The organism is Rhodoferax antarcticus ANT.BR (assembly GCF_001938565.1).
GTDB lineage: Bacteria > Pseudomonadota > Gammaproteobacteria > Burkholderiales > Burkholderiaceae_C > Rhodoferax > Rhodoferax antarcticus.
Map to the genome: position 1 here is coordinate 114,957 of NZ_MSYM01000001.1, position 55,086 is coordinate 170,042.

Sequence of the window (55,086 nt, forward strand, 5' to 3'; positions counted from 1 at the left end):
GCGCACCAGTTTCACCATGCCCTGACGCAAGGTGAACACGCCCTTGGCAGCACCGCCCTCGGTGAAGATGCTGGCACCGGCGGCGTACTCCAGCTCGTCGATGGGCGCATGAATCAGACCAAAGTCATGCTCATCGAGGTCGGCAAACAGCACCAGTTCACGGATGCCACAGGTCTTGCAATCCGCAGTGCCCCGCCAAGCCGACTCCGTCTTCAATGGGATCATGGTCACCTTTCAAGCCTGCAAAGCGATGCGCGCAACCCGCACGCGTTCGTCCAAATAAGAACCGTAGAAATCCGGAAGGTAGCCTCCCACCAGCCGCTCGGCCACCTCCACGCCATGACGCCCAAAAAACAGAACCGTGGGAGCCACCTTGATGCCCCACTGGCGGCACAGGCTGTCCTGGGTTTGCGGTGGGCCATCAAAACCTCGCACCAGCAGGCGGCTACGCATGTCGACTTGCACCATGGCAATACCCTGCTCCCGCTGCAGTGGCAGCAAATAGTTTTCAGTGGCGATCTTGCAAAACGGACAGCCCCGCAAATTCACCATGACCAGTAAAGGGCAGCCTTTTTTGAGCGCTGCTGCCAACTCATCAGGCAAGGAGGTAGCCACCGTCAACCCCGCGGCACTGGCCACGGTGGCATTGGCGGCACTCATGCTCAACAAGGCGCCTTTTAACCACTGCCGTCTAGAAAACTCGTCCGACATGGCACGCATCACTCGCAACCGCTGCTGCACACTGGCAACGTAACAGGCAGGGAAAACGCTCTGGGCGATGGCTGTATCTGGGTCAAGAATCGTCTCCAAACATTGTGGGGCGCGAGATTTCACGCGCGATGTAATATAAGCGAATTAGAAACAAATTGACTGCTATGGACATTGCTGCGCTGGTAGAAACGTATGGTGAAAAAGTCATTCTGGCCCTGGGTGGCCTGGTCATTGGCGTGCTATTCGGATTTTTCGCCCAGCGCTCCAAGTTTTGTCTGAGAGCCGCCACGCTAGAGTTTTGGCACCGCACCTTTGGCGAAAAAATCGCTGTTTGGCTGCTGGCCTTTTCGGCCGCTGTGGTCGGGGTGCAAGTTCTTATTCTGACAAACCACATGGATATCAGCGCGGCACGGCAGATCTCAGCCACAGGCAGCATGTCTGGCGCATTAATTGGCGGCTTATTTTTCGGGGCTGGCATGATCCTGACGCGGGGCTGCGCCAGCCGCCTGCTCGTTTTGTCTGCCAACGGCAATTTGCGCGCCCTGCTCTCCGGGCTTATTTTTGCGGTTACCGCGCAAGCCGCTTTGGGTGGCGTTTTGTCGCCTTGGCGTGAATCCATCAGCAGCTGGTGGACGGTGGATGGTGGCACCGCTCGCAACCTGCTCGCCCTGACAGGCGTGGGCACCTGGGGTGGCTTGATTTTTGGTTTGATCTGGATGGCCGCGGCGCTTTTCTTTGCGGTTCGCAGCGGCTGGGGCCTTTGGAAGTGGGTCGGTGGTCTGGGCGTCGGCTTGGCGGTTGCTGCTGCATGGGGCTTCAACTATCTGATTGCCAACAATTCATTCCAGGTGGTGCCAGTGCAGGGCCTGACCTTCAGCGGCCCCTCTGCTGAGTGGTTGATGCGCGTGATGTCCACCAATGCCCCGGAGATTGGCTTCAGCTTTGGCATGTTACCGGGCGTGTTCATCGGCTCCTTCATCGGCGCCTGGGTAGGCAAAGACTTCAAGCTGGAGGGTTTTAGCGACGGTTATGGCATGCGCCGCTATATTTTTGGCGCCATCTTCATGGGCTTCGGTTCCATGCTGGCCGGTGGCTGCGCTGTCGGCGCAGGCATTACCGGTGGGGCCATTTTTGCCACCACGGCGTGGATGGCCTTGGTCGGCATGTGGGCCGGTGCGGGCTTGATGGATCGGGTGATTGACAGTCCGAAGTCGATAGCCGCATCTGCAGGGGCGGCCAACGAAGCGCGGATCGCGCCCTGAATCACCCGCAGCGTTTCGCCACGTTTGGCCACGTTTAGACGCAGTTATCCGCGTTTATTGGCCGCTGACATACTCGGCCACAGCGGCCATCTCCAGTGGCGAAAGATTGGCAGCGACTGAATGCATCACCGCGTTGTCATTGGTGCGCTCACGTTTGCCAAAAAGCTTGAGTTGGGCTTGCACATAGCTGGCGTACTGACCTGCCAAGCGCGGTAAGGAAGCCGTTCCCATGCCGTCTTTACCATGACAGGTCGCGCAGGAAGGCAGGCCGCTGAACTTGTTCCCCTTGTAAAAAATATAGCGTCCTACCGCCGCCAGGTCAGGGTCTTTCACGGTTTCCGGCGGGGCAGATTTGGCTGCAAAGTACTTGCCCAGCGCCTCCATCTCTTCAGGGGTCAGGCGGCTGACCATGTCGATCATGGCAGTGTTCTTGCGCTTGCCTGACTTGAAATTCTCAAGCTGTTTGGCAATGTACTCGGCGTGTTGCCCGGCCAGTTTGGGAAACACTTCACTGGCGGATTCGCCCTCTTCACCGTGGCACAAGAAGCAGGAGCCCATGACAATTTTTTTGGCGCGGGCCTGATCAGCTTCAGCCCAACTGTTGCCAGCCACCAATAAAGCCGCTAGCAACCAAGCTACTTTCATCATAGACACCACCGATTCAGCGTAAGGTGTCGGTCCAAATGCCACGCGCCCAAGCCAGCGCCACGCGGCCTTCAAGCTCGTTGGCAGCCTTGGAGACACCGCCTGAACCGGGCACCGCCACCATGGTCTGCTTTTGCGCGTCATAGGCATGGACACTGGCCACATGCGCGGCATCTTCAGTCCCCATGAAGCTGTAGCAGACATTGTTGTAGATCGGGGCCTGGTTGGGTGTCTTACCGGTCAGCAGGGCCACCACCGCAGCGGCGCAGGTTTTGCCATGCTGATTGGCCATGTGACCTGACTTGGGCATGGCTGGCGCGATCTGGATCGCATCCCCGATGATGTGAACATTCTTCGCGACCTTGGATTCAAAAGTCAAGAAATCGACCTCACACCAGCGCTTGTTAGCGGTGGCAAAGCCGCTCTTCACCGCCATCTCACCGGCTCGCATGTTGGGCAAGACGTTGAGCACATTGGCTTTGATGTCGCCATTGAACTCAAATTTCAGCGTGCCGGTGGCAGCATCGACATCCGACAGCACATGCTTGGGCCGGTACTCCACCATGCCCGGGTAACGATCCGCCCACGCCTTTTTGAACAGCCCGGCCTTGGAGGTGACATCGTCATTGGCATCCAGAATAAGAACCTTCGACTTGGGCTTGGCCTGGCTGAAATAACTCGCCACCTGGCAAGCGCGCTCGTAGGGTCCAGGCGGGCAGCGATAAGGCGCCAACGCAATGGCCAGCGCGTAGACACCGCCGTCGGGCATGGCTTCAAGCTGCTTGCGCAAGGCCAAGGTTTGGGCACCCGCTTTCCAGGCATGCAGCACCTGGTCTTTGGCGCCAGCTAAGGCCATGCCAGGCAGGGTTTCCCACATGAAATCAATACCGGGAGACAAAATCAAGCGGTCATAAGGCAACTCACCACCCCCCGCCAACCGCACCAGGCACCTGTCCGGATCAATCGTGGTGACCACATCACGCACCAGCTTGACGCCATGATTCTTAACCAGCGCGTCATAAGACAAGGTGATGTCCGCCATGGTTTTGGTACCGCCCAGCACCAGATTAGAAATCGGGCAGGAGATGAATGAAGCATTGGGCTCCACCAGCGTCACCGAAATACCGTAGTCAGACCACATGCGCACATATTTCGCAGCTGTGGCACCGCCAAAACCACCGCCGACCACCACCACTTTCAAGCCGTTGTCACCCGGCGTGGTGGCACAACCCGACAAAAAGCCAAGCGATCCCAAAGCGCCTGCAGCGCCGATTGAGCCTACAAATTGACGACGTTTCATATTCATCTCCTTGACTTATTTTTTGAGGGCAGAGAAGTAACTCGCCAGTTGCTCGATCTGCGCGTCCGAGTAACCCTTGGAGAGTTGGTGCATCAAGGTAGCCGGCTTGGCGCCGGATTTGAAATCCACCAGCTTTTTGGTCAACTCCTCTTTAGGCACGCCCGCCAGGCTGTCCATGCCCGGCTGTGCAATGCCCAGGCTGCCATGACAGGCTGAACAGGAGGATGCCATGCCACGAACCTGAAGGTCGTCAGCGCTGGCCCAAGTTGATATCAGGGCGAGACACAGGCTCGCAAGCAGTTTGGTCATTTGTTGTTCCCTTTTTTCGTGCGCGATTCAACGGGGGTATCCGGTCGGGCTGCAAGCCCTCGTGGCGCGCCATGGTAGCGCGCGGTGCCCGCCGTGCAGTACCGGGCAAACCCGAACAAACAGGGTAAACCTATCGACTAACCCAGGGTGTGAAGGCCGATGCCGTGCGCCAAAACCCAGTTGGCGCTCGCCTCAAGAAGCTGCTTTGGCGGCAATGTCGTGGCAAACAGCTTCACAAATAGCGACGATGCGTTGGTCAGCAATGCGGTAAAAAATTTGCACCCCTTCGCGCCGTTTGGCCACAAGGCCGGCCTGATACAAGGTGTTCAGGTGCTGCGACATGTTGGGCTGGGTGGTGTGGACGCGCGTCAGGAGGTAACTCACGTTTTTTTCGCCATCACACAGGCAATTGATGATCTTCAGGCGCATAGGCGCTGACATCACCCGAAACAATTCAGCGGCAGATTCAAACGTCTCGTCTGTCTTGATGACAGCCGGTTGACCCTCGGCTGGAAGTGGAATAGCCATGACAATAAACCTTGGTCAAACCTTGTGGGGTTTTGAATGGTTGCGACGCCGCTAACTGGCCATCGCCTTGCACAAGTTTTGGATTGTAGTGGTGTCAACCACGCGACTGACCTATTGCAAGCAGCGCGTCAGGCTTGATAAACCACCCGGCCGCCCACCAGGGTGCAGCGCACGCGCCCAGGTAGCTCGTAGCCCGAAAACGGTGTGTGTTTGCCTTGGCTCACCAGCGTCTCAGCCTGAACGGTCCAAACGGCTTGCGGGTCAAACACGCACAGATCGCCTAAGCCGCCGACCGCCAGATGACCGGTGCGCCCCAGTCGCGTGCCCAGTGCCTTGCCAAGCAATTGCGCCGGGCCGTCAGTGACCACCGACAACGCGCGCTGCAGGGGCACGTCGCTATCCAGATGCCATTTGTAGGCCAGGCTCAGCAACAACTCCAGCCCGGTAGCCCCCGGCTCGCTCTCGGCAAATGGCAGCATCTTGGCATCGTCATCGACTGGCGTGTGGTCTGACACCAGCGCGTCAATCGTGCCGTCAGCCAGCCCGGCGCGCAGGGCGTCGCGGTCACGCTGCTGGCGCAGCGGCGGGTTCAAGCGGGCGCGGCTGTCAAAGTAGCCCATGTCGGTGTCGGTCAGGTGAAGTGAGTTGATGCTGACATCACAGGTCAGCGCCAGCCCCTGCGCCTTGGCCTGGCGCACCAGTTCGACCCCGGCAGCACTGCTGATGCGGCACAGGTGCACACGCGCGCTGGTGGCACGCATCAGCTCGAAAATGGTGTGCATCGCAATGGTTTCGGCCATTACCGGCACACCACTGAGCCCCATGCGGGTCGCCAGCGGACCGCTGGCAGCCACACCCTGGCCCAGAAATGCGTCTTGCGGACGCAGCCAGACGGCATAACCAAAGCTGCTGGCGTACTGAAAAGCCCGCTGCAAAATCTGCGTGTTGGACAGGGCCACCTCGGCCTGGCTGAAGGCCACGCAGCCTGCTTCGGTCAGCTCGACCATCTCGGTCAGGGTGGTGCCTTGCAGGTTACGCGTCAGGGCGCCCAGCGGGTAAACGCGCGCCTGCTGCAGCTTCTCGGCGCGAAAACGCAGCATCTCCACCAAGCCAGACTCATCAAGCACCGGGTCGGTGTCGGGCTGGCAGACCAGGCTGGTGATGCCGCCCGCCACCGCGGCGGACATTTCAGACTCCAGCATGCAAGCGTGTTCGTAGCCCGGCTCACGCAGGCGCACCGCCAAGTCCACCAGGCCGGGCAATACCAGGCAGTCGGTGGCATCAATGGTAAGTTCTGGCTGAAAATCAGACGCTATATTTCCGATAGCTACTACCGCATTACCAGCAAGGGCTACATCGGCTTTTTGATCATAAGCGCTGGCGGGGTCAATGACCCGGCCACCCTGGATCAGCACCGTTTTGGGTGTATTCATAACAGTCTTTTCAATGAATAGGGTTCAGGGCTCGTTGCCCGCGACGATGCTCATCACCGCCATGCGCACCGCAATACCAAAGGTGACCTGCGGCAAGATCACGCTGTGCGCGCCGTCAACCACCGCCGAGTCGATCTCGACCCCGCGGTTGATCGGGCCGGGGTGCATCACGATGGCGTCGGACTTGGCCAGTTGCAGCTTCTCGGGGGTGAGGCCAAAACTCTTGAAAAACTCCTGGCTCGATGGCAGTAAAGCACCGCTCATGCGTTCGTTTTGCAGGCGCAACATGATGATCACGTCGCAGTCCTTGATGCCTTCTTCGAGCGTGTGACAAACCCGTACCCCCATCTGCGCCATGTCGCTGGGCACCAGCGTTTTGGGCCCGACCACCCGCACCTCGGCACAGCCCAGGGTGGTCAGGGCGTGGATGTCGGAGCGTGCCACGCGGGAGTGCAGCACGTCACCCACAATGGCCACGGTCAGGTTGGAGAAGTCTTTTTTATAGTGCCGGATGGTGTACATGTCCAGCAGACCCTGGGTGGGGTGCGCGTGGCGGCCGTCACCGGCGTTAACCACATGCACATGCGGCGCGACATGCTGGGCAATCAAGTACGGCGCGCCCGACTCGCTGTGGCGCACCACAAACAAGTCGGCGGCCATGGCGCTGAGGTTGGCGATGGTGTCGAGCAGCGACTCGCCTTTGGACGCCGAGGACTTGGCAATGTCCAGGTTGATCACGTCAGCGCTCAGGCGTTTGGCGGCAATCTCAAAGGTGGTGCGGGTGCGGGTGGAGTTCTCGAAAAACAGGTTGAAAACACTTTTGCCCCGCAACAGCGGCACCTTTTTGACCTCACGGTCGCCCACCGAGACAAAGTTGGTGGCGGTGTCGAGCACCTGCGTCAGCACACTTTTCGGCAGCCCTTCGGTGGACAGCAGGTGGATCAGCTCACCGTTTTTATTGAGTTGCGGGTTGTTTTTGTAGAGCATGGTTAACGCGCTTTCACATTGAAACTGAATTGGCCGGCCTCATCGCGCGCCAGGCTGAGCGATTGATTCGCGGCCAGATGGATGCGTGCGGCGCAAATGTCAGGGGCAATCGGCAGCTCGCGCCCACCGCGGTCCACCAGCACGGCAAGCCGGATGTAGGCCGGGCGGCCAAAGTCAAACAGTTCGTTGACCACGGCACGGATGGTGCGCCCGGTGAACAACACGTCATCCAGCAGCAAAATCTGCGCGCCGTTCACATCAAACGGAATCTGCGTTTGCGCAGCGGCGGTCATGCCGCGGCTGGCGTAGTCGTCGCGGTGCATGGCCGAGGAGATCACCCCAATCGGCTCGCTCAAAGCCAGATCTTGCTGCAAGCGTTCTGCCAGCCAAACCCCACCCGAAGTGATACCCATCAGGCGCATGCCGGGTTTGAAGAGTCCGCGCACGCTGTCCAACAAGTCGCTGTAGAGGGCTTCGGCATCCAATTCGAGCATGCTCATGGGAGGTTCCTTAAAAATTGTTCCAGGATGATGCAGGCCGCCGCCGCATCGGCATCGCGCGCACCGCCAGACAAGGCTTCGGTGGTGGTGTAACGCTCGTCCACCTCAAACACCGGCAGATTGAAGCGGCCGTGCAATTGCCGCGCAAAACGCCGGGCGCGCACAGTGTTGTCATGCGCTGCACCGTCCGGGTGAAACGGCACACCGACCACCAGCGCGTCGGGCTGCCAGGTTTTAAGCTGGGCGGCGATCTTGATGAAGCGTGCGTCGCCCTCGGCGGCGATGGTGCCTTGCGGCTGGGCGGTGCGCAGCAGACGGTTGCCCACCGCAAAGCCGGTGCGTTTCACGCCAAAGTCCAGCGCAAGAAAAGTCTGCAAATTATGTGCTACAACAAACGTAGCTACTGGCGCTTGATTCATAAGGGCTAGAGCCGTATTTGGCACTTAAACGGTAAGGGGCAGACCTCAGGCATGACCTGCATCGTTGAGCAGCATCCAGGCTTCCAGCCCCAGCAGTTGCAGCGCTTGGTCGTAGCGCTGGTCTACCGGGGTGTCGAAGATCACGCGCACGTCGGCCTCGACGGTGATCCAACTGTTGTCGATCAGCTCAGACTCCAGCTGCCCCTCGCCCCAGGCCGAATAACCCAAAGAAACCATCACTTGGCGCGGGCCGGACCCGGTGGAAATGGCTTCCAGCACATCGCGTGAAGTGGTCATTTCCAGACCACCGGGGATCATCAGTGTGCAGGAGTACACCGGTTCTTCGGGCTTATCGGCGTCTTTGAAGATGGCTTCGTGCAGCACAAAACCGCGCTCGGTTTGCACCGGGCCACCGAAAAACACCGGGGCGTCGCCCAGGTCGGGGCGCAGCAAAGGCAGCTCCAACTTGTCAAACATGCCTTTGAGCGAAATCTCGCAGGGTTTGTTGATCACCAGGCCTAAAGCACCGCGGTGGCTGTGCTCACACAGGTAAACGACGCTGCGTGAAAAAAGCGGATCCTGCAGGCTGGGCATGGCGATCAAAAAATGATTCGTCAGGTTGGTGGGGGCAGAATCAGAACTCATGAAAACCATTTTAGCGACGAACACCCCCCAAGACATGCCCCACGACTTTGATACTGGATTGATGTGGTTCCGCCGCGATTTGCGCACCACCGACAACGCCACGCTGCACCAGGCACTGCGCCGCTGCCGCCAGGTGCATTGCGTGTTTATCTTTGACACTGAAATTTTGGCGGCCTTGCCGCGTATCGATCGCCGGGTGGAATTCATCCGCGAGTCATTGTCAGAACTCGATGAGGCGCTACGAAAGTTAAGCGGCCAGGCGCAAGGCGGCCTGATCGTGCGCCATGCGCTGGCCAGCGACGAGATTCCCCGCTTGGCGTGCGAGCTGCAGGTGCAGGCGGTGTTTGCCGGGCGCGACGATGAGCCACAGGCGCTGGCGCGCGACCAACAGGTAGCACATGAATTGCAAACTGCCGATATCACGCTGATCACCTGCAAGGACCATGTGATTTTTGAGCGCCGCGAGATCCTCACCCAAGGCGGCACGGTGTATGGCGTGTTTACGCCGTATAAAAGAAACTGGTTGTCGCGCCTGGCCCCCGAGGACTTGGCTGACCACCCAATTGACGCGCTGGGCCAGCGGCTGGCAGCCCGGCCCCTGGAATTTCAGGCGCGGGTTCCGACGTTGGCTGACATTGGGTTCGAGAAAAGCAACCTGAGCACCCTCAAAATCCCCACCGGCATGCATGGCGGCAGCCAGTTGTTTGAAGATTTTTTTGAGCGCATGGACAGCTACGACACCACGCGCGATTTCCCGGCCGTCAAAGGGCCGAGCTACCTGGGCGTGCATCTGCGTTTTGGCACCGTATCCATCCGCCAACTGGTGGCCACGGCCTGGCAGCGCCAGTTGGCGGGAAGCGCGGGCGCGGCGGTGTGGCTTAGCGAGTTGGTATGGCGCGATTTCTATGTGAGCATTCTGGCGAATTTCCCGCAGGTGGCGCAAAGCGCGTTCAAGCCAGAATATGACGCGATTGCCTGGGAAACCGGCCTAGAAGCGCAGGCGCTGTTTACCGCCTGGTGCGAAGGCCGCACCGGCTACCCGCTGGTGGACGCGGCCATGGCGCAAATCAACCAGACCGGCTATATGCACAACCGCCTGCGCATGGTGGTGGGCAGTTTTCTGGTGAAAGACCTGGGGCTGGACTGGCGCTGGGGTGAGCGCTACTTTGCAGAACACCTGAACGACTTTGACCTGAGCGCCAACAACGGTGGCTGGCAGTGGGTGGCCTCCAGCGGCTGCGATGCGCAGCCGTACTTTCGCATCTTCAACCCGGTGAGCCAAAGCGAAAAATTTGACCCACAAGGCAAGTTCATCCGCCGCTACCTGCCACAACTGGCAGAGCTGTCCAACAAAAGCATTCACGCGCCGTGGCTGGCAAAACCGCTGGAACTACAGGCCGCAGGTGTGACCCTGGGTGGCAACTATCCGATCCCTATAGTGCAACACGACGAGGCGCGAGCCAAGACGCTGGCACGTTACGCGGTGGTGAAAAAAATCCCGAGCGCCTGATTAACTGATGCACACCACCTGCCCAGCGTGGGCCAGTTAAGGGGCAGAGCCTTCGCTAAAAAATATACTTTTGATAGCTACTGGCGCTTATAGCGTAAGGGCTAGAAGTCTATTTGACACTTAAATGCGCGTCGCAATACCCCCGCACGAGCGCGATCAGCTCGTCTTCCGGGTACGGCTTGCCCAGGTAGTGGTTTACCCCCAACGCCCGCGCGTACTCGCGGTGCTTTTCTGCAATGCGTGAGGTGATCATGATCACCGGCAGGTCTTTGAGCAGGTCATCCGCGCGGATGTTGCGCACCAGATCAAAGCCATCCATGCGCGGCATTTCAATGTCGGCCAGCACCACGGCGGGTTTTTCCAGCTGCAGCTGCTCCAGCGCCTGCAAGCCATCTGCCGCCAGCGCCACCCGGTAGCCTTCACGCTTCAACAGCCGCTGGGTGACACGCCGCACGGTGATGGAATCGTCCACCACCAGCACCAACGGTACCTGGTTCACTGCCACGGCTGGTGTCGGCAAGGCACCCGTAGTGCCTGCGGCAACGGATGCCGCCTGCGCCGGTGCCACGGCGTGGGCGCTGGTGTAGGCATGGGCCTGCGCGCCATAAGCGCCAGCCAGCGCTACCGCGTTGTAAATCAACACCACTGCGCCAGATGCCAGCGCCGACATGCCAGCCAGGCCCGGCAGGCGCGACAACTGCGGCCCGAGGTTTTTGACCACCACCTCCTGATTACCCAGCACCTCATCCACATGCAGCGCGACAAACTGGCCCGCGCTGCGCAGGATCGCAATCGGCGCGGTCTTCACATGCGGCTCGCTGCTCACCGGCGAGGTCTGCAGCAAAGCCCCGGCCCAGTAAAACGCCAGGGCTTGCCCGTTGTAGTCAAAGGTGCCGGCCTTGTAGGCTTCGTTCAGCACCGCGACAGGAACACGGCGGATCAGTTCCACCTGGTTGGCGGGCACGCCCACAACCACCTCACCCAGGCGCAGCAGCACCACCTGGTTGACCGCCGTGGTCAGCGGCAACACCAGCTTGAACTCGGTGCCTTGCCCGGCTTGTGTGCTCAGCTCCACCCGCCCGCCCAGCGCATTCACCTCGTTGCGGACCACGTCCATGCCGATGCCACGCCCGGCCATCTCGCTGACCTCGGTCGCCGTCGACAGGCCAGAGGTAAAGATCAGGTTCGCCACCTGCTCGTCCGACAGTGTGCTGTCGGCACCCATGACCCCGTTGGCCAGCGCCTTGGCACGGATGCCCGCCAGATTCAGGCCGGCACCGTCGTCGCTGAAAGTCACCGCCACATCGTTGCTTTGCTGCTCCACATGCAGCGTTATGACACCCATCTCAGGCTTGCCCGCTGCTTTGCGCGTCGGCGCAGGCTCAATGCCGTGGCCCACCGCGTTGCGCAGAATGTGCTCGAACGCAGGCACCGCGCGGTCCAGCACGCCACGGTCCATTTCCAGCGAGCCACCCCCAATATCGAGCCTGACTGGCTTGTCAAAGTCTTTGCTGGCCTGGCGCACCACGCCGTACAGGCGCTCGGCAACACTGTCAAACTCGACCATGCGGGTGCGCAGCAAATCGCGCTGCAAATCGCGCGTCTGGCGCGCCTGGGCGGCCAGATCGTCTTCAACACCTTCCACGGCTTGCTGCAGGTTGCGTTGCACAGTGGCCACGTCGTGCACCGACTCAGCCATCATGCGGGTGAGCTCCTGCACGCGGGTGAAGCGGTCAAATTCCAGCGGGTCAAAGCTTTGCTCGGCGTCCTTGGTTTGCGCCATGCGCGACTGCATTTGCGACTCGGACTGCACCTCGATATCGCGCAACTGGCTGCGCAGGCGCGACAGGTTGCTGGTGAGCTCGTCGAGCGAGCCACGCAATTGGCCCAGCCGTGACGCCAGGCGCGAGCGTGAAATCATCACTTCGCCCGCCTGATCCACCATGCGGTCGATCAACTGCGACTTCACCCGAATGCTCTGGTTAGAGGCGCGGCGCAGCGGCGCCTCGGTCAACGCGGACAACTGCAGTGGCGCTGCAGCCGCCTCCAACGCTGGCGCCGCCGACTCATCAGCTGGCTCAGCGGTCATCTGCGACAACTCGGCGGGCACTGTTTCAGCCACTTCCGGTAGCACCAATTCCGCCAGGGGTGTGGCACGCAGGGCTTCAAAACAGTCGGTGATGGCGTCCAACCGGGCCAACAGAGGCTCAATTTGGTTGGATTGGGCGGCTTCAGCGTCAATCCGCTCAACCGCCGACTCCATGCGGTGTGCCATTTCACCCAGACGCATGGCACCTGCCAGGCGGGCGCTGCCTTTGAGGGTGTGCAAAATGCGCAAGGCCTCTTGCCGGGCGCTCAGGTTGTCCGGGTGCACGCTCCACTGACGCAGGGCGCCGCTGAGCTTGGGCAGCAATTCCAGCGCTTCCTCTTCAAAAATCGGGAACAGATCGACATCCAGCAGATCACGCGCATCCAGCGGCTCTGGTACTGACGCCAAAGGCTCTGTTGCCGGTGACAGCGGCTCTGGCTCAGGAACTATGGCAGGCGCGATATCAGGCACTTGGGGCAGCCCGGGCAACTCTGGCGAGGTTGGTGCCAACAGGTCGCCAAAGTCCAGATCGAGGTCCATCTCGGGCTCAAATTCGGGTTCGGTGGGTCGCTCGTCAAGCCAAGCGTCTTCAAGTGCCACCTGCGACGACAGATCGGTTTCCAACACCGCCTTCAAGGCCAACAGCAACTCAGGGTCAGGGTGCTTGAGGAAGCCCGCCGCGAACTGGTGCAACAAGCGCCGAATGTCCTCGGCCGCATCCACAAACAGTTGCGCGTGCTCGGGCAGGCCCGTCACGCCCAGGCGAGTGTGCTCCAGCGCATGCTCGAGTGCCCTGGCCATCTCAGAGAGATCCATGAACCCCACCGTAGCAGAGCTACCCGCCAGCGAGTGCGCCAAGCCAACCGCCGAGTCTGGCACCGGGTGCTCCAGCTCCAGCGACCATTCATTCAACTCGGTAAGCAAGCGGCGCGACCACTCGTCGGCCTCATTCAGATACACGTTGTAGAGCGGAATGCCGATACGCAGCGACCCAATCGTCTTGACCTGCTCTTCGGCCGACTCTGGCTCTGGCTCTGGCTCTGGCTCTGGCTCTGGCTCTGGCAATGCGGTTACGGCATCAACTTCTGGCAACAGCAGTTCTATCGGTAGTGCGGCCTCTTTAACGGTTTCGGGTGCGGCCTTTTCTACAAATTCTGTCTCGGTCAGTTCGGTCAGCTCAACCGTCTCGGTCAGCACTGGCTTGTCGGCCAGGTCTGCCAACTTAGGCAGCTCTGCCATCTCAATCGCGGGCGCCAGTTCAGGAAAATCAGGTACTGTCTCGGGGGCGGAAAAATCGCCAAAGTTGCTCATCAGCGTTTCGCTGAAATCAACCATCTGCGTATCGCTGAAGTCGTTGATTTGCGTGGCCAGGAAGTCGCGCCGCTCGGCAGCCGGGCCCGGCTCAGCATCAGCGGCTAACTCCGGCCATTCAGCCAGCAATTCCTCCGGCGCTTGCTCCAGCAAAACAGGCAGTAGCTCAACTCTGTCTTGCGCCAGTTCGGCGGGAACTAGCGCCTCAACGTCTTCGAGCCCTTCAACGGGCGCGGTCAGCAAGGCGCAGTCCTGCGGCACCTCAGCAACCGGTGCTGTAGGCGCAGGGAGCTCAAGCGGCACGGCAACACCTGGCAACGCCAATTCACCGCCCATGCCGTCCAAACGCAAGCTGTCCCCGGCACGCCTAAATGGCAGGGCGCGCAAGCTCTCGTCCTGGTTAGCATCAATCGCGTTGACCCAATGGCTAAACCCCTGCAAGGCCTGCTGCGCCAGCTTGACCAGCGCCGGGCTGGCTGGCGACTGCTGCGGTAACCAAGCGTTGAACACCTGCTCCATGGCCCAGGCCGCTTCGCCGAACTCGTTGAGCCCGACCATTCTGGAGCTGCCCTTGAGGGTGTGGAAGGAGCGTCGCAGGCCAGTCAGCTGCTCCATGTCGGAGGGGTTATCGTGCAAGGCTCCAACAGCACCCAGTCCGGTCTGGATGACCTCGCGCGCCTCTTCCATAAAGATGCTGCGCAACTCGACGTCATCATCACCATCATCGTCTTCTTCAACCGCTACCACGGGTGGCTGCCGAGCCACGCTGGCAGGCACCGGGGTCATGACCGTCGGCGGTGCCGGGGCTTGCGGTGCCGGGGCTTGCGGTGCCAGAGCCTGCGGTGCAGTCGCAGTTTGCGGCGTGGCAGCCACCACCGGGGCGGATGCGGTCAGCTCGGGCGCTGCTGGAGAAAGCTCAGCGACCACCTCTGCCGGACCCTTTTGACGGCCCATCACTGATCTGAATTCGCCTTCTTGCTCGTCGTAAACAAAGAGTTTTTTGGCCAGCTCTCGCTGGTAGCTCAGCATGTCAATCAGAAAACCGAGCGCGCCCAGACTATTGCCCAGCTTGTCAAACACGGCCTTGTGCGCCTGAGGTTCATCCACCTGGCTGATCAAAAAGCGCTCCACACTGGCGCGCATGCGCAGGGTGGCCAGCGCCGCTTGGTCCAGCCCCAGCACGGAGAACACGCCGCGCATCTGCGCCAGCCTGCCTGGCACTTCGTGCAACGGCACTTTGTCTTCAGGACGGCGGAAAAAGGCGTCCAGAGATGACTCGACCTCGCCCAAAGTGGTGCGTAGCTCATCGACCACGCTGCCCATCACCTGGCGGTCGCTGACCCGGCGGTAAAGCTCTTCCATCCAGGTGTCCAACGGCTCTGGTTGGGCGCCTGAGAGCACACGGTCCAGCCGCTGGGCCAAGCGGCTGCCCCGCTGCACGGTTTGTGCGCTGTCAGGGTCCCGATCTTCGTAAGCGGCTTCCAGATACAGCACGGCCGTGGCAACTTCCATGGCCAACCCGACAGGTGGCGCCATGCCTGACCGGCTGACCGAGTCCATGGCGCGCAGCAGCGCTGCAGCCAGTTCGACGTTGTCCGGGTGTAGTTTCACAATCGAATCGGCAACCATGCCAAACTGGTCAGCCGCTGCTTTGATGCGGCTGACATCACCGCCGCTCAGGCTCGACCAGGTTTCGGTAGCTGTGGCCACCCGCTTACGGGCCTGCGCGAGCACCGCCGGGTCAAAACGGCCAAATTGCGGCTTGTCGTAGTCAATATGCACCGGTGACGCAAAGTCATAGGCCAGGTGCACGGCACGCAAGGCAGGTGTGTCGTGCTCGGGCGACAGCGCCGCCTGGGCGCAGAAAAACAACAAATCGCGCACCAACCGCTCGGAAATCTCGGGCTCACCGCGTGCCAAGGTGCGGTATTGCAGCAGGACGCGGGTTGCGGCGCGCTTTTCATACAGGTCGCTGGCACATAGGTGAAACGCCACCACTTCAAAGTAGGCGGCACAAACCATCCACCAGACGCGTGGGTTCAGGTCAGTCTGGTTGGCCGCAAACCCCATGCTGATGTCGCGCAGGGCCAGGGCCGAAGGCGAGTGGCCGGTTTTCACCACATTCAAAATCGAGCCGTCAATGCGCGAGCGCACCGCCGCGTCATACGGCAAACGCCGGGCCTGGGGTGGCACGGAGACATCCAGCCAATGCCAGTCATAGGCCCACAGGTCAGCCGGGTGGATGCGGTCGTCGTTGGTCAGCGCCAGCACATCACGGTATTGGGGAAACAAGGCGACCGAAGACAAGGTCTTGCCCTTGAGCACCGCTTCCAGATAGTCGGTCAGAGCAAAACTGGCACGCTCGACCTTCTGCGCAGCCTCGTCGCTGCAAAACTCTGGCCGCTGGACAAACTTGTTGACCAGTGCCTCCATGGCGCGCAGCATCCGGGCAGGTACTTCCAGGCCAACCATCTCCAGGGCGCCCACTGCCTGGTGCAATTGCTGGCGGGCAATGCGTAGTTGGCTGGCGTCCAGCGCAGCGATATCCGAGCCCCGGGATAACTCGGCATCACGCACAAAGCGGCGCAGCGCCTGGGTGGCGCCATCCAGAGATTTGCGCAACTCATCGAGCACCCAGGCCAAAGGCCCCAAGTCTGGCTCGAGGTTGGTGATGTCGGAAGTCGGTGCAGCAGATGGCATGGATCAACCCGTCAAATGAAATGGAACTCAGGCGAATCAGGCGATGCGAAAACGCGCCACCGATTGCCGCAACTCCTCAGCCACTTTGGAAAGCTCACGCACTTGCGTCGCCGTGGAGCGGGTGCCCTCACCGGTCTGCTCGGTCACCGCGAAAATGTGCTGGATGTTCTCGGCCACCTCGTTGGCCATATCGGCCTCGCGCAAGGTGGCACCGGAAATTTCTTCAATCAGCTCGGCCAGACGCCGCGACACCTGGTCAATCTGACTCAAAGCGGTACCGGCGCTGTCTGACAGCCGGGCGCCCTCCACCACCCCTTGCGTGGAACGCTCCATGGCGCCCACCGCGTCCTGTGTGTCGGTCTGAATCGCTTTGACCAGCGCCGAGATTTGCCGGGTGGCGTCTGCCGAACGCTCAGCAAGCCGCTGCACCTCTTCGGCCACCACCGAGAAGCCGCGACCCGCCTCACCGGCTGAGGCAGCCTGGATGGCGGCGTTGAGCGCCAACACATTGGTCTGCTCGGTGATGTCGGAGATAAGTTCGGTGATTTCACCAATCTCCTGTGAGGATTCACCGAGCCGTTTGATGCGCTTGGAGGTGTCCTGAATCTGGTCACGAATGGCGTTCATGCCACCAATGGCGTTTTCTACTGCCTGCAATCCCTCAGACGCCGCCAGGAGAGACTGCCGCGCCACGCCAGCCGACTCTTGCGCCTGCGTTGACACCTGGTTGATGCGTTGGGCCATGTGGACCACCGATTGGCCGGTCTCGCGGATTTCATGCAACTGAGCCTGCGACGCGGCCAGCAGATCGGTAGAAGTCTGGTCTACCTCGGCCGTAGTGGCTGCAACCTTCGCGGCCGTGATCTGCACATTGCCAACCAGAGAACGGAGTTCCTCCACCGTGTAATTCACCGAATCTGCAATGGCCCCGGTGATGTCTTCGGTCACGGTGGCTTCCTGCGTCAGATCACCCTCAGCCACGTTTTGCAACTCGTTCATCAGGCGCAAAATAGCGGCCTGGTTGGCATCGTTGACACGCTTGGTCTGCTGCTCTTGTTGTTGCGCCTCCTGGCGCTGCAGGTTAGCGTTGGCTTGGCGCTGACGGCTGTCAAGCAACTGCACATACGACAGGCCAACAGCGCTTAGCAACGCCAGTAGGGTGGCGAAAGCCGATGCGCCCAAAGCCAGTTCGCTCAAACCACTTTGGGATGACAGTGCAGCCTGCAGAGACGCCAGTTCCTTGCGAAGCAATTCGCTGTCAGCCAGGATAGCCGCCTGAGCTTCACGGGCTGCCAGCAGGCCCTGCTGGTTGTCCAAAATGGTGGTGGCCTGCGTTTGTGTCTCGTCGAAAAGCTTGATCAGCGCCTCCAAGCGTTCACGCGTCTTGGTATCCACAGAGGCCGACAGGCGCAACTCGGCACTGCCATCGAGCAGGCCGTTGGCTATGCGCTTGAATGCGTCGATGTCTTTACCCAGCAATACAATTGCCTGCGGGCTGACACCTTCCATGGTCAGAAAAACGCTAGCAGATTTGCCGATGCGCTGCGTGAGCATGGCCAACTGACCCGCCGCAGCAATCTCGGCCGCAGGCGCGCTCTGCTGCAACTTCAAAGAGGCAATGTTTTCTGCGATCTCCAGCAAATCAGAAGATTGGCGGTTGATTAGGCGCCGTGCGGCAGCCACCTGGGTCAGGGCTTTTTGCTGCGCCATCACCGTGGCGGCATTTTTTTCAGCGCGGTTCACCAGCGGCGTGATCTTGCCCAAGGCGTCTTGCTGCAGCGCCTCATCACCTATGACCAGGCCGCGCACCGAGCTTGACAGCACCTGGGCGCTGTCGGCTACATCGGCAAATGCCTTGACATCACCCACCAGCGCCTGCGACACCGACTTGGCCAGGCGCTGCGACTGCACCAAAGACTGGCTCGTGGCACCGAACTGCTGGGCCGAGCGATCACTGTCGTTCAGGGCAAACAGCACCGAGCCGACCAACAAAACCAGTCCCAGCGCTAGAAAAAGCGACAGCAACCGCTGATGCTGGGCCACCGTCTTGCTGCCCAGCAACGCCAGTTTGATCTGAACAGCGCCCGCTTTGCCGCCTTCAAGCTTGTCGGCATCAAAAGCGCTGGTGCTTCCTTCATCCAAGGACACTTGGCGGGAGAGCTCTGAGGCAAGTTCTGACGGGGCCTGGTTGGTGGAAATATATGGCATGCCCAAACTCAGCCCGGAATCCAGATCAGAGTCCTGGGGTTTCTTCTTGAACAGATTTTTAAATAGATCAGCAACAGCCATTTGGTAACCCCGATGAGAAATTCATGCGCCGATGCTCAGGAAAGCAGGCGTTTGCGACAGCGCATACAAATCGATTTCCTGCCATTGGCGATCTTCAGAATCCAGAAAACGCTGGGTCAACCAAGGCGGTGCGTCGGGCGGCGCAGACAAGTTGCCGGTGAAAGACTCGGGCCTGCGCAAGCCCATCAAAGCGTCAACCACCAGCGCGCTGTTGACACCGGCTTGCGCATTGAGCGTCACCAACCGCGCCTGCGCCCAGGCCTGCTCAGAGCGCGCCGCCATGGTCTGAGGGTCCAGTAACACGGCCAGATCCACCACCCCAAACAAACCACCCCGCAAGTTGGCAACCCCACAAAACCACGGCTGGGTATAGGGCACCCGGGAAATGCTGGGCACCGGAAATATTTCTCCAGACTGGGACAACGGCAGCAGATAACGCCCCCCGACCATGGTCACCGCCAACCATGCCACAGAAACCGCTTGCTCCTGGGCTGACTGAAGCCTGTCGGCCAGACGGGCCTGGAGGTCTCTGAGTGCTTGTTTCTTGGTCATTAAGGTGGTGCGGGTCAGCCCAGAGCTCTGATTTTTTCCATCAACTCATCGGCTTTGACTGGCTTGGTGATGTAGTCCCGCGCCCCTTGCCGCAAACCCCAGACCCGGTCGGTCTCCAGGTTCTTGCTGGTGCACATGATGATGGGAATGTCCGCGTACTCGGGTGTGCGGTGAATAATGCGCGTCAACTGAAAGCCGTTTTTCCCCGGCATCACCACGTCCATCAAAATCAGGTCTGGCTTGGCGTTGGCCAAGTGCTTGAGGGCTTCTTCGCCGCTCTCGGCGGTGCGCACCAACATGCCGTTGCCTTGCAACAATTCGCTCAAGTACATCAACTCGGTTTTTGAGTCGTCAACAATCAATACATCACGAATGGTCACGCAACATCCCCTTGTAGCGCATCGGCATATTGCACGACGGCCTTGAGCAACTGGTCTTTGGTGAAAGGCTTGGTTAAATAGTCCTGCGCCCCCACCATGCGCCCGCGCGCCTTGTCAAACACACCGTCTTTGGAGGACAGCATAATCACCGGCACGCTGGTAAATTTGGCATTGCGCTTGATGATGGCGCAGGTTTGGTAGCCGTCCAGACGTGGCATCAGGATGTCGCAAAAAATCAGATCCGGGCGGTAGTCGCTAACTTTGGACAGTGCGTCAAAGCCATCTTCAGCCAGCATCACATCGTGCTGACCCGCTTTCAGGAAGATCTCGGCGCTGCGCCGGATGGTGTTGCTGTCATCAACCACCAGAATTTTCAAAGGGGACCCGGTTGTATTCACCCGTTTCATCTCCAGAGTTGATGTTGGAAAACTGCCTCCGCCTGTTTCAGATCCGCACCATCTCAAAATCTTCCTTGCGCGCGCCACATTCGGGACAAGCCCAGTTCAGCGGAACCTTCTCCCACGGCGTGCCTGCTGGCACGCCATTGTCAGGATCACCTACCGTTTCATCATAAATCCAGCCGCAAACCAAACACATCCAAGTCGTTGATGACGTCACGCGACAGACTCCTACGTAAGAAACCAAAAAAGACCCGCAACCCAAGGGGCAAGACACTTGCGCGCTATTCTGCCTTAAGAAATTTCGCAGCAACGCTTTTTGCGCTGCATCAGGCTGCTGGCAACCTGGCTAGGCGAGAGACAATGCAAGCTTGCGTGACTTTATGTGCACAATCTGCCACTGGCAGCCGTGCATCAGCCCGCGATGTGTTCCCTGATTTTTCACACAAACTCACTTTACATGACCACTCAAACCGACCTCAACCAAACTTTGTTCGAACGCGCCAAGCATGTCATCCCCGGTGGCGTTAACTCACCCGTGCGCGCCTTTCGCGCGGTGGGCGGCACGCCGCGGTTTATCAGCCGTGCGCAAGGCGCCTACATTTGGGACGCTAACGGCAAAAAATACATCGACTACATCGGCTCCTGGGGCCCGATGATTCTGGGTCACGGCCACCCTGCCGTGGTGGAAGCGGTACAAAAAGCGGTGCTGGAAGGTTTCTCTTACGGCGCCCCGACCGAGCGAGAGGTGGAACTGGCCGAAGAAATTTTGAAGCTCATGCCCAGCATGGACATGGTGCGCTTGGTCAGCTCTGGCACCGAAGCCGGCATGAGCGCGATTCGCCTGGCACGCGGTGCCACGAACCGCAAGACCATCCTCAAGTTTGATGGCTGCTACCACGGCCACGCCGACGCGTTGCTGGTCAAGGCCGGTTCAGGCCTGGCTACCTTTGGCCACCCCACCAGCGCAGGCGTGCCGCCTGAAGTGGTGCAACACACCATGGTTCTGGAATACAACAACGTCCAAGAGATCGAAGCGGCTTTTGCCGAGCACGGCAGCGAGATTGCCTGCGTGATCATCGAGCCGATCGCTGGCAACATGAACTTTGTGCGTGCCAGCGTGCCTTTCATGAAGCGCTGCCGCGAACTCTGCACTGCCAACGGCGCCCTGCTGATCTTGGACGAGGTGATGACCGGTTTCCGGGTGGCGCTGGGCGGCGCACAAAGCGTCTACGCCAAGTCCATCCCCGGCTTTGAGCCCGACATGACGGTGATGGGCAAGGTCATTGGTGGCGGCATGCCACTGGCAGCTTTTGGCGCCAAACGCGCGGTGATGCAACAACTGGCGCCGCTGGGCGGCGTCTACCAAGCCGGCACGCTGTCGGGCAACCCGATCGCCACCGCTTGCGGCCTGGCCACGCTCAAGGAAATCAGCAAACCCGGCTTTTACGAAGAACTGGGTCGCAAGACCGGCGCCCTGATTGACGGCCTGAAGGCCGCTGCAGCCGCCGAAGGCGTGGCTTTGACCGGCGACAGCGAAGGCGGCATGATGGGTTTCTTCCTGCTCGACACCTTGCCCACCACCTACAGCCAAGTCATGAAGACCGACGGCGCCAAGTTCAACCAACTCTTCCACGGCCTGCTGGACCGTGGCGTCTACATCGCCCCCGCCTTGTACGAAGCCGGTTTTGTGAGCGCGGCGCACACCGATGAAGACATTGCCAACACGGTAACGGCGGCCCGTGAAATTTTTAAACTGCTTCTGAAATAATAGCTGCTAGCGCTTTATTTATAAGGGCTAGAGGCCTATTTTTCATATAAGGGAATCCTATCGACAGTGGTTTTGTCCTGCTCCAGGCCGACGACAGGGTTGACGTTCTCAGGTCCATGCTCGCGGGGAAATGGGTTGGTGGCGCCAAGGTCGTACTGTCAACACTGAAGCTGGTGCGCTTACCGCCGCCCCACGCGAATGGGGCCTGCGCCCGCCAACCCCACCACCTGCCTTCAACGGTTTTAGAGGCGGTTGGGCTGGCAAGGGAGCGCAGCGGAATTCCCCTCCGGTAAAGCGCCTTGTTAGTCGACTTGCGCTTTGAGTTGCTGTTTTCTTTTTTCACCAAGTTCATTCCAGTGCTTGTCAGTCAAAGCGCCTTCAAATGAATAAGCTATTAATATTAAGTTAAATACGTCAAAAGTTAAATTCATATTTGGACCCAAAGTTGTCAAGTATGTCACCAACATCAGCCTCCAAGGTTTCGCTGTCGCGACAATTGGCGGACATCCAGGTGTATTTCATCAGGTGCCAAAGCTTTTTAATGCGATTAAGCTCCGGACTATACGAAGGGAGAAAATAAAGTGTCACACCTTGTTTTCCAGCAAAGCCATGATTGGCTTGGTCGCCTTCGCTTTGTGAACTGATGCATTGTCAATGATGACGGTTATTTTCTTCCCAACGTGTTCCTTGAGCAAGCCAATGAATCCAGCAAATATTTCTGCCGTTGTAGATTGCCAAATTTTGGCGCTGAATAGTTCCCCGGTGGACAGCATGGCAGCCAGCACGTTGAGCCGTTTTCCGCGTTTGGCCTCACTCAAATGACGACTTCCTTTGGGTGTCCAAGCGCTGCGATTGGGGTGTACTTGCGAGAATCCTGCCTCGTCACAGTAGGCCAACACCATCTCACCCGCAGCGGCTTGCGACCGCAGTCCAGCGATCCCTACTTGGGCAGATCTGAAAGCGGCTTCGTCTCTTTTTTTTTGAGTGATGAACGTGTGCGTTTCCATACAAATTGGGCCTTCTTCAATGCCTGGGTCAGTGTGTTCAGATGCACCAAAGTGCCGCCGGCGTCGACGTGTTTGGCCAACAGCGCCTTGGCTGTTAATGGCTCCTTCTCTGCCGCGTCCAAGAGCCTTTCAAGTTGCTCTGGGGTGATCTTCCTTGGCGCGCCACTGCGAGGTGCATCAACCAGCGACTCAAAACCACGCTTGAGCCAATCCATACGCGTCAAGCCGACTGTGCGAATATCTATGCCAACAGTTTCAGCAATCACTTTCATGGATAGTCCATCATCAAAGAGAATCAATGTTTTGGCGCGTTCACGCTCACGCCAGTTTGAACCACGATCAATAATATGTTGCAGCTGGAATCGCTCTTGCGGGAGTAAAGTTAACGTCACCTTCTTTGCCAATTGAAACTCCAGTTATATTGGAGAATAGATTATAAATGGAATTAGTATAATCCAATTTTATATGCGTATTTAATTTAACATTTTTAGCTTATCGGGTTGCCTTTCTTGCGCTAATGATTCGAATGCTATTGCGACGCACCGTGTGAACGACTACCAGAGGCCGCTATTTGTTTGAGATTCCGTAGATCCGACTTCGTTCCTTAACTTCGGTGTGATCTGTATCCGAAAAAGTCAAGGCTAGAGTATCTCCAAAAACGCTGACCGCCTCGTCGAACGACACGCCATGCTTGTGCAAGTTGCTCGCCGCTTTTTGATCATCCCATTCGAAATTGAACAAGTGAGTTACTCGAGAGGTTTAACGTAGAAATGTCGGGCACGTTTTTGTGTCCCAGTCGATTGGCAAGTTAAAGGTCATGCTAGCGATTGCGGATCTCGATGATATTGTCGGAATCGCGAACGAGGGGTTGGGCGGCAGCGCCGGGCGAAACACACCTGAATTGCAACTCTGCAGAGCCGAGTCGTCTTGGCATCGCTGGCGTAGTAGTCACATTCAGTGCATCGACTTCAAGTCCCTTTGCGCGACAAAAGGTGTTGGCTTCACCATAGACCTCTGCCTTATTGCTGAGTGAAACACCGATCCCGGGCGACCCATCTTTCTTGCCAATCATGTAGGAATCTCAGTCCATTGGAATGACTCCAGTGCTCGCGCAACCAGTGAGCATCGAGGCGCGGGCATGGCTCTTGAGGCGAAGTCTTGGCATGACAGCGAAGACCAACAACAGAGCGATGTACACCGACCCGGAGACCTTGTCTCTGGAGGCGATGAACTCTGCCAAGGTTCGGTTCTGGAGGACGGTCGCCAGTGCGAGTTCTGCCGCAACCGAGAGGACCAGCGCCAGAACCCCAACCATCAGTGACCGACTCGGTTGGCAAATAGTTGGAAAGCGCTTAAGGATGTACCCCGCTGCGATGAAGATCACGGTGGCCATGATTGGCATTTCCGCGAGTTCCGCCCAGCGCTCGCCGATACGCGGAACAAGGAACGGAACCCGGAAGACACCCAGCACAAAACCTGTGCCAAGCACGATGGCGAAGTACACGAGGCCTGCCTGTATGGTCTTTGACACTGGAGCGCTCAGCAAAGGTGGGTTCTGCGAGGCCTAACGTGGAAACAACCGCGCCGCAGGCTGCGCGATGATTGCCATGTTAAACAGCCTGAGGCCAATTGATCTGCACTTTTCGACTATTGGCAAGGCAGTCGCGCAGGTACAAATTAATGAGGCTCTGATACGGCACACCAGCTTCATCGGCCATACCTTTGAAATACTGCACCACGTCTTCAGACAGACGCATCGTTACAGGCTTTTTCAGCTTCGAAGCATAGGGATTTTTGCGCGACTTCAGTTTAGAGAGATCGTATTCTGCTTTCATGTGTGTACACCTCGATAAAACGCGCTTTCACGCTTGGTTGCCTTACGTGCGGAGATGATCCGAATAGTCGCACCGTGGTCTCGCTCGCAATGACAGACGATGAGTAACTTTGCGCCTGAACTCATCCCCAACATCAGAAAGCGCTTTTCACCGGAAGATTGCTCATCATCGAAGAACTGAACGCCAAACTCGTCAAAAAAAATCGACTTGGCCTCGTCAAACGACACATGATGCTTTTTCATGTTAGCCGCGGCTTTAGCCTCATCCCATTCAAATTCAACCATACGTACATTGTACGTATACTTTTTCGAAATTCAAGTCGCTAAAGGGGAGCGGTTTAACGTGGAGCTAAGTGGCGTGCCGAAGGCGCGTCCCAGCGACCGGAGAGAGTGAACTTGAGCGCAGGGTTGGACGAAGCCGCTACGCGGAGCAATCCCCAGCAGCAGCCCCACGAATTATTCTGCAATCTCGCGCCCTCAATACCGAGGCGTGACTTTGCACAACTTCGTGAGGATATTCCAGCATAGACACCACCCCCCCCGTCGGCGCCAGTGCGCACTTTGATCGGCAATACCAGACGCATCTCAAACACCTCAAACTCAAAGGACTGCAACCCAAAACCATTGACGCCTACGCGCGCGCCATTCGCAACCTCGGTGCCTACTTTGCCTACGACATCGACACCCTGTCGCAATCCCAACTCGTCGACTACTTCAGCGACCTGATCGAGTCGCACTCCTGGAGCGCCGTCAAACTCGACCTGTGTGGCCTGAAGTTCTTCACCGTTCATGTGCTGCGCAAGCCTTGGGTCATGCCCCATCTTATCAAGCCACCCAAGGTGGCTCGCCTGCCCGACATCGTCACCGTCGAAGAAGCGCAAAAACTGTTTGGCGCCACCCGCACCCTGAGCTACCGGGTGTTCTTCTTCATCCTGTACAGCCGGGGGCTTGGCCGCTGCCAGCCGCGCGCCCAGTCCCCTGGACCGGGGTGGCGTGCAGAACACTTTGCGCCAGGTGGCACTGGATTGCGGGCTAAAAAAAAGATCATGCCACACAGCTTGCGCCATTCATTTGCAACACACCTGCTGCAGGCCGGCACTGACATTCGGACGGTGCAAGAGCTGCCGGGCCACAGCGATGTCAGCACCACCATGATTTATACCCATGTGCTCAAAGTGGCGGCAGGTGGCACGGCATCGCCGTTGGATTCACTTTTGTCAATCTAATGACCGGTATCGAGGAAGAACGCGACCGGCTACTAGTTGCCAGTAGTTGCCGAGCGCGCCCAGCCGCAGAGTTCAGTGCCTGAAGTGCCGAACGCCAGAGAACACCATCGCCACACCGCGCTCGTCGGCGGCGTCGATCACTTCCTGGTCGCGCATTGAGCCGCCGGGCTGGATGATGCAGGTGGCGCCTGCGTCCACCACCACGTCCAGGCCATCACGGAACGGGAAGAACGCGTCGCTGGCCACCGCCGTGCCGGTCAGGCTCAGGCCAGCGGCTTGCGCCTTGATGCTGGCGATACGGGCTGAGTCCAGTCGGCTCATTTGCCCGGCGCCCACGCCCATGGTCATGCCGCCTTTACAGAAAACGATGGCGTTGCTCTTGACGAACTTGCCTATCTTCCAAGCAAACAGCAAGTCTTGCAGTTGCTCTGCCGTGGGTTGCACCTTGGTGACGACTTTCAGGTCGGCCAGCGTAAGTTCGTGGTTGTCGGCGGTTTGCATCAGCAGGCCGGAGCCCACGCGTTTGATGTCCGTGGCGTTGCGGCCATTGGCCCAGTCGGTGGTGCCACCGGGTGGCAATGCGATTTTCAGGATACGCACATTCACCTTGGTTTTGAACACGGCCAGCGCCTCGGGGGTGAAGTCCGGGGCCATCAGCACTTCAATGAACTGCTTCGACATTTGTAGCGCTGCCGCCTCGTCCAGCGTGCAGTTGACGGCAATGATGCCGCCAAAAGCTGAGGTTGGGTCGGTTTGGAACGCCTTGCTGTAGGCCTGCAACGCGTCTGTGCCCACCGCCACGCCGCAGGGGTTGGCATGTTTGACGATGACACACGCTGCGCCATCTACTGAACCGTCAAAACTCTTGACGCATTCCCACGCCGCATCAGCGTCGCCAATGTTGTTGTAGCTGAGTTCCTTGCCCTGCAACTGCACGGCAGTGACCAGCGAGCCCGGTGCCGGATGCAGGTCGCGGTAGAACGCGGCGCTCTGGTGCGGGTTTTCGCCGTAGCGCAGGTCTTGCAGCTTGATGAAGTTGCTGTTGGTCTGTGCCGGAAACAGCGCCAGCGCGGGTGCGCTGGCCGTTTCGTCGAAGCTAATCGCCGACAAATAGTTGCTGATGGCCGCGTCGTACTGGGCCACGCGGTTGAACGCAGCCACGCTCAGCGCAAATTTGGTGGCCAGGGTGAGCTGGCCGCTGGCCTGGAGCTCTGCCAGCACCTGCGGGTACTGCGTTGCGTCAGTGATCACACCCACGTCTTTCCAGTTTTTAGCGGCACTGCGCACCATGGCGGGGCCGCCGATGTCGATGTTCTCGATGGCGTCTTCCAGGGTGCAGCCGGGTTTGGCCACGGTGGCCTCAAAAGGGTAGAGGTTAATCACCGCCAGGTCGATGGTGTCGATGGCGTGGGCCTTGAGTGCGGCCATGTGCGCGGGCACATCGCGGCGGGCCAGCAGGCCGCCATGCACTTTGGGGTGCAGGGTTTTCACGCGGCCATCGAGCATCTCCGGGAAACCTGTCACCTCGGCCACTTCGGTCACTGGCAAGCCTTGGTCAGCCAGCAGCTTGGCAGTGCCACCGGTAGAGATGAGCTTGATGCCCAACGCGTGCAGGGCCTGGGCAAATTCAACGATGCCGGTTTTGTCGGAGACAGATAAAAGTGCGTTCATGGTGTCCAAGCTGATAAAAAGATAAATTTATAAGAAATCGGCCTCTAGCCCTTATGAATAAAGCGCTAGCAGCTATCAATCAATGAGCTTATGCTCAAGCAGTTTCTTGCGCAGGGTGTTGCGGTTCAGGCCCAGCCACTGCGCCGCTTTGGACTGGTTGTGGTCGGCACGCTCCATCACCACCTCCAGCAAGGGCTTTTCGACCACGCTGATGAGCATGTCATACATGCGCTCAGGCTCACTGGCACCCAGGTCGCACAGATAGCCCTCCAGGTTGCTGCGCACACATTCTGCGATGTGTAGGGGTTTCATGGTGTTGTCTCCAAATTCACGGGGGTGTAACTCGACACGTGAGCGGGCAGGCGGTCCATGTGCTCATGCATGGCATCGAAAAAGTAGGCCACGACGGCGAGTTGCTGGGCGCTGTCGTCCAGCGTATTGATGTGCGCGCGGAAGGCTTCGCCGCCCGGCAGCGCCGTAACGTACCAGCCAATGTGCTTGCGCGCGATGCGCACACCCAGGTACTCGCCATACAGCGTGTAATGATCTTGCAAATGGTCCAGCAGCAGGTGCTTGACCTCGCCCACCAGCGGCGGCGCCAGCAGTCGGCCGGTGGCCAGAAAGTGACTGATGTCACGAAAAATCCATGGCCTGCCTTGCGCTGCGCGGCCAATCATCACCGCATCGGCACCAGTGGCCAGCAGCACCGCCTGGGCTTTTTGCGGGCTGTCGATGTCGCCATTGGCCACCACCGGCACATTCACCGCAGCCTTCACGGCGGCGATGGTGTCGTATTCCGCAGGGCCCTTGTAGCCCTGCTCGCGGGTGCGGCCATGCACAGTGAGCATTTGCACGCCCGCGGCCTCAGCCTGACGCGCCAACGTGACCGCGTTTTTGTGCGACTGGGCCCAGCCGGTACGCATCTTCAAGGTGACCGGCACACCCAGTGGCGCACAGGCTTGCACCACCGCGGCAACGATGTCGATGGCCAGGCGCTCGTCTTGCATCAGGGCCGAGCCGGCCCATTTGCTGCACACTTTTTTGGCCGGGCAGCCCATGTTGATATCGATGACCTGCGCGCCACGGTCAATGTTCAGGCGCGCCGCGTCGGCCATCATCTGCGGCTCAGTGCCGGCAATCTGGACCGCGATCACGCCAGACTCGCCGGCATGGTCCGCCCGGCGAACGGTTTTGGCACAGGCTTGCAAATCAGGGCGACTGGTGATCATCTCGCTCACTGCGTAGCCCGCGCCCAGGCGCTTGCACAGTTGGCGAAAGGGCCGGTCCGTGACACCCGCCATGGGGGCCACGAAACAGGCGTTGGGCAACGAGAACGGACCGATCTTCATGCTGGCAGCGTGCGGTTTATGAAAAGATAAATAAGTTGGGCCGCCATGCGCGTCGCGTCAACTGGTGGTCAACAAGGCGTCGTAGTCGGGGGTTAGGAGAAGATTCTAACTGCCTAAAAAAGCAGCACTTTTTGATAGCGAGCCTGCCTGACGCGACGCCGTCCGGACAATTTATAGGGACTGTGCGCAGGCAGCTTCTTATACTGCCGCCCCATGGACGCTTGGCTCGATCCCCTCCTCACTTGGCTGGCTTTGCCGCAATATGGCCTGAGCAGCCTGTTTGTGGTGTCGTTTCTGTCAGCCACGCTGCTGCCCATCGGCTCGGAGCCAGCGGTGTATGGCCTGATCAAACTCAGCCCACACCTGTTTTGGCCCGTCATTGCAGTAGCCACAGTGGGCAACACGCTGGGCGGCGCGGTGAGTTGGTGGATGGGGCTGGGGTCGCACAAGGTGGTGGACAAATTCAGCCACTCCGGGCACCACCTGCGGGTGCTGGTCTGGCTGGAAAAACTGGGGCCCAAAGCTTGCCTGCTGGCCTGGCTGCCGCTGGTGGGCGACCCGCTGTGCGCGGTGGCGGGCTGGCTCAAGCTGCCGTTCTGGCCGTGCCTGGCTTACATGGCTTTGGGCAAGCTGGCGCGCTATGTGGTAATGACGTCGGCGCTGGTGGGTGTTTTTGGTGGCTGACGCGACAACCGGCAGTTGCATGCGCCGGTTGTTACTATTAATTAGATAGCTCTCACCGCTTATTTCATAAGGGCTAGAGGCCGATTTTCCTTAAGAGCTGAAAAGGAAATTCATCACGTCGCCGTCCTTGACGACGTAGTCTTTGCCTTCGGCGCGCATCTTGCCGGCATCTTTGGCGCCCTGCTCGCCTTTGAAGCTGATGAAGTCTTCATAGGCAATGGTCTGGGCGCGGATGTAGCCCTTCTCAAAGTCGGTGTGGATCACGCCAGCGGCCTGCGGGCCGGTGTCGCCTTTGTGAATGGTCCAGGCGCGCACTTCTTTGACACCGGCGGTGAAGTAGGTTTGCAGGCCCAGCAGGTCGTAAGCGGCGCGGATCAGGCGGTTCAAGCCTGGCTCGTGCAAGCCCAGTTCTTCCAGAAACATCAGGCGGTCTTCGTCGGCCATATCGGCCATGTCGGCCTCCAGTTTGGCGCAAATCGCCACCACAGGCGCGTTTTGTGCGTGGGCGTAGTCGGTGAGGCGGTCCAGAAACGGGTTGTTGGTGAAGCCGTCTTCCGACACGTTGGCGACAAACATCGCCGGTTTGGCGGTGATTAAAAAGAATTGCTTCAGCAATGGCCACTCGTCCTTGCTGAAGTCGAGCGTGCGCACCGGCTTAGCTTCATTGAGGCCTGCTTGACATTTTTCCAGCAACGTGACCAGCTTGGCCGAATCTTTGTCGCCGGAGCGCGCCAGCTTGGTCACCCGGTGCAAGGCTTTTTCAACCGCTGCCAGGTCCGCCAGACACAGCTCGGTCTGGATGACTTCAATGTCGTCAATGGGATCGACCTTGCCGGCCACGTGGATCACGTTGTCGTCTTCAAAACAGCGCACCACGTTGATGGTGGCGTCGGTCTCGCGGATGTGCGCCAGAAACTTGTTGCCCAAGCCTTCACCGGTGCTGGCGCCAGCCACCAAGCCGGCAATGTCGACAAACTCGACGATGGCGCGCTGCACTTTTTGCGGATTGACGATGGCGGACAAGGCGTCCAACCGGGCGTCTGGCACTTCCACAATGCCGACATTGGGCTCAATCGTGCAAAAGGGATAATTTTCGGCCGCAATACCCGCTTTGGTCAGTGCGTTGAACAGGGTCGATTTACCGACGTTGGGCAAGCCCACGATGCCACATTTCATAAAAGTCCTTTGAAATCAAGTATCCAGATTGCACCATTGCGCCCAATGCGGGCAACGTGTCAGTGCCGGACCCGCGCTGGGCGGGTCGCAAAGCCGGTCAAGCCGAACTGGCCAAACCCGCGCATTTGCAGCCGGTTTTGGCCTGGTTGTGTCCCGGAAAAGCTGCAGCGATTGTAGTGATCAGCGAATCCCTGCGGCGTCAGGCTGCCAGAACCGATGGGTGGCGCTTAGAAGGGGGCAGATTGCGCGTGCTGTCGCTGATCTTGGATCGCCGCTTTGCTACTGGCTTGGCAGTCAGCATGACCAAATTCGGCGCAGATGCCGCCTGCGTTCAAGCAATCCGACTATCGATTGGACGTTCTGTCACTGAGACAACGCTATTGCGATGCGTCCGTTGGCGCAACACGCAACTCGCGGCGCAAGATCTTGCCGACATTGGACTTTGGTAGCGGCTCGGTGCGGAACTCGACAATGCGCGGCATCTTGTAGCCCGTCAGATGCTGCCTGCAGTGCGCGAGCACTTCAGCCTCTGTCAGTTCAGTTTTTTGGCGCACGATCACGGCTTTGACTGCCTCGCCCGAACGCTCGTCGGGAACGCCAATCACGCCAGCCTCCAGTACGCCGGGGTGCATCGTCAGCACGTCCTCAATTTCGTTCGGAAACACCTTGAAACCCGAGATCACGATCATGTCTTTTTTGCGGTCGGTGATGCGAATGCTGCCGCGTTCATCCATCACCCCCATGTCACCCGTGAGCATCCAGCCATCGGCGGTAAACATGTTGGCCGTTTCTTCGGGTCGGTTCCAGTAGCCTTTCATGATCTGCGGGCCGCGCAAGCCGATCTCGCCGACTTGGCCCAGCGCGACCGGCACGCCATCTTCGTCAAGGATGGTTGCATCGGTGCTTGGCACCGGAACACCAATCTGACCGCTCCATTCTTGGACCGTGACGGGGTTTGCAATCGCCACCGGCGCACTTTCAGTCAGGCCGTAGCCTTCAACCAAGGACACACCCGCCCTCTGATTCCAGCGATGCGCCACCACTTGCTGCACCGCCATGCCACCGGCCACGGTGAGCTTCAATCGACTCAGATCGACATCGGCGAAGTCTGGCGCATCAAGTAGCGCTCTAAACAGCGTGTTCACGCCGATGATCGCGGTAAAGCGCGTCTGCTTGAGCACCTTCAGAAACGCGGGCATGTCGCGTGGGTTGGCAATCAGCACCGCCAGCGCACCTTTGCTGAAGAATGACAGCGTGCCTGTCAGGGCGAACACGTGGTACAGCGGCAGCGGGATGATCAAGGTCTCTTCGCCGTCGTTGAGGTTCGGCGACATCCATACGGCCACTTGGAGGACATTGGCCACCATGTTACCGTGGCTGAGCATCGTGCCCTTGGCCACGCCGGTGGTGCCTCCGGTGTATTGCAGAAAGGCCAGATCGTCGTGGGTCAGCACCACGTCTTGCAGTGCCTGCGCGCGGCCGGACGACAACACCTCTTTGAAATCGATCGCACCCTCCAGCTGCCATGGCGGTACCATCTTTTTCACATACTTGACCACGGTGTTCGTCAGTAACCGCTGAAGCGTGGGTAGCAGATCACCTACCTGCGTTGTGATCACGGTGCGTATCGGTGTGGTTTGAACCACCTGCGCCAGGGTGTGTGCAAAGTTTTCCAGCACAACGATGGCGGTTGCGCCACTGTCTTTAAGTTGGTACGCGAGCTCTCGGGGGGTGTACAGCGGGTTGACATTGACCGCCACCATGCCCGCACGCAGCACCCCAAACAATGCAACGGGGTATTGCAAGAGGTTAGGCATCATCAGCGCCACACGGTCACCGCGTTGCAGTTTTGCCACCTTTTGTAGCCAAGCGGCAAAGGCGCGACTTGCGTCGTCGATTTGCCGAAACGACAAGGTCGTGCCCATCGAGCTATAGGCTGGCAAATCAACAAAGCGCGCACAGGTGACCTCAAACATGTCTTTGAGCGAAGAATATCGTTGGATATCGATCTCGACGGGAACGCCGGCCGGGTATTGGCCTAGCCAAGTCTTGTTCATGGATTCCTCTTCCCTGTGATATTTGGAATCATAGGGCTGGGTAGGCACTAGATGTGTGCAGCATCCCGCAATGGTAATCAAAAGGGGCAAGTGGCCCCAGACCCCACCGGCCCAAGCGGCTAAACCCCGGATGCCCCTTAGGCCACCACGGCACTTCTACAATTGCTTCCCATGAAAAACCAATATGACATCTGCATCCGGGGCGGCGGGATTGTGGGCCACACGCTGGCCCTGCTGCTGGCGCGCGAACGCTTGAGCGTCGGGCTGGTGGCCCAAAGCCCGGTGCGCCCGACGCCCGGCGGGCCAGACGTGCGGGCCTACGCGCTGAACGCCAAATCCAAAGCGCTGCTGGAGTCGGTGCGTTGCTGGCCCAGCCCGCAGCACGCCACGCCGGTCACACAGATGCGGGTGCTGGGTGACGACGGGGGCGAGGTGAACTTCTCAGCCGAAGCGCTAAACGTTTCGGCCCTGACCTGGATTGTGGATGTGCCGCTGCTCGAGGCGCGGTTGGCTGAAGCGATGCGGTTTCAGCCACAGATCGAGGTAATTGACTGCCCCAAGCCCGCGACCCTGACGGTGGTGTGTGAAGGCAAAGACAGCCGCACCCGCGCCGAACTGGGCGTAACGTTTGAGGTAACGCGCTACCCGCAGCGCGCCATAGCCGCCCGCCTGACCACCGAGCAAGCGCACGGCCAAACCGCCCGGCAGTGGTTTACCCAAGGCGAAATCCTGGCCTTTTTGCCGCTGGACGGCGAGCAGGGTCACACCGTGGGCATTGTCTGGTCGGTGAAAGAAAGCCGGGTAGACGCATTGATGCAAGCCAGCGAAGAAGCCTTTTGCGCGGAGTTGGGCCAGGTCAGCGGCCAGTGTTTAGGCGGCCTGAAACTGTCCAGCGAGCGCGTTGCCTGGCCGCTAGTCGCAGCGCAGGCCAGCCGCTGGATTGGCTCCACGCCTGAAGGTAAATCCTGGGCGCTGGCGGGTGACGCCGCCCATGCGGTGCATCCGCTGGCAGGCCAGGGTCTGAATCTGGGCCTGGGCGACGTCGCCGATCTGGCCAGCCTGCTGCACAGCCGGGCCTACTGGCGCCCGGTGAATGACAACAAATTGCTGCGCCAGTACCAGCGCGCGCGCCGTGCCGAGGTCAGCGCCACCGCGCTGGCTATGGATAGCCTGCAGCAACTTTTTTCCAGTACCAGCCCCACTTGGCAAGCCCTGCGCAACTGGGGCATGAATGGGTTTGAGCGCAGCAGCCTGGCCAAGCAATGGGCGGCCCGTTACGCCATGGGCTTGTAAGCCGTTTCGACTTTTTTGAACCTTATCTGGACAGAGTACGTATGAAAACTACCCGCCTTGCCTCCCTCGCGTTGCTTGCATGCGCCACGCTGATGGCCGCCAGCACCGTTACCAGCGCTTTCGCGCAAGAGGCGGCGATTCGTAAAAACCTGGGCGAGCGCATCCCGCAGATTGGCAAGATTGATGAGGTGAGCAAAACCGGCGTCCCCGGCTTGTACGAGATTCGCATCAACGGCACCGACATTCTGTACACCGACGCGCAGGGCGACTACCTGATCCAGGGCAACCTGATCGACACCAAACAAAAGCGCAACCTCACCGAAGAGCGCGTGGACAAGCTCTCGGCGATTCAGTTCGACACGTTGCCGTTCAAAGACGCCTTCACCATCGTGCGTGGCAACGGCAAGCGCAAGCTGGCGGTGTTTGAAGACCCGAACTGCAGCTACTGCAAACGCTTTGAGGCCAACCTGGAGCAGGTCAAAGACGTGACCGTTTACCTGTTCCTCTACCCGGTACTCGGGCAGAAGTCGGTGGAGCTGTCTAACGCCATCTGGTGCGCGAAAGATAAACCCAAGGTATGGCACGACTGGATGGTCAAAAACATCAATCCTGCCAACGCCAAATGCGACACCGCTGCGGTAAATCGCAATAGTCAGTTGGGCAAAAAATACAAGATCACCGGCACACCCACCCTGGTGTTTGCCGACGGCTCGCGCGTGCCGGGCGCCATCAGCGCGGAGCAGGTCGAGCAGCGCCTGGCACAAGCCAGCGGCCAATAGGCCATGCCGCGTACCGCCCGTCCTCGTACCGCCCCGCCCTGCCCGCTGGACTACCAGGTCAGCGTGGCTGACCTGCACGCCCACCTGTTTGCGGTCACGCTGACCGTTGCCCGCCCGCAAGCCAGTCAAATTGTGAGTTTGCCGGTGTGGATTGCCGGCAGCTACATGGTGCGCGAGTTTTCCAAACACCTGCAGAGCCTGCAGGCGCAGCAAGGCAAGCAGGCGCTGGCCATCACCCAGTTGGACAAATGCACTTGGCAAGTGGACTGCCAGACTAGCAAACCCCTGACGCTGAGCTACCAGGTTTACGCCTTTGATAACTCGGTACGCACCGCTTGGCTGGATACGCAACGCGGCTTTTTCAACGGCACCAGCCTGTGCCTGAAAGTGCACGGCCAGGAAGACCAGCCGCACCGCCTCACGCTTGCCCGCAGCGGCTGGCCCAAAGATTGGCAAGCGGCCACCGCGCTGCGACCCGACCAAGCCGATAAAAACGGTTTTGGCAGCTACCTGGCCGCTGATTACGACGAATTGGTCGACTCGCCGGTGGAAATGGGCGCTTTCTGGAGTGCCAACTTCACCGCCCGTGGCGTGCCGCACCGCTTTGTGGTGGCCGGTGCCAGCGCCAGCTTTGACAGCGCGCGCCTGCTGGCCGACACGCAAGCCATTTGCGAAGCCGAGATCGACTTCTGGCACGGCAAAGCGGCGAAGCGCCAAGCCAAAGGCAAGGGCGAAACTGCCCAAAGCCGACCGCCGCACGACCGTTATGTCTTCATGCTCAACGCGGTGGACAACAGCTACGGCGGGCTGGAGCACCGCCACAGCACCGCACTCATCTGCAAACGCGCCGACCTACCGCGCCTGGGTCAAGCCAAAGCCTTGACCGCCATGCACGGCTACACCAGCCTGCTGGGCCTGATCAGCCACGAGTACTTTCACACCTGGAACGTCAAGCGCCTGCGCCCTGCCGAATTCGCGCGCTATGACTATGCAAGCGAAAACTACACCGAACTGCTGTGGTTTTTTGAAGGCTTCACCAGTTACTACGACGACCTTCTGCTGCTGCGCGCAGGCCTGATTGACGACACCACCTACTTGGCCCTGTTGGGCAAAGCGCTCAACGCCGTGCTGCAAACCCCCGGCCGCCAAGTGCAAAGCGTGGCGCAGGCCAGCTTTGACGCCTGGGTCAAGTACTACCGGCAAGACGAAAACACCCTAAACGCCACCATCAGCTACTACACCTTGGGCTCGCTGGTGGCGCTGTGTCTGGATTTAAGCCTGCGCCAAGGGGGCAAAACCAGCCTGGACGCGGTGATGCGCGCGCTGTGGCAGCGCTGCGCAGGCGGCCCAATGACGGAGGCTGACCTGCTGGCCGTGCTGCAGGCGCTGTCTGGAGAATCCTTTGCCGACCGGCTGGCCGCCTGGGTGCACAGCACCACCGAGATGCCAGTGAAAGAACTGCTCGCCCAACAAGGTGTCACGCTGAAAGAAGAAGCGGCACCGCTGGCCGATCAACTCGGCCTGAAAGTGGCCGAGCTCGCAGGCATTCGCATCAGGGCGGTGCTGCGCGGCAGCGCGGCCGAGCAAGCCGGGCTGGCCGCAGGTGACGAGTGGCTGGGCATGGAAGTGGGCGCGGGCAAAGCCGCCCAAGGCTGGCGCCTGACAAAGTTGGATGACTTGCCGCTGTATCTGGGCAGCGCCAAAACCTTCCGCGCGCTGCTGGCCCGCGACCAGCGGCTGGTGTCTCTCAGCCTAAATTTGCCCGATTCGGTGCGCGTCATCAAACTGCTTAAGTCCAGTAAAGCAGACCCTGCTTTGACTTGGCCTGCGCTGACTGTTTATTAGGTTTTTAGCCCTCTAGCCCTTATGCCAAAAGGGATGGTAGCTATATAAATCAAAGCATGTTTAGCGCCACCACCGTGGCTTCACCGCCACCGATACATAGGGTAGCAACGCCTTTTTTAAGCCGCGAGGGAAAGAAGGCATCAGTTTTCTCTTTGCGGCTGGCTCGCTATACCACTAGGTGTTTCGCTGGCTGGCCTCTTTAAAAACAATAGCTGTGAGCGCTTATGGGATAAGGGCTAGAGGTCAAAAAAGTCTATATTTTTATTGCCGCCAGCCGAGCGGCGTGGTTGGTGATCTCCAGCCCACGCTCGCAAGCTGCTTTGGTGGGTGCCGCGCTGGTAATTTGCCAATACTGTTGATACACCATTAACCAAATGCCGCCGGTTTGCACAATCAAGCCGACGGCTGTTGATGTTCGTATTTTATGGGGCTGCTGTTAGGTCGGACGCTTGACCTCATGCGTTGAGTTTTCTATTCTTTTATCCGTTTCTGGAGGGCCAGTTCCTGCCCGCGTCCAAGACTGAAGTGGTAAGTCATTGGGCTCTTGTTAGCCCATTTAACAGATCTAAACCTATTGGCATTTCCTGGCAGCAGCAGCTTCCATACTAGAAAAGGAGTTGTTTCCGCCCAGGCCAATAGCCCCCCATTTGGCGTTCTTATCACGGTACATTTTGTGTTCGGCACCGCCGCTGCAACGGATCAAAAAGATGGTGTGGGTCGCGTCAAACCCAAATTCAGCAAAGCCACCTTGGTATTGCCTGATTAGCTTCCAGCTATCGCTTCGGTCTTTAGCCGCAGTTACGCGGCTGGTATCTGCCGGCACGCTCGATGCCTCTGAGTTTCTTCTCTGCACGGTTTGATCTACTGCGCTGGCCTTGGCTCCGGCCTCATTGCTGACACGCGCCATCTCGTCGTAGATACCTGCTGCCACCTGGCTTTTTGACACATTGGTACTGCGATCCGCTCGCTGAAACGCAAGGTCTACCGGGTGAACACCGCCAAGCAATGAGTGACTCAAGGTGTCGGCGTCCGACGCCATCGCGGTGAGAGGGGCAGGTGATAGAACAATGTTGACGATTTCCAGAACAGGCGTTTGTGTTGCCTGGAAAACTTTAGTGCCGCCAAACGTCATACCCGATGCCATGCCGGTGCCACCGGCTGCCGCTTGCCACTCCATTTGATAGCTGGCCATTGCTCGGTAGCCGTTGCTTTTGGCAAGCACCAACTCTATGGGCTGGTCGAAGGTTTTAGTTTCTTCATTGTCAAAGTCGCAATCGCTCACTAGCATGAGGCCGCATGGACGGTTACCCCTCGATCGCCCCGTCACCTTCAGACGCGCCACGGCCTTAACGATATGGTCGAGTTGCGGTTTGTACAACTTGGTGTCTAGCGCCGCGTCGACACTCAATTTCGAATTGACAGTGGCGTTAACACGCCGACCCGCCACCTGGGACAGTATCGAATCATCGCCTCCCGAAGAGTAACTTTCACCGCCAGCGTTCAATTTGGCGTTGAGAACCAACATTTTGGCTTGCAAAGCATCGAGCATCGCAGCCTCAACAGTAGTGCTTTGTCGTGGTGTCATAGCCAGGTCGAAGGCATTGCGCATGAGTGACCGATCAGCCGAGCTCTTGTACTGCGCCAGAAGCTCGGTGATTTGCACGCTGGCTTGGACAGTGGCTCGTGCGCTTTCCAGCACCTCAGGAGCAAAGGTCGATAAAACTTGATCGACGTAGGTTAGCTGCTGCTTTTTTAAATCTAGCGCGCTTTGTGCGTTCAATTGGACCAGCATCAAATAGGCACTGCGATCCGGGCCCTGTAAGCCGCGCGTGTTGAGCAAAATAGGTTGGACTATGGTCCACCTGCTGACCATCTGTGGAAAGTCTTTTTGCTCACTGTCTGGAGACAGTATTGCTATTGCCGGCAGATCCTTGAGCACGGCTTCAAAGGTAGCCAACAAGTGTTCCAAGCCTTTTCTATTCGCGAGAAAGTGCGCCGCTTTGTCCACTGGTACAAAGTAGGCGGTTTCCTGCTGCCTTTCCTGCTTGTAGTTTTGCAACTTGATGGCGTTGCCGTGGACGTTGATCTGCCCATACGCGGCACCAGCCCATAAACTGAAGGTAAGCGCAATGAATGCTGCACCTTTGGTTATTGGCGTTCGGGATTTAAAAAAAGCTAGAAGTTTTGGATGCATAAGTTATTAATATTAAGTTAGATACGTCCAAAGTTAAATTTATATTTGGACCCAAAGTTGTCAAGTATGTCACCAACATCAGCCTCCAAGGTTTCGCTGTCGCGACACTTGGCGGACACCCAGGTGTATTTCATCAGGTGCCAAAGCTTTTTAATACGATTAAGCTCCGGACTATACGGAGGGAGAAAATAAAGTGTCACACCTTGTTTTCCAGCAAAGCCATGATTGGCTTGGTCGCCTTCGCTTTGTGAACTGATGCATTGTCAATGATGACGGTTATTTTCTTCCCAACGTGTTCCTTGAGCAAGCCAATGAATCCAGCAAATATTTCTGCCGTTGTAGATTGCCAAATTTTGGCGCTGAATAGTTCCCCGGTGGACAGCATGGCAGCCAGCACGTTGAGCCGTTTTCCGCGTTTGGCCTCACTCAAATGACGACTTCCTTTGGGTGTCCAAGCGCTGCGATTGGGGTGTACTTGCGAGAATCCTGCCTCGTCACAGTAGGCCAACACCATCTCACCCGCAGCGGCTTGCGAACGCAGTCCAGCGATCTCTACTTGGGCAGATCTGAAAGCGGCTTCGTCTCTTTTTTTTTGAGCGATGAACGTGTGCGTTTTCATACAAATTGGGCCTTCTTCAATGCCTGGGTCAGTGTGTTTAGATGCACCAAAGTGCCGCCGGCGTCGACGTGTTTGGCCAACAGCGCCTTGGCTGTCAATGGCTCCTTCTCTGCCGCGTCCAAGAGCCTTTCAAGTTGCTCTGGGGTGATCTTCCTTGGCGCGCCACTGCGAGGTGCATCAACCAGCGACTCAAAACCACGCTTGAGCCAATCAATACGCGTCAAGCCGACTGTGCGAATATCTATGCCAGCAGTTTCAGCAATCACTTTCATGGATAGTCCATCATCAAAGAGAATCAATGTTTTGGCGCGTTCACGCTCACGCCAGTTTGAACCACGATCAATAATATGTTGCAGCTGGAATCGCTCTTGTGGGAGTAAAGTTAACGTCACCTTCTTTGCCAATTGAAACTCCAGTTATATTGGAGAATGGATTATAAATGAAATTAGTGTAATCCAATTTTATATACGTATTTAATTTAATATTTTTAGCTTATGAATTGATGCTGGCAAGCAGGCTGGAGCGCTTTGACCTCGGGCTACAGTCAACACAGGGCCAAGGTCTAAATAGACTTTCTCCAGCCGAAAAATTTATATCAAATCAGCCTCTAGCCCTTACACCTAAAGCGCAAGTAGCTCTCTAAAACAGAGCATTTTTCCAGCCAATGTCAGCGGCCAACCACTGCAACACGGGAACAGTTCCGGGCAGGATGGGGCTTACCGTCACCGGGATGTGCTGCCAGGCAAAGCTTTGTGCTTCGCGCATTTGCAGTTCGCCCGACCAGTCCAGCACCTTACAAAAATGCAGCCGCACCAGCGCATGCGGGTAGTCCACCAGTTCTTCGCGCCAACGCTGAATCTGGCCGGTTTGGATACCGAGTTCTTCATGCAGTTCTCGTGTTAACGCTTGTTCCACACTTTCACCGGGTTCAAACTTGCCACCGGGGAACTCCCAGTAACCGGCGTAGACCTTGTCGATGGGGCGTGAGGTGAGCAAGAAGTCGCCATTGGGCTGGATCAACACACCCACAGCCACGTCCACCACCGGGCGATCCGGGCCGCCCGCGCGCTCTTCGTGGGCGTCGGCAACCAGCGGGCTTTTGGGCTGCGTCATGAGGACCAACCTGTCAGGAAGTCAGAAAAATTTGTCATCAGATACGTCAGGAATTGGTGCTGGCTGCCAGGCTTACACCGCATCTGACGCGTCCGCATGCCGCCCGGCATAGTCGCGCGCAAACTGGTAGGCCACGCGGCCGCTGCGCGCGCCGCGCTCCAGCGCCCACACCAGCGCCTGCGGACGGGCGGCTTCAATGCTGCTGGCGCTGACGCCGAACGAGCTGAGCCACTGCGCCACGATGGCCAGGTATTCGTCTTGGCTGAACGAGTAAAAGCTCACCCACAGGCCAAAGCGCTCGGACAGCGAAATTTTTTCCTCCACCACCTCACCCGGATGCACCTCGCCATCAGGCGTGTGGGTGTAGCTCAGGTTGTCTTTCATGTGCTCGGGCAGCAGGTGGCGGCGGTTGCTGGTGGCGTAGATCAGCACATTGGGCGTGGTGGCGGCCACCGATCCGTCCAGAATCGACTTGAGCGCTTTGTAGCCTGGCTCGCCGTCTTCAAAGCTGAGGTCGTCACAAAAGACGATGAATTTCTCGGGCCGGTCGGACACCAGGTCAACAATGTCAGGCAAGTCCACCAAGTCAGCTTTGTCAACTTCAATCAACCGCAGGCCCAGGTGCGCGTATTCGTGCAGGCAGGCGCGGATCAGGCTGGACTTGCCGGTGCCGCGGGCACCGGTGAGCAGCACGTTATTGGCCAGGTCACCGCGCACAAACTGCAAGGTGTTGCGCTGGATCTTGTCTTTTTGCGGCTCGATTTCTTTCAGGTCGCTCAGGGTCATGGCGCCAATATGGCGCACAGGCTCAAGACTGCTGCGCCCGGCGCTACGTTTACGGTAGCGGTAGGCATGGGAAGCTTGCCAGTCCGGCTGCGCCAGGGGCTGCGGCAGCACCGCCTCGATGCGGCTGATGAGTTGCTCAGCACGCGCCAGCAGGTGGTCAAAGCGCTCACTCATGAGCGGTAGTCGGCGTTGATGGTGACGTATTCGTGGCTCAGGTCACAGGTCCAGACGGTGTCTGCCGCGGTGCCACGGCCCAGCAGCACGCGCACGGTGATCTCGCTTTGCTTCATCACGCGCTGGCCGTCTTCTTCGCGGTAGGCGGGGTTGCGGCCACCTTTGACGGCCACATGCACGTCATCCAGGTACAGATCAATGCCGGTCTGGTCCAGGTCAGCAATGCCTGCGTAGCCTACCGCCGCCAAAATGCGGCCCAAGTTGGGGTCGCTGGCAAAGAAGGCGGTTTTGACCAGCGGCGAGTGGGCAATGGCGTAGGCCACCTGGCGGCATTCAGCTTGTGTTTGACCGCCTTCGACCTTGATTGTTATAAATTTAGTAGCACCTTCCCCGTCACGCACAATGGCTTGAGCCAGTTTTTGTGCCACACCCAGCATGGCGGCTTTGAGGGCCTGACCAGCGGGGTTGCCGAACGAGTCGATCGCTTTGTGCGCTGCTTTGTTGGTGGCTATCACCACAAACGAGTCGTTGGTGGAGGTGTCGCCATCCACGGTGACGCGGTTGAACGAGCCTTCAGTCAACTCGGTGGCCAGCTGTTTCATCAGGGCCGGGGCCACGCAGGCATCGGTAGCCATAAAGCCCAGCATGGTCGCCATGTTGGGGCGGATCATGCCTGCGCCCTTGCTGATGCCGGTGATGCTGACCAGCACGCCGTCCACCAGCACCTGCGCGCCAAAGGCTTTGGGCGCGGTGTCGGTGGTCATGATGGCCTCGGCGGCGCGCAGCCAGTTGTCCGCTTTGGCGTCGGCAATGGCGGCGTCCAAGCCAGCCTCAATGCGTTCCACCGGCAAGGTTTCCATGATCACACCGGTGGAAAATGGCAACACCTGCTGCGCAGTAATGCCCAGCCGGGCCGCCAGCGCGGTGCAGGTTTGCTGGGCGCGGGCCAGGCCGTCAGCGCCGGTGCCCGCATTGGCGTTGCCAGTGTTGATGACCATCGCGCGAATGCCTTGGCCGCCGTCCAGATGCTCTCGGCAAATCTGCACCGGCGCCGCGCAGAAGCGGTTTTGCGTGAACACGCCAGAGACCGAGGCGCCTGCGTCGATCAGCACCACCGTCAAATCCTTGCGGTTGGCCTTGCGGATACCAGCCTCGGTGATGCCGATGGCGACACCGGCTATGGCGTAGAGTTCAGCGGGGTTGGGAGCGGGCAGATTCACGGGCATGGTGGTCTTTCAAACATCAAACAATTCAGGGGCCAGATGAACGAAATCGGGCGCAAGGCCCGATTTTCATGGTTTTTTGATAGTGTCAGTTCAACTTGCCGTGGCACTGCTTGTACTTTTTGCCGCTGCCGCAAGGGCAAGGGTCATTGCGGCCAACCCGCGGTATGTCTTGGGGCACGGTGGCGCTGTCAACGGTGGTTTCCACCTCACCCGTTTCGGTGGGCGCGCTGTAAGTCACGTTGGATACCCGCTCTGCGCGGCTTTCCAGGTCAGCAGCGGCCAGGGCAGCTTCCGCCTGAGACTGCACCTTGACGGTCATCAGCATTTTGGTGACTTCATTCTTGACCACGTCCAGCATCTGGCCGAACAGCTCAAACGCCTCGCGCTTGTACTCCTGCTTGGGCTGCTTTTGCGCGTAGCCGCGCAGGTGAATACCTTGACGCAAGTAGTCCAGCGCGCTCAGGTGGTCACGCCAGTTGCCGTCAATGGTTTGCAACAAAACCATGCGCTCGAACTGGGTGAAATTCTCGTTGCCCACCAAATCCACCTTGGCTGCAAAAACTTCATTGGCATGGGCTTTGACGGTGTCCACCAGATCCTGATCAGTGATGGCACTGGCAGCGTTGACCTGGGCTTGTAGTGCCAGCGTCATCTGCCACTCGTCTTCCAGCACTTTTTCCAGAGCGGCCAGTTGCCACTGCTCCTCGACCGATTCCGTCGGGACAAACTGGCGAACGACGTCTTCAAAACAGCCCTCGCGCAGGCCCTGAATCTGCGCCGACAGGTCGCTGGCGTCCAGAATCTCGTTGCGCTGCTGGTAAATCACCTTGCGCTGGTCGTTGGAAACGTCGTCGTACTCCAGCAGTTGCTTGCGCATGTCAAAGTTGCGTGCTTCCACCTTGCGCTGCGCGCTCTCAATACTGCGGGTCACGATGCCGGCTTCAATGGCTTCGCCCTCGGGCATCTTCAGCTTGTCCATGATGGACTTGACGCGGTCACCGGCAAAAATGCGCATCAGCGAATCGTCCAGACCCAGGTAAAAACGCGAGGAACCGGCGTCGCCCTGGCGGCCAGAGCGACCACGCAACTGGTTGTCAATGCGTCGTGATTCATGTCGCTCAGTGGCGATGATGCGCAGGCCACCCAGCTGGGTGACCAGTTCATGGTCTTTGGTCCACTGGGTGCGAATCGCCTCAATCTGCTGCTGCTTTTGCGCAGCGTCGAGCGCCTCGTTGGCCTCAACGGCCTCGATGATCTTGCGGATATTGCCACCCAGCACAATGTCAGTGCCGCGACCCGCCATATTGGTGGCAATGGTGATCATCTTGGTGCTACCCGCCTGCGCCACGATGTCCGCCTCGCGGGCGTGCTGTTTGGCGTTGAGTACCTGATGCGGTAGTTTTTCTTTCTCCAGCAGTTCGGCAATCACCTCGGAGTTTTCAATTGACGTGGTGCCCACCAGCACGGGCTGGCCGCGCTCATAACACTCGCGGATGTCCTTGATGGCCGCGTCGTACTTTTCCTTGGTAGTTTTGTAGACACGGTCAAGCTGATCGTCGCGGCGGCTGGGTTTGTTGGGCGGCATCACCACGGTTTCCAGACCGTAGATTTCCTGGAACTCGTACGCTTCGGTGTCTGCCGTGCCGGTCATGCCTGCCAGCTTGCCATACAGGCGGAAGTAGTTCTGGAAGGTGATCGACGCCATGGTCTGGTTTTCAGGCTGGATGGCCACGCCTTCCTTGGCCTCGACCGCCTGGTGCAGACCTTCGCTCCAACGGCGCCCGGTCATCAGGCGGCCGGTGTACTCGTCCACGATGATCACTTCGCCAGCCTGCACCACATAGTGCTGGTCGCGCAAATACAGGTGCTGGGCACGCAAGGCGGCGTACAGATGGTGCATCAAAGTGATGTTGGCCGGGTCGTACAAGCTGGCACCCTCGGGGATCAAGCCCATGCTATACAGGATGCGCTCGGCGTTTTCATGGCCGCGCTCGGTCAGGAACACCTGGCGGCTTTTTTCGTCCAGCGTGAAATCCCCGGCTTTGATGATGCCCTCACCGGTGCGCGGATCAGCCTCGCCTTCCTGCTTTTCCAGCTGCGGCACGATGAGCTTGATGGCCTGGTACAGATCGGTCTGGTCTTCGGCCTGGCCGCTGATGATCAGGGGCGTGCGCGCTTCGTCAATCAGGATTGAGTCCACCTCGTCGACGATGGCGTAGTTCAGCCCGCGCTGCACCCGGTCGCCAGCCTCATAGACCATGTTGTCGCGCAGGTAGTCAAAACCGTATTCGTTGTTGGTGCCGTAGGTGATGTCCGCGTGGTAGGCGGCCTGCTTGTCAGCGCGTGGCATGTTAGGCAGGTTGATACCAACCGATAGGCCGATAAAGTTGTAGAGCTTGCCCATCCACTGCGCATCACGATTGGCCAAGTAGTCATTGACGGTGACCACATGCACGCCGTTTCCGGTCAGCGCATTCAGGTACACCGGCAGGGTGGCAGTCAGTGTCTTGCCCTCGCCGGTGCCCATTTCGGAAATTTTGCCATCGTGCAAAGACATGCCGCCGAGCAGTTGCACATCAAAATGGCGCATCTTCATGACACGTTTTGAGCCCTCCCGCACCACGGCAAATGCCTCTGGCAAGAGGCTGTCTAGCGACTCACCCTGACTGACGCGGTGCTTGAACTCTTCCGTCTTGGCACGCAACGCCTCATCGGTAAGTTGTTCAAAACCGGCTTCCAGCGCATTGATTTTGGCTACGGTATGGCGGTACTTATTGATCAGGCGGTCGTTGCGACTGCCGAAAATTTTTGTGAGGAAATTGGTGGCCATGAATGCAATGCACAGCTAGTTTGCCGGACAGGGCAAACCAGATATGCCGTCCTATATTACGATCTGACTGAAATAAGGATAAACAGCACCGGCACAAGTGCCAGGCGCCACAACCTTTTAGAAAACAACTTGGCGGATTTTACCTGCCCAAAGATGGGAAGGACGAAACCCCTACCGCACAGCGCCGGGCATCGCCAATGGCGCAGCTTTTAGGAATACCCAGTGTGGTTAAGATCAGCAGGACGGCGCCTAGCTACATCTGTGCCGCCCGCCAAATACCCGAGAGGTTGACCATGTGCGCCCCGCCAAGCTCGACATCCGTGGCGATCAATTGCATCTGTTACGCCATTCAAGCGCATGAAACCCCGACATCAGCATCAGTTTAGCCTGCTACAGGCCAGCGAAAACAACCCAAGCCTGGCGCAATTGATGGCCCGTCAAAAGGCGTCGTCAGTCAGATTGCAGGCCATTGAGGGACTGATCCCGCCGATGCTGCGCCCCTTGGTCAAGGGCGGGCCTTTTGAGGACGGGGCGTGGTGCCTGATGCTCTCCAACAACACAACGGCTGCAAAGATGCGCCAGCTGTTGCCAATCTTCGAGGAGAAACTGAGGGCCTGCGGCCTTGAGGTTAAATCCATTCGGCTCAAGGTGAACCGACAAATTTAAGTGGTGCCGATTATCGGATTCGAACTGATGACCTACCGCTTACAAGGCGGTTGCTCTACCAACTGAGCTAAATCGGCACGAATGGAATTTTACACGAGCGAGGGTGGCGCTTCTTGCTGCCAAAGAACCGCTATTTGATACGTTTGAGTGCGGGACGGGCTCCGGCGGCAGGTTTCGGCGGGTCAGTCTCTGGCGCGGGCGCTGACTTGCTGATCTGAGGAAACGCCATACCTTGCCTATTTTCGCGGGCAAACACGGCGGTCACCTGATCAACAGGCACCATGATGTCGCGAACTGCACCTGAAAAACGTGCCTTGAAGGAGATGTAATCATTGCCCAGTTGCAAACCTGTGGTTGCCGTTAGGCCCACGTTAAGAACGATTTCGCCATCTTTGACATATTCGAGCGGAACCTGAACCGAGCGATCCACCAACACGGTGATGTGTGGTGTGTAGCCGTTGTCACAGCACCACTCATGGATTGCCCGAATCAGATAAGGGCGGGTGGAGGTGGATTCGGTGTCTTGATTCGCACTCATCGGCCACCTATTTGCGCATGACTTTTTCGGAAGGGGTCAGCGCTTCAATGTAGGCGGGGCGCGAAAAAATGCGCTCTGCATACTTGAGCAATGGGGCCGCATTCTTGCTCAGTTCAATGCCGTAGTAGTCCAGACGCCACAGCAACGGCGCAATAGCCACATCGAGCATAGAGAAACCATCACCCAGCATGAATTTGTTCTTGAGGAAAACTGGCGCCAACTGCGTCAGTCGGTCACGAATGTGCGCACGGGCTTTCTCCAACGCTTTTTCGTTGGCTTTCGCTGTACGCGATTCGAGCGTTGACACATGCGTGAACAACTCTTTTTCAAAATTCAAAAGGAACAGCCTGACGCGTGCTCGGTCAACCGGATCCCCGGGCATGAGTTGAGGATGTGGAAAGCGCTCGTCAATATACTCATTGATGATGTTGGACTCATACAAAATAAGGTCACGCTCCACCAGGATCGGTACCTGGCCATACGGATTCATGACATTGATATCCTCCGGCTTGTTGTATAGATCAACGTCGCGAATTTCAAAGTCCATGCCTTTTTCAAAAAGCACGAAACGGCAACGATGTGAGTAGGGACAAGTCGTACCCGAATAAAGCACCATCATGGTGGAAGCTCCTAAAAAATAAAAGAGCGGGGCGCACAAAGCAACCCCACTCTGAATCATTGGGTTCGGCTAGCTTGCCGATCCGATGGCCACGAAAACCAATTATTTAATGTCTTTCCAGTACGACTTATTCAAACGCCAGGCAACCACTATGAAGCCAGCCAGAAAAATCAGCACATAAATACCCATGGTTTTACGCTGGCTTTGAACTGGTTCGCCCATCCATTGCAAATAGTTCACGAGGTCGCCAACCATCTGGTCAAACTGCTCGGGATTCATGCTCCCCGGCGTCATCTGCTCAAACCCCTTGAAATGATGGCTCTTGTTACCGTCAACGATAACTTCTTCAAACACGGCTTTGTGGTCGCCTTGTTGTTCCCAGAACACGTTCGGCATACCAGTATTGAGAAAGACACTGTTGTTGTAACCTGTTGGGCTCGTAGGGTCACGATAGAAACTGCGCAAGTAGGTATACAGGTAATCGGCACCGCTGCCGTTGGCACCCGCGCGGGACCGTGCGATCACTGAGAGATCAGGCGGTGCAACACCAAACCAAGTCTTTCCCTCTTTCGGTGAGATGACTGAGCGCATGGTGTCACCCACCTTCGCATCAGTGTTCACAATCTCAGATTTGATTTGGTCGAGCGTGAAGCCGATGTCCTCCAAACGGTTGTAGCGCATGTATTCAGCGCCGTGACATCCTAAGCAATAGGCCGAAAACGTTTTGGCACCGTTTTGCAGCGCGGCCATATCGGTTATTTTGTTGGGCGCTTTGTCCCAAGCGACACCGCCTTCTGAGGCATATACAGAACCTACCAAGCTCATGGCGATTGCCAAGCCAGCCGTTATTTTTTTGATCATGTTTGTTTTCATGGCAAATCTCCGTATCAATGGCCTGTGTAAACAACACGCGCGGGCACCGGTTTGAACGTACCGATACGGCTCCACCAGGGCATCAGTAGGAAAAAGAAAAAGTAAAACATCGTGCCGATCTGCGACAAGAGGTTGAACAGGTCGGTGGGCGCCAACATACCGAGATATCCCAGCAACAGGAAGTCGAGCACGAACAGAGCGTACATATATTTGTGCCATGTCGGGCGATAACGGATCGACTTGGCTTCACTGTTATCCAGCCAAGGCAAGAAAAACAGAATCACCACCCCGCCGCCCATGGCCACAACACCCCAGAATTTGGCTTCGATCAGCAGCAAAAGCGCGATGAGTACCACCGTGCCGCCAGCCACCACCAGCCTGAACAGAGTAGGCATCTTGCCCTTCCAAGCCAGCAAGGCGCCGCCGATGGCCACACTGGCTGTCAACACGTACATGAAGTCAGCAGTCACCGCACGCAACATGGAATAGAACGGTGTGAAGTACCAAACAGGCGCAATGTGCGCTGGCGTCACCAGCGGGTTCGCTGGGATGAAGTTGTTGTACTCAATGAAGTAACCGCCCATTTCAGGTGCGAAGAAAATGATCGCAGAGAAAACAAAGAGGAACACGCTGACACCAAAAATGTCATGCACCGTGTAATACGGATGGAACGGAATGCCGTCCAGCGGAATACCCTTGGCATCCTTGATGTTCTTGATTTCCACGCCATCAGGATTGTTCGAGCCAACCTCATGTAGCGCAATGATGTGCGCCACCACCAGGCCCAACAGCACCAGTGGCACCGCAATCACGTGGAAGCTGAAGAAGCGGTTCAGGGTTGCGTCACCGACGACAAAGTCACCGCGAATCAACAGGGCCAGATCGGGGCCAATGAACGGAATGGCAGAGAACAGGTTAACGATCACCTGGGCACCCCAGTAGCTCATCTGACCCCATGGCAGCAGGTAACCCATGAAAGCCTCAGCCATCAGCGCCAAGAAAATACCGCAGCCAAACAGCCATATCAATTCACGCGGTTTGCGGTAGCTGCCGTACATCAGGCCACGGAACATGTGCAGGTAAACCACGACAAAAAAAGCCGAGGCGCCTGTTGAATGCATGTAGCGGATCAACCAACCCCAGGGCACATCGCGCATGATGTATTCCACTGAGCCGAACGCCAGCGCTGCATCAGGCTTGTAATGCATTGTCAAAAAAATACCGGTGACGATCTGAATAACAAACACCAGCAACGACAGCGAACCGAAGATGTACCAAACGTTAAAGTTTTTCGGTGCGTAATACTCACTCATGTGCTCTTTAAAGAGCTTGGTCAAGGGGAGCCGGTTGTCAATCCAGTTCATCGTCTTGGCCGTCACGGAAGCATTTGGGGAGATTTCTTGAAATTCTGCCATGTTATTAATCCTTAGGCTTTCTTGTCTTCACCAATCAGCAGCTTGGCATCTGACAGGTACACGTGCGGTGGTATTTCCAAGTTCGTCGGGGCTGGCTTATTTTTGAAAACCCTCCCAGCCAAGTCAAATGTAGATCCGTGGCAGGGGCAAAAGAACCCACCGAGCCAGTCGTCCGGCAGCGAGGGCTGAGCGCCAGTTGCAAACTTGTCTGACGGAGAGCAGCCAAGGTGCGTGCAAATGCCAATAGCCACCAGATATTCAGGATTGATCGAGCGCGTGGGGTTTTGCGCATAGGCTGGCTGCTGGCTAGACACTTTGGATTGCGGATCCACCAACTGAGGATCATTCTTGGCCAAATCGGCCAGCATTTCTGGCGTGCGGCGCACGATCCAGACAGGGTTGCCGCGCCACTCCACCGTCATTTTTTCGCCCGGCTTCAACCCGGAGATATCTGCCTCGACCGCAGCACCAGCAGCTTTGGCTCTTTCCGAGGGTTGAAACGAAGCAACAAAAGGGATCACTAGGGCCGCGGTGCCCAGAGCCCCAACTGCGCTGGAGGCAATCAGCCATGTTCGTTTTTCGGCATCTACCAAACCGGTTTTGACAACAGATTCACTCATGGGCATCCTTGATGATAAAAACCACACCTAATCAAAGGAAAGCATTGTAACTTAGCCACTTTTATCCAAGGCCCGCGCTCGGGTAACGGTGACTTTTGTCACGTTGACTTGACAGAAGCCTCGCCATGCGCACCGCTTCTATCAGGCTGGACGCGTCGGCCCGGCCTGTTCCGGCCATATCAAAGGCGGTGCCATGGTCCGGGCTGGTACGCACCAGCGGCAAACCCAAGGTGACATTGACCCCTTTTTCAACACCCAAATACTTCACAGGAATCAGGCCTTGGTCATGGTACATGGCCAGCACCACATCGAATTCGCCGGAGTGTTCACCTGTGGCCCGCGCGCGCATAAAGATAGTGTCAGGAGCCTGGGGGTCGCTCGCCGACACCCCTTGCTGCCGGGCTAACGCCACTGCAGGGGCAATGATGTCGCCTTCTTCCGTGCCAAACAACCCGCCCTCTCCCGCATGCGGATTGAGACCCGCCACGCCAATGCGCGGCACACGGCCCAGCAGCGCTTTCAGGGCGTTGTGGGTGATCAACAGGCTTTGCAAGACATTCTCGAACGTCACCGCCGCCAAGGCGTCGCGCATCGACAAGTGAATACTGACGAGCACCACCCGTAATTCGTCGTTGGCCAGCATCATGCGTACTGGGCATTGGCTGATCGTTAGCCCCTGATGCGCTGCCGCCAACGACTGCAACAGTTCGGTGTGCCCTGGAAAAGCCACATACGGTGCACCTGCCAGCGACAAAGCCGCTTTGTTCAGCGGTGCTGTGACCAGCCCAGCCACGTCGCCACGCAATGCCGCATTGGCCGCCCAAACCACACAATCACCGGCCATCTGACCGGCATGTGCGCTGATCTGGCCGAAAGGCGGAGGTGGCAGCGCGCTGGCAGGTGAATCCACCTGCCATACCGGCACACACCGCGGCGGGCATTGCAGGGCCTCTTGCACGTCTGACAACTGCAGCACGGGCATCACCACTGCGCCCGTAGCAACCACCTGGGCGGCACGCCGCAGGGTCGCTACATCGCCGGCCACAAAGCAGCCACGCAATTGATCCGGCGCGTCACGGAACGCCTTAACGATGATTTCCGGGCCAATACCGGCCGAATCCCCTTGGGTGATGGCAAGCGGTTGCAGGGCAGCAGATTCAGTCATGGTGTGCTCAAGCCGGGTTGTCGATGTCGATGAATACATGTTCCAGTCCAAACTGGTTAGCCACATGCGCTGCTACGGCAGGGGCACCATAGCGCTCGGTGGCATGGTGACCGCACGCCAGGTAAGCCACACCACATTCGCGGGCCAGGTGGGTTTGCGGCTCGGATAATTCGCCGGTGATGAAGGCATCTGCTCCGGCGGCAATGGCCGCCTCGAAATAGCTCTGCGCACCACCGCTGCACCATGCTATTTTTTTAATAGTTATCTGCGCTTTATTTATAAGGGCTACAGGCCTATTTAGTATATAAGCGACATGGTCTGCCAAGGCCTGGGCTGATTCAAAACCGGGGCCGTTGGCGCGCTCGCCCAGCCACCCCAGGTTCTGCTCACCAAAGCTGGCTTGGCCCACCAGGCCCAGTTTGCGGGCGAGTTGTGCGTTGTTGCCCAACTCGGGGTGGGCGTCCATCGGCAGGTGGTAGGCCAGCAGATTGATGTCATGGGCCAGCAGCAGCGCCAGGCGCTGCTTCATCCAGCCGGTCACGCAACCACTCTGACCGCGCCAGAACAAGCCGTGGTGCACCAGCAGGGTGTCTGCTCTGGCCTCAATGGCGGCTTCAATAAGCGCTCGGCTGGCCGTGACCCCGCAGACGATTTTGCGAACCTGTGCGCCGCCTTCCACCTGCAGGCCGTTGGGGCCATAGTCGCGAAACTGCGCGGGCTCTAGCAAAGCGTCGAGTGCGCCCAGAAGTTCGTTGCGGTGAATCATTTGTCAAACCAAAGAATATCGGGGTCTAGATGATAAAGGTCTACCGTTGACAATAGGGCACAGGCCGTGACTTGGCATGGCTAGCGTGGTGCGTCTGGCCCCGAGGTTGGCTTCAGCTCCGCATCACAGTCGCAGCCTTTTCCAGCCGCCACCCAGCGCACCGCCAAAACGGCCAGAACGCTGGCCAGTGGCGAAACAGCCCAGCGCAACCACTGTGGCATGCGTTGGGCGAGCACCTCCAGCGGCTGTGTGATGGCACCGCAGCGGTACATCAGGGCACCCTCATCCCAGCGCAGCGCATGGCAACGCCCTTGCCGCGTGCCGGACAAGACCACGCCCAGCGGACACGGCTCCAGCAAACAACATACGCCGCAGCCATTGCAGGGTGCGCCTATGGCTGGCTTGGCTGGCGCCTGGGCCAAAATAAGGATGTGATCAGGCGTCTTGGGCATTGAAGTCGCACTGTATACCTACAATTTAATTTGTTTATCTCCTGAAACTGGGCTCAGCCCTTCACCCCATGAAACGTCTTTGGTTGTTGTTTTCCCAAACGGTCACCGTTGTCTTGGCCGCCTACTTTGTTGTGGGCACCCTCAAGCCGGGCTGGTTGCCCCAGCGCGGGGTGACCTCTTCAGTGGCGGTACTGGAGGCACCGGCTGCGCGCGCCGACAGCGTGCCGGCTGGCAGCTTCCGGCTGGCGGCACGAAAATCATCGTCAGCGGTGGTCAGCATCAACATCAGCAAAAACGCCCGTCCCAGCCCGCACGGCAATGACCCTTGGTTCAAATTCTTTTTTGGTGAACAGCAAGACCGGGCGCAAATGGGCTTGGGCAGCGGCGTGATCGTCAGCTCGGACGGCTACATTCTGACCAACAACCACGTCATCGAAGCGGCTGACGAGATCGAAGTCATCCTTAACGACCGCCGCCAGGCCCGCGCGAAAGTGATCGGCACCGATCCCGACTCTGACCTAGCGGTGCTCAAAATCGACCTGGACCGACTGCCGGTGATTGTTCTGGGCGATTCGAATGCGCTGCAGGTGGGTGACCAGGTGCTGGCCATCGGCAACCCGTTTGGCGTCGGCCAAACGGTGACCAGCGGCATCGTCAGCGCGTTGGGACGCAACCAGCTGGGTATCAACACCTTTGAGAACTTCATTCAGACAGATGCAGCTATCAATCCTGGCAACTCAGGCGGCGCGCTGGTGGATACCAACGGCAACCTGCTGGGCATCAACACGGCGATTTATTCGCGCTCGGGCGGCAGCATGGGCATTGGCTTTGCCATTCCGGTCTCGACTGCCAAGATGGTGCTGGAGGGCATTGTGAAAGACGGCCAAGTCACGCGCGGCTGGATTGGTGTGGAGCCCAACGAACTCACGCCCGAACTGGCGCAGACCTTTGGCGTGCCAGCCGAGCATGGCGTCATCATCACCGGCGTGCTACAAAATGGCCCGGCCGCGCAAGGTGGCATGAAACCGGGTGATGTGGTAACGGCAGTGGCCGACCAGGAGGTGCACAACGTGGCCGAATTGCTATCAGTGGTGGCCTCACTGCCCCCTGGCCAGTCACAGGCTTTTGAGGTGCAGCGCACCAATGGTAAGACCACGCTACAAATTGCGCCGGGCATGCGCCCCCGACCGGCGCAGCGCCCGCAGTAAGGACGCGCCAGGCAGGACCGCTCAGGACGACGAGCTTGGCGGCGTTTCGTCGTCAGGCGCCTTGGTGTGCTTAATGAACAGCTGTGCGGCGATGATGCCCACCTCATACAACGCAACCATGGGAATAGCCAGTGCCAGTTGCGACACAACGTCGGGCGGCGTCACGATGGCCGCAATGATGAAGGCCAGCACGACAAAGTAGCCGCGAAATTCCTTCAGCTTCTCGATGCTGAAAATGCCCATGCGTGCCAGCACCACCACCACCACCGGCACTTCAAACGCCAGCCCAAAGGCCAGAAACATCGACAGCACAAAGCTCAGGTATGCCTCAATATCTGGCGAGGCGGTAATACTTTTTGGCGCAAAACTCTGAATAAACGCGAACACCCGGCCAAATACGAAGAAGTAACAAAACGCCACCCCGACAAAAAACAGCATGGTGCTTGACACCACCAGCGGCATCACCAGTTTTTTTTCATTGGCGTACAAACCGGGAGCCACAAAGGCCCATATCTGGTACAGAACCACCGGCAGTGCGATTAAAAATGCGGTCATCATCAGCACCTTGAGCGGCACCATGAAAGGCGAAATGACAGAGGTCGCGATCAACGTGGACCCTGCCGGCAAGTGCGCCACCAGGGGCGCGGCCAGCATGTCATACAAGGCGCCGGGGCCAGGGAAAAGCGCCAGCGCCACAGCCACCACCACGATCGCAATCGCGGCCTTGACCATGCGGTCGCGCAACTCGACCAGATGCTGGGAAAACGGCTGCTCAGACCCCGACAGCTCGTCGTCTTTTTTGGAAGAATCTGCCATTATTTGTATTTTTTCGGCCGGTAGCGTGCCACCCGGGCCGCGCCTGACAGGGCACGGGTGCGCATTCCGGTGCGGGCCTTATACCAGTTGGGCATGGTGCCTTGTTTCAAACGCCAGTTTTTCTTCGGGTGGCGGTATTCAGGGGGGGGCTCAGTCAGTTCCGAGCCATAGTCACCCAAGCCCTTTGACGCGCCTGCAGTGGCCTCGTTCCAGGATTTTTCGAAATCGGCAGCGTTTTCCCGGATCGAGTGGCCAACATCCTTGGCCGCGCTCTCGACCGACTCTTTCATCTTTTTGAGCTCGTCGAGCTCAATGGAGCGGCTGACCTCGGCTTTAACATCACTGA

At 58.3% G+C, this 55,086-nt stretch carries 58 protein-coding genes, 1 tRNA gene and 2 pseudogenes (2 of these 61 running past the window's edge); 11 read left to right on the forward strand and 50 right to left on the reverse strand.

Going from position 1 to position 55,086, the window contains the following annotated elements:
* Positions 1–225 carry the 5' end (the start) of a Crp/Fnr family transcriptional regulator gene (locus tag BLL52_RS00560; protein WP_075584801.1) on the reverse strand. It extends 480 nt beyond the left edge of the window, so the window shows 225 of its 705 coding nt (coding positions 1–225); its start codon is at positions 223–225; the stop codon falls past the left edge of the window.
* Between the two features lie 9 nt (positions 226–234).
* Entirely contained in the window at positions 235–660 is a 426-nt protein-coding gene (locus BLL52_RS00565; protein WP_083633701.1) for a thioredoxin domain-containing protein, read from the reverse strand.
* Positions 661–875: 215 nt separating this feature from the next.
* Here BLL52_RS00565 and BLL52_RS00570 point away from each other — a divergent pair, with 215 nt between their 5' ends.
* Positions 876–1,973: a YeeE/YedE family protein gene (locus tag BLL52_RS00570; RefSeq protein ID WP_075584802.1), complete on the forward strand. Its 1,098-nt coding sequence runs from the start codon at positions 876–878 to the stop codon at positions 1,971–1,973.
* A 54-nt stretch (positions 1,974–2,027) separates the two neighbouring features.
* Here BLL52_RS00570 and BLL52_RS00575 read toward each other — a convergent pair whose 3' ends face one another.
* The 9 genes from BLL52_RS00575 to BLL52_RS00615 all read right to left on the reverse strand — a co-directional run bounded on the left by BLL52_RS00575 (position 2,028) and on the right by BLL52_RS00615 (position 8,739).
* Entirely contained in the window at positions 2,028–2,618 is a 591-nt protein-coding gene (locus BLL52_RS00575; protein WP_083633717.1) for a c-type cytochrome, read from the reverse strand.
* 16 nt (positions 2,619–2,634) lie between these two features.
* Positions 2,635–3,918 carry an NAD(P)/FAD-dependent oxidoreductase gene (locus tag BLL52_RS00580; RefSeq protein WP_075584804.1) on the reverse strand — a complete coding sequence of 428 codons (1,284 nt, stop codon included), beginning with the start codon at positions 3,916–3,918 and terminating at the stop codon, positions 2,635–2,637.
* A gap of 15 nt (positions 3,919–3,933) precedes the next feature.
* Entirely contained in the window at positions 3,934–4,227 is a 294-nt protein-coding gene (locus BLL52_RS00585; RefSeq protein WP_075584805.1) for a c-type cytochrome, read from the reverse strand.
* 192 nt (positions 4,228–4,419) lie between these two features.
* The gene (locus tag BLL52_RS00590; RefSeq protein WP_075584806.1) at positions 4,420–4,755 is read right to left on the reverse strand and encodes an ArsR/SmtB family transcription factor; all 336 of its coding nucleotides are present in this window, start codon (positions 4,753–4,755) and stop codon (positions 4,420–4,422) included.
* A gap of 128 nt (positions 4,756–4,883) precedes the next feature.
* The gene (locus BLL52_RS00595; RefSeq protein ID WP_075584807.1) at positions 4,884–6,188 is read right to left on the reverse strand and encodes a dihydroorotase; all 1,305 of its coding nucleotides are present in this window, start codon (positions 6,186–6,188) and stop codon (positions 4,884–4,886) included.
* A gap of 24 nt (positions 6,189–6,212) precedes the next feature.
* Entirely contained in the window at positions 6,213–7,175 is a 963-nt protein-coding gene (locus tag BLL52_RS00600; protein ID WP_075584808.1) for an aspartate carbamoyltransferase catalytic subunit, read from the reverse strand.
* 2 nt (positions 7,176–7,177) lie between these two features.
* Positions 7,178–7,675, reverse strand: coding sequence for a bifunctional pyr operon transcriptional regulator/uracil phosphoribosyltransferase PyrR (gene pyrR, locus BLL52_RS00605; RefSeq protein WP_075584809.1), 498 nt, complete (start codon positions 7,673–7,675; stop codon positions 7,178–7,180).
* Entirely contained in the window at positions 7,672–8,094 is a 423-nt protein-coding gene (gene ruvX, locus BLL52_RS00610) for a Holliday junction resolvase RuvX (RefSeq protein WP_075584810.1), read from the reverse strand. Before ruvX ends, pyrR begins: the two co-directional genes overlap by 4 nt.
* Positions 8,095–8,139: 45 nt before the next feature.
* Positions 8,140–8,739 carry a YqgE/AlgH family protein gene (locus tag BLL52_RS00615; RefSeq protein ID WP_075584811.1) on the reverse strand — a complete coding sequence of 200 codons (600 nt, stop codon included), beginning with the start codon at positions 8,737–8,739 and terminating at the stop codon, positions 8,140–8,142.
* Positions 8,740–8,773: 34 nt separating this feature from the next.
* Here BLL52_RS00615 and BLL52_RS00620 point away from each other — a divergent pair, with 34 nt between their 5' ends.
* Complete coding sequence (locus BLL52_RS00620) at positions 8,774–10,249, forward strand: cryptochrome/photolyase family protein (RefSeq protein ID WP_075584938.1); 1,476 nt, start codon at positions 8,774–8,776, stop codon at positions 10,247–10,249.
* A gap of 109 nt (positions 10,250–10,358) precedes the next feature.
* Here the strand turns inward: BLL52_RS00620 and BLL52_RS00625 are convergent, their stop codons facing one another.
* The 6 genes from BLL52_RS00625 to BLL52_RS00650 are packed head-to-tail and all read right to left on the reverse strand — an operon-like array spanning position 10,359 to position 20,167.
* Positions 10,359–16,349, reverse strand: coding sequence for a hybrid sensor histidine kinase/response regulator (locus BLL52_RS00625; protein WP_075584812.1), 5,991 nt, complete (start codon positions 16,347–16,349; stop codon positions 10,359–10,361).
* 36 nt (positions 16,350–16,385) lie between these two features.
* On the reverse strand, positions 16,386–18,638 hold the full coding sequence (locus BLL52_RS00630; RefSeq protein WP_075584813.1) for a methyl-accepting chemotaxis protein: 2,253 nt from the start codon (positions 18,636–18,638) through the stop codon (positions 16,386–16,388).
* 21 nt (positions 18,639–18,659) lie between these two features.
* Entirely contained in the window at positions 18,660–19,190 is a 531-nt protein-coding gene (locus BLL52_RS00635; protein ID WP_075584814.1) for a chemotaxis protein CheW, read from the reverse strand.
* Positions 19,191–19,204: 14 nt separating this feature from the next.
* Positions 19,205–19,570 carry a response regulator gene (locus BLL52_RS00640; protein WP_075584815.1) on the reverse strand — a complete coding sequence of 122 codons (366 nt, stop codon included), beginning with the start codon at positions 19,568–19,570 and terminating at the stop codon, positions 19,205–19,207.
* Positions 19,567–19,968, reverse strand: coding sequence for a response regulator (locus BLL52_RS00645; RefSeq protein WP_075584939.1), 402 nt, complete (start codon positions 19,966–19,968; stop codon positions 19,567–19,569). Before BLL52_RS00645 ends, BLL52_RS00640 begins: the two co-directional genes overlap by 4 nt.
* Before the next feature lie 46 nt (positions 19,969–20,014).
* Positions 20,015–20,167, reverse strand: a complete 153-nt coding sequence (locus tag BLL52_RS00650; RefSeq protein ID WP_075584816.1) for a rubredoxin — start codon at positions 20,165–20,167, stop codon at positions 20,015–20,017.
* Between the two features lie 261 nt (positions 20,168–20,428).
* Here BLL52_RS00650 and hemL point away from each other — a divergent pair, with 261 nt between their 5' ends.
* Positions 20,429–21,739 (forward strand): glutamate-1-semialdehyde 2,1-aminomutase, encoded by a 1,311-nt coding sequence (hemL, locus tag BLL52_RS00655; protein WP_075584817.1) that lies wholly within the window; start codon positions 20,429–20,431, stop codon positions 21,737–21,739.
* 302 nt (positions 21,740–22,041) lie between these two features.
* Here hemL and BLL52_RS19795 read toward each other — a convergent pair whose 3' ends face one another.
* The 9 genes from BLL52_RS19795 to BLL52_RS00700 form a co-directional block, all read right to left on the reverse strand.
* Positions 22,042–22,170 (reverse strand): TfoX/Sxy family DNA transformation protein, encoded by a 129-nt coding sequence (locus BLL52_RS19795; RefSeq protein ID WP_198930574.1) that lies wholly within the window; start codon positions 22,168–22,170, stop codon positions 22,042–22,044.
* Complete coding sequence (locus BLL52_RS21915) at positions 22,154–22,327, reverse strand: transposase (protein ID WP_158025660.1); 174 nt, start codon at positions 22,325–22,327, stop codon at positions 22,154–22,156. Before BLL52_RS21915 ends, BLL52_RS19795 begins: the two co-directional genes overlap by 17 nt.
* Positions 22,324–22,746, reverse strand: a complete 423-nt coding sequence (locus BLL52_RS00670) for a transposase (protein ID WP_083633704.1) — start codon at positions 22,744–22,746, stop codon at positions 22,324–22,326. The genes BLL52_RS21915 and BLL52_RS00670 overlap by 4 nt, the downstream gene beginning before the upstream one ends.
* Positions 22,680–23,150 carry a helix-turn-helix domain-containing protein gene (locus tag BLL52_RS20145; protein WP_158025661.1) on the reverse strand — a complete coding sequence of 157 codons (471 nt, stop codon included), beginning with the start codon at positions 23,148–23,150 and terminating at the stop codon, positions 22,680–22,682. The genes BLL52_RS00670 and BLL52_RS20145 overlap by 67 nt, the downstream gene beginning before the upstream one ends.
* A 163-nt stretch (positions 23,151–23,313) precedes the next feature.
* Complete coding sequence (locus tag BLL52_RS21165; RefSeq protein WP_241838941.1) at positions 23,314–23,430, reverse strand: hypothetical protein; 117 nt, start codon at positions 23,428–23,430, stop codon at positions 23,314–23,316.
* Between the two features lie 136 nt (positions 23,431–23,566).
* Positions 23,567–23,818, reverse strand: a complete 252-nt coding sequence (locus tag BLL52_RS20150) for a hypothetical protein (protein WP_139313244.1) — start codon at positions 23,816–23,818, stop codon at positions 23,567–23,569.
* Between the two features lie 9 nt (positions 23,819–23,827).
* Complete coding sequence (locus tag BLL52_RS00690; protein ID WP_241838937.1) at positions 23,828–24,250, reverse strand: hypothetical protein; 423 nt, start codon at positions 24,248–24,250, stop codon at positions 23,828–23,830.
* A gap of 106 nt (positions 24,251–24,356) precedes the next feature.
* The gene (locus tag BLL52_RS00695) at positions 24,357–24,581 is read right to left on the reverse strand and encodes a BrnA antitoxin family protein (RefSeq protein WP_075584820.1); all 225 of its coding nucleotides are present in this window, start codon (positions 24,579–24,581) and stop codon (positions 24,357–24,359) included.
* The gene (locus BLL52_RS00700) at positions 24,578–24,865 is read right to left on the reverse strand and encodes a BrnT family toxin (RefSeq protein WP_075584821.1); all 288 of its coding nucleotides are present in this window, start codon (positions 24,863–24,865) and stop codon (positions 24,578–24,580) included. The genes BLL52_RS00695 and BLL52_RS00700 overlap by 4 nt, the downstream gene beginning before the upstream one ends.
* 239 nt (positions 24,866–25,104) lie before the next feature.
* On the opposite strand from BLL52_RS00700, the pseudogene BLL52_RS21920 reads away from it, so the two are divergent.
* Positions 25,105–25,377 (forward strand): annotated as a pseudogene (locus BLL52_RS21920) (phage integrase N-terminal SAM-like domain-containing protein); the annotation flags it as partial.
* 246 nt (positions 25,378–25,623) lie between these two features.
* Positions 25,624–25,806 (forward strand): annotated as a pseudogene (locus BLL52_RS20900) (tyrosine-type recombinase/integrase); the annotation flags it as partial.
* Between the two features lie 72 nt (positions 25,807–25,878).
* On the opposite strand, the gene purH reads toward BLL52_RS20900, so the two are convergent.
* The 3 genes from purH to dusB all read right to left on the reverse strand — a co-directional run bounded on the left by purH (position 25,879) and on the right by dusB (position 28,826).
* Positions 25,879–27,477: a bifunctional phosphoribosylaminoimidazolecarboxamide formyltransferase/IMP cyclohydrolase gene (gene purH / locus BLL52_RS00715; RefSeq protein ID WP_075584822.1), complete on the reverse strand. Its 1,599-nt coding sequence runs from the start codon at positions 27,475–27,477 to the stop codon at positions 25,879–25,881.
* Between the two features lie 75 nt (positions 27,478–27,552).
* Positions 27,553–27,789 carry a helix-turn-helix domain-containing protein gene (locus tag BLL52_RS00720; RefSeq protein WP_075584823.1) on the reverse strand — a complete coding sequence of 79 codons (237 nt, stop codon included), beginning with the start codon at positions 27,787–27,789 and terminating at the stop codon, positions 27,553–27,555.
* Positions 27,786–28,826 (reverse strand): tRNA dihydrouridine synthase DusB, encoded by a 1,041-nt coding sequence (gene dusB / locus BLL52_RS00725; RefSeq protein ID WP_075584824.1) that lies wholly within the window; start codon positions 28,824–28,826, stop codon positions 27,786–27,788. Before dusB ends, BLL52_RS00720 begins: the two co-directional genes overlap by 4 nt.
* A 213-nt stretch (positions 28,827–29,039) precedes the next feature.
* Between dusB and BLL52_RS00730 the strand changes: the two genes are divergently transcribed.
* Entirely contained in the window at positions 29,040–29,510 is a 471-nt protein-coding gene (locus BLL52_RS00730) for a YqaA family protein (RefSeq protein WP_075584825.1), read from the forward strand.
* Between the two features lie 90 nt (positions 29,511–29,600).
* On the opposite strand, the gene ychF is transcribed toward BLL52_RS00730, so the two are convergent.
* Positions 29,601–30,686: a redox-regulated ATPase YchF gene (gene ychF, locus BLL52_RS00735; protein WP_075584826.1), complete on the reverse strand. Its 1,086-nt coding sequence runs from the start codon at positions 30,684–30,686 to the stop codon at positions 29,601–29,603.
* A 377-nt stretch (positions 30,687–31,063) separates the two neighbouring features.
* Complete coding sequence (locus BLL52_RS00740; RefSeq protein WP_075584827.1) at positions 31,064–32,743, reverse strand: AMP-binding protein; 1,680 nt, start codon at positions 32,741–32,743, stop codon at positions 31,064–31,066.
* A gap of 171 nt (positions 32,744–32,914) precedes the next feature.
* Here BLL52_RS00740 and BLL52_RS00745 point away from each other — a divergent pair, with 171 nt between their 5' ends.
* Genes BLL52_RS00745 through BLL52_RS00755 form a run of 3 tightly spaced genes read left to right on the forward strand, consistent with a single transcriptional unit; the run spans position 32,915 to position 36,660 of the window.
* The gene (locus BLL52_RS00745; RefSeq protein ID WP_075584828.1) at positions 32,915–34,036 is read left to right on the forward strand and encodes an FAD-dependent monooxygenase; all 1,122 of its coding nucleotides are present in this window, start codon (positions 32,915–32,917) and stop codon (positions 34,034–34,036) included.
* A 41-nt stretch (positions 34,037–34,077) separates the two neighbouring features.
* Positions 34,078–34,815, forward strand: a complete 738-nt coding sequence (locus BLL52_RS00750; RefSeq protein WP_075584829.1) for a DsbC family protein — start codon at positions 34,078–34,080, stop codon at positions 34,813–34,815.
* 3 nt (positions 34,816–34,818) lie between these two features.
* Complete coding sequence (locus tag BLL52_RS00755; RefSeq protein ID WP_075584830.1) at positions 34,819–36,660, forward strand: M61 family metallopeptidase; 1,842 nt, start codon at positions 34,819–34,821, stop codon at positions 36,658–36,660.
* Between the two features lie 571 nt (positions 36,661–37,231).
* Here the strand turns inward: BLL52_RS00755 and BLL52_RS00760 are convergent.
* The 8 genes from BLL52_RS00760 to secA all read right to left on the reverse strand — a co-directional run bounded on the left by BLL52_RS00760 (position 37,232) and on the right by secA (position 45,602).
* Positions 37,232–38,854, reverse strand: a complete 1,623-nt coding sequence (locus tag BLL52_RS00760; protein WP_075584831.1) for a hypothetical protein — start codon at positions 38,852–38,854, stop codon at positions 37,232–37,234.
* 17 nt (positions 38,855–38,871) lie between these two features.
* Positions 38,872–39,054 (reverse strand): transposase, encoded by a 183-nt coding sequence (locus tag BLL52_RS21925; RefSeq protein ID WP_075584832.1) that lies wholly within the window; start codon positions 39,052–39,054, stop codon positions 38,872–38,874.
* Positions 39,051–39,473, reverse strand: coding sequence for a transposase (locus tag BLL52_RS20170; RefSeq protein ID WP_075584833.1), 423 nt, complete (start codon positions 39,471–39,473; stop codon positions 39,051–39,053). Before BLL52_RS20170 ends, BLL52_RS21925 begins: the two co-directional genes overlap by 4 nt.
* Positions 39,470–39,877: a helix-turn-helix domain-containing protein gene (locus BLL52_RS00775; protein WP_158025662.1), complete on the reverse strand. Its 408-nt coding sequence runs from the start codon at positions 39,875–39,877 to the stop codon at positions 39,470–39,472. Before BLL52_RS00775 ends, BLL52_RS20170 begins: the two co-directional genes overlap by 4 nt.
* A 235-nt stretch (positions 39,878–40,112) precedes the next feature.
* A complete protein-coding gene (locus tag BLL52_RS00780; protein ID WP_075584834.1) occupies positions 40,113–40,586 on the reverse strand; it encodes an NUDIX domain-containing protein in 474 nt (157 codons plus the stop codon).
* Positions 40,587–40,658: 72 nt separating this feature from the next.
* Positions 40,659–41,546, reverse strand: coding sequence for an ATP-binding protein (locus BLL52_RS00785; RefSeq protein WP_075584835.1), 888 nt, complete (start codon positions 41,544–41,546; stop codon positions 40,659–40,661).
* Positions 41,543–42,772 carry a bifunctional glutamate N-acetyltransferase/amino-acid acetyltransferase ArgJ gene (gene argJ / locus BLL52_RS00790; RefSeq protein ID WP_075584836.1) on the reverse strand — a complete coding sequence of 410 codons (1,230 nt, stop codon included), beginning with the start codon at positions 42,770–42,772 and terminating at the stop codon, positions 41,543–41,545. The genes BLL52_RS00785 and argJ overlap by 4 nt, the downstream gene beginning before the upstream one ends.
* Positions 42,773–42,857: 85 nt before the next feature.
* Complete coding sequence (gene secA / locus BLL52_RS00795; RefSeq protein ID WP_075584837.1) at positions 42,858–45,602, reverse strand: preprotein translocase subunit SecA; 2,745 nt, start codon at positions 45,600–45,602, stop codon at positions 42,858–42,860.
* A 429-nt stretch (positions 45,603–46,031) separates the two neighbouring features.
* Here secA and BLL52_RS00800 point away from each other — a divergent pair, with 429 nt between their 5' ends.
* Positions 46,032–46,268 carry a hypothetical protein gene (locus tag BLL52_RS00800; protein WP_320060531.1) on the forward strand — a complete coding sequence of 79 codons (237 nt, stop codon included), beginning with the start codon at positions 46,032–46,034 and terminating at the stop codon, positions 46,266–46,268.
* A 1-nt stretch (position 46,269) separates the two neighbouring features.
* On the opposite strand, the gene BLL52_RS00805 is transcribed toward BLL52_RS00800, so the two are convergent.
* The 9 genes from BLL52_RS00805 to BLL52_RS00845 form a co-directional block, all read right to left on the reverse strand.
* A tRNA-Thr gene (locus tag BLL52_RS00805) sits at positions 46,270–46,345 on the reverse strand.
* 53 nt (positions 46,346–46,398) lie between these two features.
* Positions 46,399–46,806: a ClpXP protease specificity-enhancing factor gene (locus tag BLL52_RS00810; protein WP_075584839.1), complete on the reverse strand. Its 408-nt coding sequence runs from the start codon at positions 46,804–46,806 to the stop codon at positions 46,399–46,401.
* Positions 46,807–46,813: 7 nt separating this feature from the next.
* Entirely contained in the window at positions 46,814–47,425 is a 612-nt protein-coding gene (locus tag BLL52_RS00815) for a glutathione S-transferase N-terminal domain-containing protein (protein ID WP_075584840.1), read from the reverse strand.
* 102 nt (positions 47,426–47,527) lie between these two features.
* Positions 47,528–48,283 (reverse strand): cytochrome c1, encoded by a 756-nt coding sequence (locus tag BLL52_RS00820; RefSeq protein WP_075584944.1) that lies wholly within the window; start codon positions 48,281–48,283, stop codon positions 47,528–47,530.
* A 29-nt stretch (positions 48,284–48,312) separates the two neighbouring features.
* Positions 48,313–49,713 carry a cytochrome b gene (locus BLL52_RS00825; RefSeq protein WP_075584841.1) on the reverse strand — a complete coding sequence of 467 codons (1,401 nt, stop codon included), beginning with the start codon at positions 49,711–49,713 and terminating at the stop codon, positions 48,313–48,315.
* Between the two features lie 11 nt (positions 49,714–49,724).
* Positions 49,725–50,333 (reverse strand): ubiquinol-cytochrome c reductase iron-sulfur subunit, encoded by a 609-nt coding sequence (petA, locus tag BLL52_RS00830; protein WP_075584842.1) that lies wholly within the window; start codon positions 50,331–50,333, stop codon positions 49,725–49,727.
* 61 nt (positions 50,334–50,394) lie between these two features.
* Positions 50,395–51,498 (reverse strand): 4-hydroxythreonine-4-phosphate dehydrogenase PdxA, encoded by a 1,104-nt coding sequence (gene pdxA, locus BLL52_RS00835; protein WP_075584843.1) that lies wholly within the window; start codon positions 51,496–51,498, stop codon positions 50,395–50,397.
* A gap of 7 nt (positions 51,499–51,505) precedes the next feature.
* Positions 51,506–52,264 carry a Nif3-like dinuclear metal center hexameric protein gene (locus BLL52_RS00840; protein WP_075584844.1) on the reverse strand — a complete coding sequence of 253 codons (759 nt, stop codon included), beginning with the start codon at positions 52,262–52,264 and terminating at the stop codon, positions 51,506–51,508.
* 80 nt (positions 52,265–52,344) lie between these two features.
* Positions 52,345–52,716 carry a hypothetical protein gene (locus BLL52_RS00845; protein ID WP_075584845.1) on the reverse strand — a complete coding sequence of 124 codons (372 nt, stop codon included), beginning with the start codon at positions 52,714–52,716 and terminating at the stop codon, positions 52,345–52,347.
* Between the two features lie 68 nt (positions 52,717–52,784).
* Between BLL52_RS00845 and BLL52_RS00850 the strand changes: the two genes are divergently transcribed.
* The gene (locus BLL52_RS00850; protein WP_075584846.1) at positions 52,785–53,924 is read left to right on the forward strand and encodes a S1C family serine protease; all 1,140 of its coding nucleotides are present in this window, start codon (positions 52,785–52,787) and stop codon (positions 53,922–53,924) included.
* A gap of 21 nt (positions 53,925–53,945) precedes the next feature.
* On the opposite strand, the gene tatC is transcribed toward BLL52_RS00850, so the two are convergent.
* The gene (tatC, locus tag BLL52_RS00855) at positions 53,946–54,740 is read right to left on the reverse strand and encodes a twin-arginine translocase subunit TatC (protein WP_075584847.1); all 795 of its coding nucleotides are present in this window, start codon (positions 54,738–54,740) and stop codon (positions 53,946–53,948) included.
* Positions 54,740–55,086: the 3' portion of a Sec-independent protein translocase protein TatB gene (gene tatB / locus BLL52_RS00860; protein WP_075584848.1), read on the reverse strand. 127 nt of this gene lie beyond the right edge of the window; only the last 347 of its 474 coding nucleotides appear in the window; its start codon lies off the right edge, out of view; the stop codon is at positions 54,740–54,742. Before tatB ends, tatC begins: the two co-directional genes overlap by 1 nt.

Coding starts and splice junctions, on each gene's coding strand:
- BLL52_RS00565 (WP_083633701.1), bottom strand. CDS start 660: ATGAGTGCCGCCAATGCCACCGTGGCCAGTGCCGCGGGGTTGACGGTG.
- BLL52_RS00570 (WP_075584802.1), top strand. CDS start 876: ATGGACATTGCTGCGCTGGTAGAAACGTATGGTGAAAAAGTCATTCTG.
- BLL52_RS00575 (WP_083633717.1), bottom strand. CDS start 2,618: ATGAAAGTAGCTTGGTTGCTAGCGGCTTTATTGGTGGCTGGCAACAGT.
- BLL52_RS00580 (WP_075584804.1), bottom strand. CDS start 3,918: ATGAAACGTCGTCAATTTGTAGGCTCAATCGGCGCTGCAGGCGCTTTG.
- BLL52_RS00585 (WP_075584805.1), bottom strand. CDS start 4,227: ATGACCAAACTGCTTGCGAGCCTGTGTCTCGCCCTGATATCAACTTGG.
- BLL52_RS00590 (WP_075584806.1), bottom strand. CDS start 4,755: ATGGCTATTCCACTTCCAGCCGAGGGTCAACCGGCTGTCATCAAGACA.
- BLL52_RS00595 (WP_075584807.1), bottom strand. CDS start 6,188: ATGAATACACCCAAAACGGTGCTGATCCAGGGTGGCCGGGTCATTGAC.
- BLL52_RS00600 (WP_075584808.1), bottom strand. CDS start 7,175: ATGCTCTACAAAAACAACCCGCAACTCAATAAAAACGGTGAGCTGATC.
- pyrR (WP_075584809.1), bottom strand. CDS start 7,675: ATGAGCATGCTCGAATTGGATGCCGAAGCCCTCTACAGCGACTTGTTG.
- ruvX (WP_075584810.1), bottom strand. CDS start 8,094: ATGAATCAAGCGCCAGTAGCTACGTTTGTTGTAGCACATAATTTGCAG.
- BLL52_RS00615 (WP_075584811.1), bottom strand. CDS start 8,739: ATGAGTTCTGATTCTGCCCCCACCAACCTGACGAATCATTTTTTGATC.
- BLL52_RS00620 (WP_075584938.1), top strand. CDS start 8,774: ATGCCCCACGACTTTGATACTGGATTGATGTGGTTCCGCCGCGATTTG.
- BLL52_RS00625 (WP_075584812.1), bottom strand. CDS start 16,349: ATGCCATCTGCTGCACCGACTTCCGACATCACCAACCTCGAGCCAGAC.
- BLL52_RS00630 (WP_075584813.1), bottom strand. CDS start 18,638: ATGGCTGTTGCTGATCTATTTAAAAATCTGTTCAAGAAGAAACCCCAG.
- BLL52_RS00635 (WP_075584814.1), bottom strand. CDS start 19,190: ATGACCAAGAAACAAGCACTCAGAGACCTCCAGGCCCGTCTGGCCGAC.
- BLL52_RS00650 (WP_075584816.1), bottom strand. CDS start 20,167: ATGTGTTTGGTTTGCGGCTGGATTTATGATGAAACGGTAGGTGATCCT.
- hemL (WP_075584817.1), top strand. CDS start 20,429: ATGACCACTCAAACCGACCTCAACCAAACTTTGTTCGAACGCGCCAAG.
- BLL52_RS19795 (WP_198930574.1), bottom strand. CDS start 22,170: ATGAATTTAACTTTTGACGTATTTAACTTAATATTAATAGCTTATTCA.
- BLL52_RS00670 (WP_083633704.1), bottom strand. CDS start 22,746: ATGGAAACGCACACGTTCATCACTCAAAAAAAAAGAGACGAAGCCGCT.
- BLL52_RS20150 (WP_139313244.1), bottom strand. CDS start 23,818: ATGATTGGCAAGAAAGATGGGTCGCCCGGGATCGGTGTTTCACTCAGC.
- BLL52_RS00695 (WP_075584820.1), bottom strand. CDS start 24,581: ATGAAAGCAGAATACGATCTCTCTAAACTGAAGTCGCGCAAAAATCCC.
- BLL52_RS00700 (WP_075584821.1), bottom strand. CDS start 24,865: ATGGTTGAATTTGAATGGGATGAGGCTAAAGCCGCGGCTAACATGAAA.
- purH (WP_075584822.1), bottom strand. CDS start 27,477: ATGAACGCACTTTTATCTGTCTCCGACAAAACCGGCATCGTTGAATTT.
- BLL52_RS00720 (WP_075584823.1), bottom strand. CDS start 27,789: ATGAAACCCCTACACATCGCAGAATGTGTGCGCAGCAACCTGGAGGGC.
- dusB (WP_075584824.1), bottom strand. CDS start 28,826: ATGAAGATCGGTCCGTTCTCGTTGCCCAACGCCTGTTTCGTGGCCCCC.
- BLL52_RS00730 (WP_075584825.1), top strand. CDS start 29,040: ATGGACGCTTGGCTCGATCCCCTCCTCACTTGGCTGGCTTTGCCGCAA.
- ychF (WP_075584826.1), bottom strand. CDS start 30,686: ATGAAATGTGGCATCGTGGGCTTGCCCAACGTCGGTAAATCGACCCTG.
- BLL52_RS00740 (WP_075584827.1), bottom strand. CDS start 32,743: ATGAACAAGACTTGGCTAGGCCAATACCCGGCCGGCGTTCCCGTCGAG.
- BLL52_RS00745 (WP_075584828.1), top strand. CDS start 32,915: ATGAAAAACCAATATGACATCTGCATCCGGGGCGGCGGGATTGTGGGC.
- BLL52_RS00750 (WP_075584829.1), top strand. CDS start 34,078: ATGAAAACTACCCGCCTTGCCTCCCTCGCGTTGCTTGCATGCGCCACG.
- BLL52_RS00755 (WP_075584830.1), top strand. CDS start 34,819: ATGCCGCGTACCGCCCGTCCTCGTACCGCCCCGCCCTGCCCGCTGGAC.
- BLL52_RS00760 (WP_075584831.1), bottom strand. CDS start 38,854: ATGCATCCAAAACTTCTAGCTTTTTTTAAATCCCGAACGCCAATAACC.
- BLL52_RS20170 (WP_075584833.1), bottom strand. CDS start 39,473: ATGAAAACGCACACGTTCATCGCTCAAAAAAAAAGAGACGAAGCCGCT.
- BLL52_RS00780 (WP_075584834.1), bottom strand. CDS start 40,586: ATGACGCAGCCCAAAAGCCCGCTGGTTGCCGACGCCCACGAAGAGCGC.
- BLL52_RS00785 (WP_075584835.1), bottom strand. CDS start 41,546: ATGAGTGAGCGCTTTGACCACCTGCTGGCGCGTGCTGAGCAACTCATC.
- argJ (WP_075584836.1), bottom strand. CDS start 42,772: ATGCCCGTGAATCTGCCCGCTCCCAACCCCGCTGAACTCTACGCCATA.
- secA (WP_075584837.1), bottom strand. CDS start 45,602: ATGGCCACCAATTTCCTCACAAAAATTTTCGGCAGTCGCAACGACCGC.
- BLL52_RS00800 (WP_320060531.1), top strand. CDS start 46,032: ATGGCCCGTCAAAAGGCGTCGTCAGTCAGATTGCAGGCCATTGAGGGA.
- BLL52_RS00810 (WP_075584839.1), bottom strand. CDS start 46,806: ATGAGTGCGAATCAAGACACCGAATCCACCTCCACCCGCCCTTATCTG.
- BLL52_RS00815 (WP_075584840.1), bottom strand. CDS start 47,425: ATGATGGTGCTTTATTCGGGTACGACTTGTCCCTACTCACATCGTTGC.
- BLL52_RS00825 (WP_075584841.1), bottom strand. CDS start 49,713: ATGGCAGAATTTCAAGAAATCTCCCCAAATGCTTCCGTGACGGCCAAG.
- petA (WP_075584842.1), bottom strand. CDS start 50,333: ATGAGTGAATCTGTTGTCAAAACCGGTTTGGTAGATGCCGAAAAACGA.
- pdxA (WP_075584843.1), bottom strand. CDS start 51,498: ATGACTGAATCTGCTGCCCTGCAACCGCTTGCCATCACCCAAGGGGAT.
- BLL52_RS00840 (WP_075584844.1), bottom strand. CDS start 52,264: ATGATTCACCGCAACGAACTTCTGGGCGCACTCGACGCTTTGCTAGAG.
- BLL52_RS00845 (WP_075584845.1), bottom strand. CDS start 52,716: ATGCCCAAGACGCCTGATCACATCCTTATTTTGGCCCAGGCGCCAGCC.
- BLL52_RS00850 (WP_075584846.1), top strand. CDS start 52,785: ATGAAACGTCTTTGGTTGTTGTTTTCCCAAACGGTCACCGTTGTCTTG.
- tatC (WP_075584847.1), bottom strand. CDS start 54,740: ATGGCAGATTCTTCCAAAAAAGACGACGAGCTGTCGGGGTCTGAGCAG.